The sequence below is a fragment of the Microbulbifer regidiadema (SeqCode) genome, from assembly GCF_052467605.1.
In genome coordinates this window covers 1,092,592-1,150,262 of record NZ_CP174316.1, presented here as the reverse complement: position 1 = coordinate 1,150,262, position 57,671 = coordinate 1,092,592, and the positions used below count along the sequence as shown (strand labels likewise).

Annotated in this window: 41 protein-coding genes and 1 pseudogene (2 of these 42 only partly in view); 24 read left to right on the top strand and 18 right to left on the bottom strand. The window is 49.9% G+C overall.

Translation table 11 applies throughout. The features are described from left to right. A protein-coding gene (locus tag ACJJIF_RS05620; protein WP_444931262.1) for a sterol desaturase family protein crosses the window boundary here: on the bottom strand, positions 1 to 1,066 show its 5' portion. Its footprint begins 104 nt before the window's first position; the window shows 1,066 of its 1,170 coding nt (coding positions 1-1,066); it begins with the start codon at positions 1,064 to 1,066; its stop codon lies beyond the left edge, outside the window. Positions 1,067 to 1,204: 138 nt separating this feature from the next. Then, positions 1,205 to 1,501, bottom strand: coding sequence for a hypothetical protein (locus ACJJIF_RS05615; RefSeq protein WP_444931261.1), 297 nt, complete (start codon positions 1,499 to 1,501; stop codon positions 1,205 to 1,207). 469 nt (positions 1,502 to 1,970) lie between these two features. Here ACJJIF_RS05615 and ACJJIF_RS05610 point away from each other — a divergent pair, with 469 nt between their 5' ends. The 3 genes from ACJJIF_RS05610 to ACJJIF_RS05600 all read left to right on the top strand — a co-directional run bounded on the left by ACJJIF_RS05610 (position 1,971) and on the right by ACJJIF_RS05600 (position 5,289). Next, the gene (locus ACJJIF_RS05610; RefSeq protein WP_444931260.1) at positions 1,971 to 3,212 is read left to right on the top strand and encodes a lipoprotein-releasing ABC transporter permease subunit; all 1,242 of its coding nucleotides are present in this window, start codon (positions 1,971 to 1,973) and stop codon (positions 3,210 to 3,212) included. Between the two features lie 72 nt (positions 3,213 to 3,284). Continuing rightward, the gene (gene lolD, locus ACJJIF_RS05605; protein WP_444931259.1) at positions 3,285 to 4,037 is read left to right on the top strand and encodes a lipoprotein-releasing ABC transporter ATP-binding protein LolD; all 753 of its coding nucleotides are present in this window, start codon (positions 3,285 to 3,287) and stop codon (positions 4,035 to 4,037) included. After that, entirely contained in the window at positions 4,030 to 5,289 is a 1,260-nt protein-coding gene (locus ACJJIF_RS05600; RefSeq protein WP_444931258.1) for a lipoprotein-releasing ABC transporter permease subunit, read from the top strand. Before lolD ends, ACJJIF_RS05600 begins: the two co-directional genes overlap by 8 nt. Positions 5,290 to 5,491: 202 nt before the next feature. Here ACJJIF_RS05600 and ACJJIF_RS05595 read toward each other — a convergent pair whose 3' ends face one another. Then, positions 5,492 to 6,016: a DUF2062 domain-containing protein gene (locus ACJJIF_RS05595; protein WP_444931257.1), complete on the bottom strand. Its 525-nt coding sequence runs from the start codon at positions 6,014 to 6,016 to the stop codon at positions 5,492 to 5,494. Positions 6,017 to 6,332: 316 nt separating this feature from the next. Between ACJJIF_RS05595 and ACJJIF_RS05590 the strand changes: the two genes are divergently transcribed. From ACJJIF_RS05590 to ACJJIF_RS05565, 6 genes are all read left to right on the top strand, one after another. Next, the gene (locus tag ACJJIF_RS05590) at positions 6,333 to 7,013 is read left to right on the top strand and encodes a GntR family transcriptional regulator (protein ID WP_444931256.1); all 681 of its coding nucleotides are present in this window, start codon (positions 6,333 to 6,335) and stop codon (positions 7,011 to 7,013) included. A gap of 3 nt (positions 7,014 to 7,016) precedes the next feature. Next, a complete protein-coding gene (gene prpB, locus ACJJIF_RS05585) occupies positions 7,017 to 7,895 on the top strand; it encodes a methylisocitrate lyase (RefSeq protein WP_444931255.1) in 879 nt (292 codons plus the stop codon). Positions 7,896 to 7,982: 87 nt separating this feature from the next. Continuing rightward, positions 7,983 to 9,110: a bifunctional 2-methylcitrate synthase/citrate synthase gene (gene prpC / locus ACJJIF_RS05580; RefSeq protein ID WP_444931254.1), complete on the top strand. Its 1,128-nt coding sequence runs from the start codon at positions 7,983 to 7,985 to the stop codon at positions 9,108 to 9,110. Between the two features lie 126 nt (positions 9,111 to 9,236). Continuing rightward, positions 9,237 to 11,834, top strand: coding sequence for a Fe/S-dependent 2-methylisocitrate dehydratase AcnD (acnD, locus tag ACJJIF_RS05575; RefSeq protein WP_444931253.1), 2,598 nt, complete (start codon positions 9,237 to 9,239; stop codon positions 11,832 to 11,834). Between the two features lie 3 nt (positions 11,835 to 11,837). After that, entirely contained in the window at positions 11,838 to 13,016 is a 1,179-nt protein-coding gene (prpF, locus tag ACJJIF_RS05570; protein WP_444931252.1) for a 2-methylaconitate cis-trans isomerase PrpF, read from the top strand. 826 nt (positions 13,017 to 13,842) lie between these two features. Next, a complete protein-coding gene (locus ACJJIF_RS05565) occupies positions 13,843 to 16,482 on the top strand; it encodes a TonB-dependent receptor (protein WP_444931251.1) in 2,640 nt (879 codons plus the stop codon). A 95-nt stretch (positions 16,483 to 16,577) separates the two neighbouring features. On the opposite strand, the gene ACJJIF_RS05560 is transcribed toward ACJJIF_RS05565, so the two are convergent. Further along, the gene (locus ACJJIF_RS05560; protein ID WP_444931250.1) at positions 16,578 to 17,393 is read right to left on the bottom strand and encodes a DUF4349 domain-containing protein; all 816 of its coding nucleotides are present in this window, start codon (positions 17,391 to 17,393) and stop codon (positions 16,578 to 16,580) included. A gap of 195 nt (positions 17,394 to 17,588) precedes the next feature. Here ACJJIF_RS05560 and ACJJIF_RS05555 point away from each other — a divergent pair, with 195 nt between their 5' ends. Further along, complete coding sequence (locus ACJJIF_RS05555; protein WP_444931249.1) at positions 17,589 to 17,834, top strand: DUF2164 domain-containing protein; 246 nt, start codon at positions 17,589 to 17,591, stop codon at positions 17,832 to 17,834. A 55-nt stretch (positions 17,835 to 17,889) separates the two neighbouring features. On the opposite strand, the gene ACJJIF_RS05550 is transcribed toward ACJJIF_RS05555, so the two are convergent. The 7 genes from ACJJIF_RS05550 to ACJJIF_RS05520 all read right to left on the bottom strand — a co-directional run bounded on the left by ACJJIF_RS05550 (position 17,890) and on the right by ACJJIF_RS05520 (position 33,147). Beyond that, the gene (locus ACJJIF_RS05550; RefSeq protein ID WP_444931248.1) at positions 17,890 to 18,837 is read right to left on the bottom strand and encodes a DMT family transporter; all 948 of its coding nucleotides are present in this window, start codon (positions 18,835 to 18,837) and stop codon (positions 17,890 to 17,892) included. Positions 18,838 to 19,156: 319 nt separating this feature from the next. Then, the gene (pbpC, locus tag ACJJIF_RS05545) at positions 19,157 to 21,523 is read right to left on the bottom strand and encodes a penicillin-binding protein 1C (protein ID WP_444931247.1); all 2,367 of its coding nucleotides are present in this window, start codon (positions 21,521 to 21,523) and stop codon (positions 19,157 to 19,159) included. Further along, positions 21,520 to 26,655: an alpha-2-macroglobulin family protein gene (locus ACJJIF_RS05540; RefSeq protein ID WP_444931246.1), complete on the bottom strand. Its 5,136-nt coding sequence runs from the start codon at positions 26,653 to 26,655 to the stop codon at positions 21,520 to 21,522. The genes pbpC and ACJJIF_RS05540 overlap by 4 nt, the downstream gene beginning before the upstream one ends. A gap of 348 nt (positions 26,656 to 27,003) precedes the next feature. Next, a complete protein-coding gene (locus tag ACJJIF_RS05535) occupies positions 27,004 to 27,471 on the bottom strand; it encodes a PaaI family thioesterase (protein ID WP_444931245.1) in 468 nt (155 codons plus the stop codon). A 391-nt stretch (positions 27,472 to 27,862) separates the two neighbouring features. Then, positions 27,863 to 29,965: a 3-hydroxyacyl-CoA dehydrogenase NAD-binding domain-containing protein gene (locus ACJJIF_RS05530; protein ID WP_444931244.1), complete on the bottom strand. Its 2,103-nt coding sequence runs from the start codon at positions 29,963 to 29,965 to the stop codon at positions 27,863 to 27,865. 43 nt (positions 29,966 to 30,008) lie between these two features. After that, on the bottom strand, positions 30,009 to 31,211 hold the full coding sequence (locus ACJJIF_RS05525; protein ID WP_444931243.1) for a 3-oxoadipyl-CoA thiolase: 1,203 nt from the start codon (positions 31,209 to 31,211) through the stop codon (positions 30,009 to 30,011). A gap of 58 nt (positions 31,212 to 31,269) precedes the next feature. Continuing rightward, positions 31,270 to 33,147 (bottom strand): acyl-CoA synthetase, encoded by a 1,878-nt coding sequence (locus ACJJIF_RS05520; protein WP_444931242.1) that lies wholly within the window; start codon positions 33,145 to 33,147, stop codon positions 31,270 to 31,272. A 470-nt stretch (positions 33,148 to 33,617) separates the two neighbouring features. Between ACJJIF_RS05520 and ACJJIF_RS05515 the strand changes: the two genes are divergently transcribed. The 3 genes from ACJJIF_RS05515 (at position 33,618) to ACJJIF_RS05505 (ending at position 37,467) form a co-directional block, all read left to right on the top strand. Beyond that, positions 33,618 to 34,817 (top strand): acyl-CoA dehydrogenase family protein, encoded by a 1,200-nt coding sequence (locus ACJJIF_RS05515; RefSeq protein ID WP_444931241.1) that lies wholly within the window; start codon positions 33,618 to 33,620, stop codon positions 34,815 to 34,817. A 27-nt stretch (positions 34,818 to 34,844) separates the two neighbouring features. After that, positions 34,845 to 35,972 (top strand): acyl-CoA dehydrogenase family protein, encoded by a 1,128-nt coding sequence (locus ACJJIF_RS05510; protein ID WP_444931240.1) that lies wholly within the window; start codon positions 34,845 to 34,847, stop codon positions 35,970 to 35,972. Between the two features lie 64 nt (positions 35,973 to 36,036). Then, on the top strand, positions 36,037 to 37,467 hold the full coding sequence (locus tag ACJJIF_RS05505; protein ID WP_444931239.1) for a coniferyl aldehyde dehydrogenase: 1,431 nt from the start codon (positions 36,037 to 36,039) through the stop codon (positions 37,465 to 37,467). Between the two features lie 49 nt (positions 37,468 to 37,516). Here the strand turns inward: ACJJIF_RS05505 and ACJJIF_RS05500 are convergent, their stop codons facing one another. Together ACJJIF_RS05500 and ACJJIF_RS05495 are read right to left on the bottom strand one after the other, a co-directional pair. Then, positions 37,517 to 38,317 (bottom strand): IclR family transcriptional regulator, encoded by an 801-nt coding sequence (locus ACJJIF_RS05500; protein WP_444931238.1) that lies wholly within the window; start codon positions 38,315 to 38,317, stop codon positions 37,517 to 37,519. A 771-nt stretch (positions 38,318 to 39,088) separates the two neighbouring features. Then, positions 39,089 to 40,453: an IS4 family transposase gene (locus ACJJIF_RS05495; protein ID WP_507021839.1), complete on the bottom strand. Its 1,365-nt coding sequence runs from the start codon at positions 40,451 to 40,453 to the stop codon at positions 39,089 to 39,091. A gap of 1,254 nt (positions 40,454 to 41,707) precedes the next feature. On the opposite strand from ACJJIF_RS05495, the gene ACJJIF_RS05490 reads away from it, so the two are divergent. The 4 genes and pseudogenes from ACJJIF_RS05490 (at position 41,708) to ACJJIF_RS05475 (ending at position 44,196) form a co-directional block, all read left to right on the top strand. Next, positions 41,708 to 42,025, top strand: coding sequence for a hypothetical protein (locus ACJJIF_RS05490; RefSeq protein ID WP_444931237.1), 318 nt, complete (start codon positions 41,708 to 41,710; stop codon positions 42,023 to 42,025). Positions 42,026 to 42,445: 420 nt separating this feature from the next. Further along, positions 42,446 to 43,584 (top strand): annotated as a pseudogene (locus tag ACJJIF_RS05485) (IS3 family transposase). Positions 43,585 to 43,645: 61 nt separating this feature from the next. Next, positions 43,646 to 43,876 (top strand): hypothetical protein, encoded by a 231-nt coding sequence (locus ACJJIF_RS05480; RefSeq protein WP_444931236.1) that lies wholly within the window; start codon positions 43,646 to 43,648, stop codon positions 43,874 to 43,876. Between the two features lie 95 nt (positions 43,877 to 43,971). Further along, positions 43,972 to 44,196, top strand: coding sequence for an amidohydrolase family protein (locus ACJJIF_RS05475; RefSeq protein ID WP_444931235.1), 225 nt, complete (start codon positions 43,972 to 43,974; stop codon positions 44,194 to 44,196). Positions 44,197 to 44,404: 208 nt separating this feature from the next. Here ACJJIF_RS05475 and ACJJIF_RS05470 read toward each other — a convergent pair whose 3' ends face one another. The 3 genes from ACJJIF_RS05470 to phhA form a co-directional block, all read right to left on the bottom strand. Then, positions 44,405 to 45,574: a cation:proton antiporter domain-containing protein gene (locus ACJJIF_RS05470; RefSeq protein WP_444931234.1), complete on the bottom strand. Its 1,170-nt coding sequence runs from the start codon at positions 45,572 to 45,574 to the stop codon at positions 44,405 to 44,407. Between the two features lie 202 nt (positions 45,575 to 45,776). After that, positions 45,777 to 46,247 carry an Lrp/AsnC family transcriptional regulator gene (locus tag ACJJIF_RS05465; RefSeq protein WP_444931233.1) on the bottom strand — a complete coding sequence of 157 codons (471 nt, stop codon included), beginning with the start codon at positions 46,245 to 46,247 and terminating at the stop codon, positions 45,777 to 45,779. Between the two features lie 279 nt (positions 46,248 to 46,526). Then, complete coding sequence (gene phhA / locus ACJJIF_RS05460) at positions 46,527 to 47,381, bottom strand: phenylalanine 4-monooxygenase (protein ID WP_444932317.1); 855 nt, start codon at positions 47,379 to 47,381, stop codon at positions 46,527 to 46,529. 144 nt (positions 47,382 to 47,525) lie between these two features. Here phhA and ACJJIF_RS05455 point away from each other — a divergent pair, with 144 nt between their 5' ends. After that, on the top strand, positions 47,526 to 48,953 hold the full coding sequence (locus ACJJIF_RS05455; RefSeq protein WP_444931232.1) for a TyrR/PhhR family helix-turn-helix DNA-binding protein: 1,428 nt from the start codon (positions 47,526 to 47,528) through the stop codon (positions 48,951 to 48,953). Between the two features lie 6 nt (positions 48,954 to 48,959). Here ACJJIF_RS05455 and ACJJIF_RS05450 read toward each other — a convergent pair whose 3' ends face one another. After that, positions 48,960 to 49,337 carry an Mpo1-like protein gene (locus ACJJIF_RS05450; protein WP_444931231.1) on the bottom strand — a complete coding sequence of 126 codons (378 nt, stop codon included), beginning with the start codon at positions 49,335 to 49,337 and terminating at the stop codon, positions 48,960 to 48,962. Between the two features lie 80 nt (positions 49,338 to 49,417). On the opposite strand from ACJJIF_RS05450, the gene ACJJIF_RS05445 reads away from it, so the two are divergent. After that, positions 49,418 to 50,641 (top strand): CaiB/BaiF CoA transferase family protein, encoded by a 1,224-nt coding sequence (locus ACJJIF_RS05445; RefSeq protein ID WP_444931230.1) that lies wholly within the window; start codon positions 49,418 to 49,420, stop codon positions 50,639 to 50,641. A gap of 57 nt (positions 50,642 to 50,698) precedes the next feature. Then, positions 50,699 to 51,067: a VOC family protein gene (locus ACJJIF_RS05440; protein ID WP_444931229.1), complete on the top strand. Its 369-nt coding sequence runs from the start codon at positions 50,699 to 50,701 to the stop codon at positions 51,065 to 51,067. Between the two features lie 109 nt (positions 51,068 to 51,176). Here the strand turns inward: ACJJIF_RS05440 and ACJJIF_RS05435 are convergent, their stop codons facing one another. Further along, on the bottom strand, positions 51,177 to 52,010 hold the full coding sequence (locus ACJJIF_RS05435) for an alpha/beta hydrolase (RefSeq protein ID WP_444931228.1): 834 nt from the start codon (positions 52,008 to 52,010) through the stop codon (positions 51,177 to 51,179). Between the two features lie 593 nt (positions 52,011 to 52,603). Between ACJJIF_RS05435 and ACJJIF_RS05430 the strand changes: the two genes are divergently transcribed. From ACJJIF_RS05430 to ACJJIF_RS05415, 4 genes are all read left to right on the top strand, one after another. Further along, on the top strand, positions 52,604 to 55,651 hold the full coding sequence (locus tag ACJJIF_RS05430) for a LodA/GoxA family CTQ-dependent oxidase (RefSeq protein WP_444931227.1): 3,048 nt from the start codon (positions 52,604 to 52,606) through the stop codon (positions 55,649 to 55,651). A 6-nt stretch (positions 55,652 to 55,657) separates the two neighbouring features. Continuing rightward, positions 55,658 to 56,737 (top strand): NAD(P)/FAD-dependent oxidoreductase, encoded by a 1,080-nt coding sequence (locus tag ACJJIF_RS05425; protein ID WP_444931226.1) that lies wholly within the window; start codon positions 55,658 to 55,660, stop codon positions 56,735 to 56,737. A 130-nt stretch (positions 56,738 to 56,867) separates the two neighbouring features. Then, positions 56,868 to 57,560, top strand: a complete 693-nt coding sequence (locus ACJJIF_RS05420; protein WP_444931225.1) for a TetR/AcrR family transcriptional regulator — start codon at positions 56,868 to 56,870, stop codon at positions 57,558 to 57,560. Beyond that, a protein-coding gene (locus ACJJIF_RS05415) for an efflux RND transporter periplasmic adaptor subunit (protein ID WP_444931224.1) crosses the window boundary here: on the top strand, positions 57,550 to 57,671 show its beginning. Its footprint extends 1,240 nt past the window's final position; the window shows 122 of its 1,362 coding nt (coding positions 1-122); the start codon lies at positions 57,550 to 57,552; its stop codon lies beyond the right edge, outside the window. The genes ACJJIF_RS05420 and ACJJIF_RS05415 overlap by 11 nt, the downstream gene beginning before the upstream one ends.

The window sequence follows — 57,671 nt, the reverse complement described above, 5'->3', positions numbered from 1 at the left end:
TTCCGTAGGCCGCAGGCCAGTGTCCTTTGGGAAAATGTAGGGTCCTAAACAGCCAGTCGAACAGTAAAGTGTGTGCTGAATAATTGGTGTCAATAGCGGGCTTTTCTGAGCTGTGATGCCAGTGGTGAAACTGGGGGGTGACAAAGATATATTTCAGGGGGCCAAACGGCAGTTTGGTATTGCAGTGAACTAATACTGCCTGCAATGCGGCAAAGGCAACATAGAGATTCAGGGCTGATTCTTCCACTCCAAGTAGGTACAGGGGCACCATTACCATGGCGCGCTCGGAAAAAACCTGGAGGAAATGGCCCCGTGATCCCGCCAGCCAGTCCATAGTCTCAACGGAATGGTGAACCGCATGAATCGGCCACAGGAATTGCACCTCGTGGTAGAGGCGGTGCTCCCAGTAAAGAACAAAATCTGCACAGACAATTATCAGGGCAAATTGTATGAAAATTGGGATATTGCTTATGGAGTCCTGGACTCGCTCGCTGATCGCCCAGTCAAAGTGGCTGATATGATAATTGGCGAAGATCAAAATGGCTGAGATGGCCAAATGATTGAAGCAGAAATAGAAGAGGTCCAGGCCCCACTCTTTACGCAGGATAACTTGGTTCTTGTATTTGGGGATTAGCTTTTCCAGGGTGACAAATAGGGCAACTGAACCCAGGAAGGCCAGGATCATCCAGTCAACCCCTAAAGATAAGCGTTTCGCCTCAACCGGTCCGACAGGGATGGTGTAGCCCCCCAAGAGAAAGGCAGTACCGGTGAGGGCCATGCCCGAAAAGCCCATCATACGGAATTTCTTCAAGTAAAAAGTGACCGCACCAAAAAACAGGGCGAAGTACATCCCGTATTTGAGAATATTCTGTAGGTATTCCGCATCGTAGAGTTGCCGTAACTCTGTGGTGGTCAGATAGGAGGGGTATAAATAGGCAAGAACGGCCAGAAGGCTCATGCCCCCCAGAAATACAGAGGCGTAGCCACTGATTTTTCCTTCCCCTAAGCGGAACTCGCTGTGCCGGTCACGGGGGACCTGTCGTTCTTGATACTGATACTCTGACATGGAATCTATTTACCCCGGCTGTAGTATTGGGGTTGCGAGTTTTACCGAAGGTAGGGAAAAAATCGAGAGGTTGTAACAGAGTGTGTTATTCAGTGGGGAGGGGGAGCTCTGCTGAGCCCCTGCCCGAAAAACGATAAGTCAGCCGCTGGGCTTTTTCACGGTGTGCAGGACGGTGTCCAGCTCAAAGAAGACGTAAAAGTCGTTGTATTCCCAGCGGGTGATGGCGGGTTCGCCAATCGGCCCCTGGATACTGAGAGGTTCTCCCAGGCGCGAGGTGACGTCGTGTTTTTTGAGCCCACGGACTTCTTCAATGGCGAGCTCCCCCCCCTGGGTGCCTACCGGTACTTCTATTGTTGTCGCCTGGGCGCCCAAGGTGAGAAGTAGTACCATTGAACCAGCGAGATAGTGCAATCCGCTGCGGAGTCTGCTGAACATTTTTTGTCCCCCGAATTAGTGTTCCATTAGCCGTCCCATTAAAACAGAATTTCAGTCAAAGCTCCTGTTGTTCTTCACGTTTTTACGTCATAAGTAGAGTAAATGGTGCCTATTTAGGCTGTTTAGTGCCACTTTTTAGCATTTGGGTTTTTAGAGTTCTTGTGCCTGGTTGGTATTGGCGAAAGGTAGGGGGATTGGGGTGACGACCTGGGAACCCGTGTCGGGCTGGGGAGGCGGATTGAGACTTTTTCAGCCTTCGACTTACGAGCGCCTCTGTATGAGTTACTGACCGGTTTCCATCCGGGGTTGTCCTAATCACTGACTGGCCCCGCAGGGGAGCGCCCCGACAGGCCTGGCGTTTGGCGGGGGAGGCTCTAGAGTTCCCGGGGCGACACCCAAGACCTGCAACATTTGGTAATCTTGCCTAAATCTTTGGATTTCCTGGCATTTTTCCGTTTAAATCGACCCTATGTTAAAACCTGTTCCCCTTTATATTGGCTTGCGCTATGTGGCGGCCCGCCGCAGGCAGCAATTTATTTCCTTTATCAACGGCTTCTCTCTGCTGGGGATGGCCCTTGGTGTTCTTGCTCTGATTGTTGTTACTTCTGTGATGAACGGCTTCGATCGTGAGCTTAAAACCCGAATATTGAGTGTTGTGCCTCACGGTTTTGTGGAGCGGGAGGGCGGCCTTGTGGACTGGCAGGCACCCGCACGGCAGCTGGAGGCCCAGCCCCACGTTGAGGCTACCAGTCCTTTCGTCAATGGCTACGCTCTGTTGAGCGCCCATGGCAGCAGTCACGGCGCCCAGTTCCAAGGCGTAGATCCGCAAGCGCTGCGCAAGGTGTCGACAGTTGGCGAGCATATGGTGATGGGCAGCCTGGATCTGCTGGAACCGCGCAGCTATCGGGTGGTTCTGGGGCGAATCCTTGCCCATCAGCTCAATGTGATTCCCGGGGACTCGGTGATCCTGACCCTGCCAGAAGTCAGTGTCACCCCGGCAGGAATTTTCCCGCGCACCAAGCGCTTTACCGTGGCCGGTGTCTTCTCGGTAGGCGCGCAGGTGGATCAGAATGTGGCGCTGATTAACATTGAAGATGCCGCGCGGCTCACCCGGATGAGCGGTAAGGTCCAAGGGCTACAGCTGCGCTTTGACGATATGGACAATGCACTGGGGCGTGTTGCCGCCTATGCAAATGCGCTGGGGGAGGGCTTCCGGGGAGAGGACTGGGGAGACTCTCAAGGCAGCTTGTTCCAGGCGGTAAAAATGGAGAAAACCGTCGTCACACTGATGCTGATGATTATTGTGGCCGTGGCGGCCTTCAATATCGTCTCTGCGCTGGTGCTGATGGTTGCCGATAAGCGTTCCGATATTGCTGTATTGAGAACCCTGGGGCTCACGTCGCGCCAGATTATGGCGGTGTTTGTCATTCAGGGCAGTGCGATCGGTATTATCGGCGCCTTTGTTGGTGCTGTACTGGGTATTCTGATTGCGATGAATCTGACAGAAATGGTGACCTGGATTGAATCGGCGGTAGGGGCCCAACTTTTTGACCCTAGGGTTTTCTTTGTGAGCTACCTGCCTTCTGAGTTTCGTGTTGGCGATGCCGCAGTGGTGGTGTCAGCGGCAATAGGCATGAGTTTATTGGCAACCATATTCCCCGCCTGGCGGGCGGCGCAGATCGAGCCTGCGGAAGCTTTGCGTTACGAATAATTTTGTATAAATCCATCGCCGATCTGTTTTGTCGGTGCGATTTATAGGCGTTAAGAGACAGCGAATAGTTTGATGAACAGTCGAGTGGAAATAGATACTGAAAAAGCGCGGCCTGCACCGGCTCCCGGTGATGCCGTTTTAGTGTGTCGGCAATTGCGCAAGCATTATCGCCAGGGCGGTAGGGACCTGGAGGTGTTGAGTGGTGCCGAGCTGGAGGTTAAGCGGGGCGAGAAACTCGCCATTGTCGGGGCATCTGGTTCCGGCAAGTCGACGCTGCTCAATCTGCTCGGTGGCCTCGATACCCCCAGCTCTGGTGAGGTCTGGGTGGCGGGAAAGAATCTCGCCGACCTCAATGCCAATGAACGCGGCTGGCTGCGCAACAGTAGCCTCGGTTTTGTCTATCAGTTTCACCACTTGCTCAATGAGTTTTCCGCCCTGGAAAATGTCGCAATGCCACTGCTGATTGGCAAGCGCTCTGTAGCCGATGCCCGCAAAGAGGCGGAGGAGATGCTCAGAGCGGTAGGGCTGGGTGAGCGCATGGGGCACAAGCCATCACAGTTGTCTGGAGGGGAGCGGCAGCGTGTGGCTATTGCCCGGTCGCTGGTGACAAGGCCCGCCTGTGTGTTGATGGATGAGCCCACCGGTAACCTGGATCGGGCCACGGCTGCGGAGATCCACAAGTTGATGGATCGATTGAACCGGGAGATGGGCATCAGTTTTGTGATTGTTACTCACGACCCGGATCTCGCTGCGGCCTTGGATCGCTGCCTGCATTTGATCGATGGGCAGCTGACCGCCGATTGGCACCAGGGTGATCATGTTTAAGCCACTTCCCGCCTTTATTGGATTGCGTTACGCCGGAGCCCAGCGTCGAAGCGATGACTCGGCCGCTCTAGTCTCGTTTATTTCTGGTTTATCGATGATTGGCCTGATTCTCGGTGTCGCCCTGATGATTGTGGTGATGTCGGTGATGAATGGTTTTGATCGGGAGCTGCGCGAGCGAATTTTGGGGATTATGCCTCATGCCACTATTTACAACAGCAGTCCGGATGTGGATTGGCCCCAGTTGCGCCAGCAGTTGGTTTCCGACCCTGCGGTTCTCTCTGCGGCGGAGGTGTGGCAGGTCAACGCGTTGGCCAGGCGCGGGGCTGAGGTGACGCCACTGCTGGTGCAGGGAGTCAATCCCGAGACCATTAGCGCAGTCTCCAATATTGGGGACTTCGTTAAACCCGCATCCTTCGATGCCCTAATGAACCCCTCTGAACCGGGTGTGGTTCTGGGTAAAGGTCTTGCGAAAAAGCTCGGGGTTGAGGCTGGCGATTACCTCTCTCTGATTGTGCCCAATAACGACAGTGCCACCGGTGTACGCAGGGCTGCCCGGGTTGCCGGATTTAAAGTAGCGCAGGTTTTCCACTCCGGTACAGTGCTGGATCAATCCCTTGCCCTGGTATCCTGGCAGCAGGCTAAGGCATTGGCTGGAGGCAGCGGCGGGGCGGGGATTCAGCTGCGGGTCAATGAGATGCTTGAGGCCAACTGGATTATGCGGCGCCTCTTGCAAGATCTGCCTCGGGGAAATTTCTACGGCACTGACTGGAGTCGCACTCACGGAAATCTCTACCAGGCTATCCAGATGTCCCGCAATCTGGTGGGGCTGCTGGTATTCCTGATTATTGCAATTGCCGCTTTTAATGTGGTTTCCACTCTGGTGATGGTGGTTATCGATAAACACAGCGATATCGCCATTCTTCGCACTTTGGGGGCCAGCACCCGGCAGATCTTACTGACCTTTGTGAGTCAGGGGGCCCTGGTGGGATTGGTCGGCGCCCTAATTGGCGGTGTTTTGGGGGTGTTGGGCTCTCTAACAGTGACTAAATTGGTCGCTGGGCTGGAGACCTTGTTGGGGGTTCAATTTTTGAAATCCGATGTCTACCCGGTGGATTATTTGCCGTCTCAGCTGATGTGGCAGGACGTAGTCCTGGTGGTATCTGTAGGGTTTGCACTCAGCCTCCTGGCAACCCTCTATCCCGCCTTGAAAGCCAGCCGGGTGCAGCCGGCCGCTGCTTTGCGCAATGAATAGTCGGTAGGGCGGGATTTGCTCCAGGCACCAGTTTTAGACAATGCCGACCGGTGCCTGCGGATTTTCTGTGTGTTGAGGCGGCTCCGGAGCTTTGCCTGGGGTTGTTTCTCCCGGGGCAATATCGAGAGTTATGCGTCAGCACACTGAAGCAATCTGGGGGGTTAGCCCTGTGAAGCGCGTATCGAATATGCGGCAGGGGGAGTTAACCGGCCGCTGAGCGCTTTTGGATGCGCATTTTCCATTTCTTCACCACATGCCAGCGCCAAAGGGCGCGCATAGTGAAGTAGGCAGCTGCTGCAAAGAATACCCCGGCGAGTAGTGAGCCGGTAAATAGCGGCAACCAGATTTTCCCGACCTCAGTCGTCAGCCACTCCCACGACAGCTCTATACTGAAGTCTACCGGTGGCGCTCCGAGGACCCAGGCACCGAGTTTGTAGGTGCTAAAGAAAATGGCGGGCATGGTGATCGGATTGCTAATCCATACCAGAATAATGGATAGGGGGAGATTGCAGCGTAGCCAAAGGGCCAGTAACGCGGCAATAATCATCTGGCCTGGCAGGGGTAGGAAGCTGGTAAATACACCTGCTGCAAATGCGACCGAGACCGAATGCCGGTTCAAATGGAAAAGGTTGGGGTCGTGGAGAAGAGTCCCCAGAAATTTGAGGCCATTGTTGGCTCTAACTTCTTCGGGGCTTGGCAGCCATCGCCTGATAATACTCTTCGGCATAACTCTGTCTGTAACCTGGGTGGTGGCAGCCTAAAACAAGCGCTGTTCCGAGGCCTGGATATTCTTTCTGCGGGATTTCCCCTAAGCCCCAAACAAGCATAGAGTGCTCACATTCGTCAGTCGAACACGTCTCATTTGGCGCGGGCGCTATTATGCCCACTTAAGCATGGCAAGACTACCGCTCTGTTTAAAGTCACCTATTTTGCCTTATTGTCAACAATCTTTAATATTTGTCTCTCTATACCCGCAGTTGACGAGAAACTGTCGCTGATTTAATGTTTTATCCCTTAAAGATTGTCGACAATCCAGGGTTTGCATGACTGTAGGTGGTACTCGCGATTCAGTTTCGGAAGAGCGCCAGAGCCTGGCCGAACGCTTATTCCTAACTTTGCGCGCGGAAATTGTGGAGGGGCAAATTGCCTCCGGTAGCAAAATTAGTGAGCCGGAACTGGCGCGTCGTTTTAATGCCAGTCGCGGCAGCCTGCGCGAAGCTGTGATGCGCTTGGAGTCTCTGGGCCTACTGGAGCGCAGAGTGAATGTTGGCGCCCGGGTTGTAGAGTTGACTGAGCGCGGTTTGCTGGAACTCTATGAAGTTCGCGAAGCTCTGGAGGGGATGGCCTGTCGCCTGGCCGCAGAGCAGCGCAGCGAAGAGGACTTAATTGAGCTGCGTCAAATGCTCTATCACCATGAGCAGCAGGAAGAGTTGCAGGCCGGTAAAGCGTACTTCCAGCCGGAGGGGGATTTCGACTTTCATTTCCGTATCGTGCAGGCATCAAAAAATGATCTTTTGATCGATACCCTGTGCAACCGACTTTATTACCGTGTTCGTATGTACCGCTACCAGCTGGGCATGGCCAGTCCCAGGGCCCAGCGGGCACTCCGCGAGCACAACCATATCATTGAGGCCATTGAGGCCGGGGATGGTGAGCTGGCGGAGCTGTTGATGCGCCGGCATATCCGCGCCTCGAGAATAAACATTGAAAAGAAACTGAGGTAGAGCATGAGCCAAAAGCCTTCCGCTGGCGCGCGTTTCCGCGCGGCACTCACCGAGAATCAACCGCTGCAAGTGGTTGGTACCATCAACGCCTACTCCGCCATTATGGCCGAGCGTATTGGTCACAAGGCGATTTACTTGTCCGGTGCCGGTGTTGCCAACGCCTCCTACGGCCTGCCAGATTTGGGAATGACCAGTCTCGACAATGTGCTGGAGGATGTGCGTCGTATAACCGCAGCCAGTGAGCTGCCGCTATTGGTGGATATCGACACGGGTTGGGGCGGTGCTTTCAATATCTCCCGCACCATTAAGGAGATGATCCGCGCTGGTGCTGCTGCGGTGCATATCGAAGATCAGGTTGCACAGAAGCGTTGCGGCCATCGCCCAAATAAAGAAATTGTTTCCAAGCAGGAGATGGTCGACCGCATCAAAGCAGCTGTAGATGCTCGTACCGATGACGATTTCTTTGTAATGGCTCGTACCGATGCTTTTGCGCAGGAAGGGCTCGATGCGGCTATTGAACGCGCCCAGGCCTGTATCGAGGCTGGCGCCGACGGTATTTTCGCGGAAGCGGTTACTGAACTGGAGCACTATCGTGCATTTAAAGACGCGTTAAATGTGCCGATTTTGGCGAATATCACCGAGTTTGGTAAAACTAAACTGTATAACGTTAAAGAACTGGGTGAAGCGGGTGCAGATATCGTACTGTATCCACTGTCGGCGTTTCGTGCGATGAACCGTGCTGCGGAAAATGTTTATACCAGCATCCTGCAAAATGGCGATCAACAAGCGGTTGTCAATACCATGCAGACCCGTGAGGAGCTGTACGATTACCTGAATTATCACGAGTTTGAGCAGAAGCTGGACGAACTTTTCAATAAGTAGGGATAATCCGCCCGGCGGCAAGGCTGGGCGCTGCGCTTTCAATTGGATGAACACACTAGGTGTGTATAAAACAGGGGAGATAAGAAGATGGTAGATAAAGCATTGGGTGGTGCTGGTCTGCGCGGCCAGGTAGCGGGTAAAACTGCACTTTCCACCGTGGGTAAATCCGGTTCCGGCCTTACCTATCGCGGTTACGATATTAAAGATCTGGCCCAACACTGTGAGTTTGAAGAAGTTGCCTACCTAATTTTCTATGGAGAACTACCCACTGCGGAAGAGCTGACAGAGTACAAAGCGCTACTGAAAACCAAGCGCGGCCTGCCGCAGGCATTAAAAGAAGTACTTGAGCGCATCCCGGCTGATGCTCACCCGATGGACGTAATGCGCACCGGCTGCTCCATGTTGGGCAACCTGGAAGGTGAAGACTCCTTCGCCCAGCAGCTGGAAAAAGCCAACCGCCTGTTGGCCGCATTCCCCTCCATCATCTGTTATTGGTACCGTTTCACCCACGACAATGTGCGCATCGAAACTGAAACTGATGACGACAGCATCGGCGGTCACTTCCTGCATATGTTGCGCGATGAGAAGCCCAATGCGCTGCACGAGCAGGTTATGAACGTTTCCCTGATCCTGTACGCAGAGCACGAATTTAACGCATCGACTTTTAGCGCGCGTGTTTGTGCCTCCACTTTGTCCGACCTGTTCAGCTGTATCACCGGTGCCATCGGCACTCTGCGTGGTCCTCTGCATGGTGGTGCCAACGAGGCGGCAATGGAGCTGATCGAGCGTTTCTCTAATCCGGACGAAGCAGAGAAAGAACTGCTGGGTATGCTGGAGCGCAAAGAGAAGATTATGGGCTTTGGCCATGCGGTTTACCGCGAGTCCGATCCGCGCAATGAGATCATCAAAGGCTGGTCTGAAAAGTTGGCTGAGGATGTGGGTGATACCGTGCTGTACCCGGTATCCGTTCGCTGTGAAGAAGTTATGTGGCGCGAGAAAAAATTGTTCTGTAATGCAGACTTTTTCCACGCTTCCGCGTATCACTTTATGGGTATTCCGACAAAGTTATTCACCCCGATTTTTGTAATGTCCCGCGTTACCGGCTGGGCTGCACATGTATTTGAGCAGCGCGCTGACAACCGCATTATTCGCCCGAGTGCAGAGTATGTGGGTGTTGAGCCCCGTACAGTAACTCCAATCGCCGAGCGCGGTTAATTTTCATTTCACTTTTGAAATGAGGCACACCCGGTGTGCCGGCTCCAGGTCGCCTTTGGTGAGTGGCCTGGAGCCACCCTCAGAAGAGACACGATTTTAAAAAAAGATTCGACTGATTTACCTGCTATGAATACTGATTACCGCAAATCACTGCCCGGAACAGACCTCGATTATTTCGATACCCGAGCCGCTGTTGACGCGATCCAGCCCGGAGCCTATGCCAAACTGCCGTATACCTCACGTATTCTGGCGGAAAACCTGGTGCGTCGCTGCGAGCCGGCAAAACTGACCGACTCCCTGAAACAGATTATTGAGCGCAAGCGCGAGTTGGACTTCCCTTGGTTTCCAGCCCGAGTGGTGTGCCACGACATCCTCGGCCAAACCGCGCTGGTAGACCTGGCCGGTCTGCGCGATGCCATTGCCGATAAAGGCGGTGATCCCGCCAAGGTAAATCCAGTTGTTCCCACCCAGTTGATTGTGGATCACTCCCTCGCGGTAGAGCACCCCGGATTTGAGAAGGATGCTTTTGAAAAAAATCGTGCGGTAGAGGAGCGTCGTAACGAAGACCGCTTCCACTTTATCAACTGGACCAAAACCGCATTTGAAAACGTCGATGTGATTCCCCCCGGGAACGGCATCATGCACCAGATCAATCTGGAGAAGATGTCTCCGGTGGTGCAGGTGCGCGAGGGCGTGGCCTTCCCGGATACCTGTGTCGGTACCGACAGCCACACGCCGATGGTAGATGCTCTGGGTGTGATTTCTGTGGGTGTTGGCGGCCTGGAAGCTGAGAGCGTGATGCTTGGCCGCGCCTCTTATATGCGTCTGCCGCATATTGTTGGGGTGGAACTCAGCGGAAAGTTGCAGCCCGGTATAACCGGTACCGACTTGGTATTGGCCCTCACTGAATTCCTGCGCCGCGAGCGCGTGGTTGGAGCCTACCTGGAGTTTTACGGTGAAGGGGCTTCCAACCTGACCCTGGGCGATCGCGCCACTATTTCCAATATGACTCCGGAGTATGGCGCTACTGCGGCCATGTTCTCTATCGATGAGCAAACCATCGACTATCTCAAACTCACCGGCCGCGATGATGAGCAGGTAGCTTTGGTAGAGAAGTTTGCCAGGGAAACGGGCCTCTGGTCCGATACTTTGAAGGATGCCGAATACGAGCGCGTACTGAAGTTCGATCTGGATACAGTCGGCCGCAACCTTGCGGGCCCCTCCAACCCCCACGCGCTGCTGCCGGCCTCGGAACTGGCCAATCGCGGTATCGCCAAGGCCTGGGAAGAGAAAGCCGGTGAGATGCCCGATGGTGCTGTGATTATTGCCGCGATTACCAGCTGCACCAATACCAGCAACCCGCGCAATATGATTGCCGCAGGTCTGATTGCCCGCAATGCGAACAAGCTCGGCCTGACCCGCAAGCCCTGGGTCAAGTCCTCCCTGGCTCCAGGCTCCAAAACGGTAAAAATGTATCTGGAAGAGGCCGACCTGCTACCGGATCTGGAGCAGATGGGCTTCGGCGTAGTGGCTTTCGCCTGCACCACCTGTAACGGCATGAGCGGTGCCCTGGACCCGAAAATTCAGCAGGAAGTGATTGATCGCGATCTGTATGCTACTGCGGTCCTGTCCGGAAACCGCAACTTCGACGGTCGTATCCACCCCTATGCCAAGCAGGCTTTCCTGGCTTCACCGCCGCTGGTCGTTGCCTACGCTATTGCCGGCACCATCCGGTTCGATATTGAAAAGGATGCACTGGGATACGATGCCGATGGCAACCCGATTACCCTGAAAGATATCTGGCCCAGCGATGAAGAGATCGATGCGATCGTACGTCAGAGCGTGAAGCCACAGCAGTTCCGCGATGTGTATATTCCCATGTTCGAAGAGCGGGATGCCGCAGAAGAGCAGGGCCACGCACTCTACCACTGGCGCCCGATGAGCACCTATATCCGCCGCCCACCTTATTGGGAAGGTGCCCTGGCAGGCGAGCGCAGTTTGAAGGGTATGCGCCCGCTGGCGGTGCTGGGTGACAATATCACTACCGACCACTTGTCTCCGTCCAATGCCATTCTGGCCAGCAGTGCTGCCGGTGAATACCTGGCGAAAATGGGATTGCCGGAGGAGGACTTTAACTCCTACGCGACTCACCGTGGCGACCACCTCACTGCCCAGCGTGCAACTTTCGCCAATCCGAAGCTACTCAACGAAATGGTACGCGATGATAACGGCGAGATTCGCCAGGGCTCCCTGGCTCGTGTCGAGCCGGAAGGGCAGGTTACCCGTATGTGGGAAGCCATCGAGACCTATATGGATCGCAAGCAGCCGCTGATTATCATTGCAGGCGCTGATTACGGGCAGGGCTCCTCCCGTGACTGGGCTGCGAAAGGTGTGCGCCTTGCCGGTGTGGAAGCGATTGTGGCCGAAGGCTTCGAGCGAATTCATCGCACTAACCTGATCGGTATGGGTGTATTGCCGTTGGAGTTTAAGTCGGGCACTACCCGTGAAACTTTGGGTATCGACGGTACCGAAAGTTTTGACGTAATCGGTGAGCGCACTCCCCATGCCACGTTGACCCTGCTTATCCACCGCGCTAATGGTGAGACGATTGAGGCTCTGGTTACCTGCCGCCTGGATACCGCAGAAGAAGTTTCCATTTACGAGGCTGGGGGTGTTTTGCAGCGCTTTGCCAAAGACTTCCTTGAAGCAGAAGCGACGGCCTGAGTTATGAAGTTTGCTCCTCAAGTTAAAATCCCCGCGACTTATATGCGCGGGGGAACCAGCAAGGGTGTTTTCTTCCGCTTGCAAGATCTGCCCGAAGTTGCCCAGGTGCCGGGGCAGGCCCGTGACAACCTGCTGCTGCGTGTGATTGGCAGTCCAGACCCCTACGGTAAGCAAACCGATGGTATGGGTGGCGCTACTTCAAGCACTAGCAAAACGGTAATCTTGTCGCCCAGCGATAAAGCCGATCACGATGTGAACTACCTGTTTGGTCAGGTTTCCATCGATAAGCCGTTTGTTGATTGGAGTGGTAACTGCGGCAACCTCACCGCCGCCGTGGGTGCCTTTGCGATCAATAGCGGTTTTGTAGAGCCCACCAGAGTGCCGGAAAATGGCATCTGTACCGTGCGTATCTGGCAGGCCAATATTGGCAAGACCATTGTTGCCCATGTACCTATGACCAACGGTGAAGTTCAGGAAACCGGAGGCTTTGAGCTGGACGGAGTGACTTTTCCGGCGGCTGAAGTGGAAGTGGAATTTATGGACCCCGCCGATGGTGAGGGTGCCATGTTTCCTACCGGTAACCTGGTCGATGATCTGGAAGTGCCCGATGTAGGTGTGCTCAAGGCCACCATGATCAATGCTGGCATTCCGACGATTTTCGTCAATGCAGAAGCTATTGGTTATACCGGTACTGAATTGCAGGAGGCCATCAACGGTGACAGCAAGGCACTGGCGATGTTTGAGAGCATTCGCGTTCACGGTGCAGTAAAGATGGGATTGGTCTCTAGCATTGAAGAAGCTGCCAATCGCCATCACACCCCTAAGATTGCTTTTGTCGCTAAACCGCAGGATTACACTGCATCCAGTGGCAAAGCAGTGGCATCTTCCGAGGTCGATCTCCTTGTGCGGGCCTTATCTATGGGCAAGTTGCATCACGCCATGATGGGTACGGCAGCGGTAGCCATTGGCACCGCCGCAGCGATCCCTGGGACTTTGGTTAACCTTGCCGCCGGTGGGGGTGAGCGCAACTCCGTTTGTTTTGGTCACCCATCGGGCACCTTGCGTGTGGGTGCTGAAGCCAAAGAGGTCAAAGGGCAGTGGACTGCCACCAAGGCCATTATGAGCCGTAGTGCCCGAATCCTGATGGAAGGGTGGGTGCGAGTGCCGGGGGATAGCTTTTAGGGAGCCTCTGAACAGCTCTGTGATGCCTCTGGCTTACAGAGCTGTTCACAATCAAGGCGCGGCTTCGCAGGAATGTCTAGACCTTTCGAGAAGTCGTAACGCGGAGTGTGAATCGCTCTGCAAGCCCCGAAGAGCGGGCCTTGAAGGCCACAGCTGCTGCGTTGCAGCTCTTGCAAGGGACTAGGGCCTTTTGGCCCCTTTTTATTTTTCCACTCCGTTGCTTCGCTATCTTTTATATGCGCCACTGATAGATTGGTTTTGGGATAAGGGTGGAATATTTCCCATATATTTATCTCATTTTAGGAATATTGTTCTCTTTTTTTGTTTTTATAGCTAATAGATGGTGTTGGACAATGTTGGTAAATGTTTTTGCGGTTTATTTGTGAGATTTAAACAAGCCTTTTATTTAGGACTAATAGGTGTTACCTATTTTTGTTAGGTATCTGTTGTCTTAATGGTCACATTCAAATTGCTTTTAATATGGTCTTTATAGTTTAGAGGACGTATATTTAAGCTCTGCTGTTGGGAGTGTGCCGGAGATACAGGTAGAGATTTTTTAAAACAAATTCCTAATATTCATAAAAACTCAACCCATAAATTCTAAGGTTCCGATGTCCGCCTGACTTGCCAGTCGGGCATGGCAGTAATAAATAGTGAACTAGTCCTGCTTGTCCTAGTCGCGATCCGCTCTATCGTATCTGAGTTTCTTACCTCCCTTCTTTTTGAGATTTTACCCTAGCCGCCGTACTGCCGACGGCCCTATGGGATGGCCATGCATTAAAAAATAAATGTGGCTTTCCTTTTGCAGCAGATTGGAGAGACATCAATGAGAATTAGAAAACCACTTACCTTTGCAATTGCAATGGCAAATGTCGCGGTAGGGTCGGCTTGGGCTCAGGAAGATAGCCAGCAGGATGACGATTGGGCGCTGGAAGAGGTGACAGTTACCGCAACCAAGCGTGAAACCAACTTGATGGATACACCGGTAGCGATCAGTGCGTTTACGCAGGAAGAGCTGGATCGCCAGGGTATCAAAAATGTAAAAGATCTGGGCAATACTATCCCCAATGTGGATATTGGCTACGACGCCTCCCAGTCCTCCCCAGTAATTTCCATGCGCGGCGTGCGTTCTACCAACACCAGCGAACTTGGCGATCCGGCGGTCGGCTTGCACTTTGATGGTATTTACTCATCACGTCCCCAATCTGCTATGGCAATGATGTTTGACTCTGAAAGGGTTGAAGCCATGCGTGGACCTCAAGGCACTCTTTATGGCCGTAACTCTACAGTAGGCGCCATCAATGTTATCTCAAAGAGACCGGTAATCAACGAATTTGAAGGTTCCGTGGGCGTTGAATTTGGCCGCTGGAATCAGGAAATGGTAAAGGGTGTTATTAATATCCCGGTTTCTGATACCTTTGCTCTTCGCGCATCCTTTATGGATGAAACGAGAGACTCTTATCTGACTGGTTACTACGACGCTAACCAGTATGATAACCGTTATATCGACGCGGATACTCTTGGGGCTACCGCGCTTTCTGATGATGCAGCGCGCACATTTACTCAGGATGGCAACTGGTGGGCATCTGAGGATGTTTCCCTGGTAAGGGCTGATGCGGATGACTTCTACGGAAATGTTGACCAGCAAGCAGTGCGTATTGGTGCCCTGTGGGAACCAACTGAAGACATTTCCTGGTATGCCGTAGCTGAGCATTATGAGGACAAAAGTGCCGGTGGTATTAATACCATTGATTGTGATAAGGCTGATGAGCGCGATGATGGCGTAAATTGCGAAACTTATTACGGTTCCGGTGCCGATGAGTACACTGTAGCGGTTAATGTTCCTGGTGAACTTGATCTCACCATGACCTCATTCCGCTCTAATTTCCGCTGGGACTTTAGCGATAGCATGGCGTTTGTGTACAACACCGGCTATGCAGTACAGAATCGCAGTAACCTGATCGATATTGATGCGGGTCGAAATACCTGGGATATGAGCATGAGTATCACTGATGCCGAAAATATCTCATACTCCCATGAGTTACAGCTCCAATCGACCGATGATGCTCCTCTGCAATGGATTACGGGCCTATTCTATTTCCATGAATCTACGGACCTGAATGGCTACTTCCTGGCTTCGCTGGATAATGCCGTTTTCTGGCGTCAGCCAGAGAGAAGTGTTGATGCACTTGGGGCATTTGCCCAGGCAACCTATAGTCTCACCGATACTCTGCACCTGACACTGGGTGGCCGCTATACCTACGATGAGAAAAGCGATAAGGGCGGTAATAACCTAAGCTGTACTCGTGACTGGTCACAGGATACGGATGAAACGGGTGAGTATGGGTGTTTCCCCGCATACAGCCAGTCACTCTTTGGTGAGTTGTCCACTGACTACTTTGCTAATGACTCTATCTACACTATCGATACGTACAATGATATCAGTGACGATTGGGACAACGGCGATTACCGAATCGGTCTTGATTACGACCTGACTGACGATGTAATGCTCTATGCCTACGTCGCAACTGGATTTAAATCTGGTGGTTTGGGTGATGTTATTAGCCAGTTCGCACAAGACCCTGATACCGCCCAAGATATCCTTGATGAGGATGGCAATCGTATCGTAGTGGCCACTTTTGACACCAACTATGATGAAGAAAAGGTTGTTACTTGGGAATTTGGTGCTAAAGGAACTTTCCTGGATGGCCGTTTAAATCTGGCCAATACTTTCTTTTTCTCTAGGTACAAAGATATGCAGCTGGCCGCACCGGACACTGCGTATACTTACTACGTTGAAGAGCGAGACGATGAAGGTAACTTGACCGGCGAAATTACTACAGAGCCTTATGTAATTTACCTGACAAAGAATGCCGCCAGAGCGGAAATTATGGGTATGGAGTTTGAGTTCGACTGGGCTCCCTATCCGAATGGTCGAATTAGCGGTTTCGCCACTTGGATGCAGACGGAAATCACTTCTGACTTTGTGAACCGCTGGAACTTCAATAACCAGTCACTCTTTGAAATTGATGACTGGGGCGCAGCTCACGATAACAGCAACGAAGAACTCTACCGTAACCTGAAAGGTAATGAGCTGCCTGCGTCACCTGAGTTCAGCTTCACCATCAACTACGACCACACCTTTGAGTTGGCGCATGGTGGTGCAATCATTCCGTTTATCGGTATTCACTGGGAAGACGAGTCCTATCTGACCTACTGGAATGTCGATAAGCATGATTTCCCTGTAGGGGATACCTCTGCTTATGACGACAGCCGTGATTCTTTCTGGATGGTAAATGCTTCAGTGAAGTACATCAGCCCGGACGATCAGTGGAATGTTGAAGCCTATGGTAACAATTTGACTGACGAAGTTGTTCCCTACTATGCAGATGGAAGTGATGGCCTGGTGTCTGGCCCATTCTCCACTCCAATGAGCTACGGCGTACGCTTTAACTATAATTTCTAATTAGTTACTGCTTCGCTGTGACAAAAAGCCGGGCTGCGTAAAGCGGTCCGGCTTTTTTTATGCCTGAAAGAGGTGCAAGCCTTATGTGTAAATGATTATCTTCTGGTCTTATGCCAAATCATACGAATAAGATAGATTGAAAATAGGATAATAATAGACCAGGGTAAAAGGTATGCGATTGCAGTGATTGCCTCAGATAGCCCATCAGATAAATTCTCACCAAAGTGAGAAAGGGAGCTTGATATAGGGTTCCAGAAGGATACGTAGGACTTGGCATGCAGCTGGATTTGCACTAAATCCATCTGTGTGCGCTGGAATAGTTTGGCTTTTTTGCCCTGTGAATACTCAATATCAGATTGTACCGACGCTAATTTTTCAGCGATCTTTATCAAGGTGTCGATGTCATTTTCAGATTTCTGTTCGAGTTCTACCAGTCTTGACTGGTAGCGGAGTAGCATTTCAAGTCGTTTTTGATTGTCGACAATATACGTTTGCAGATCTTCAGCTTGGGTTTCTCGATGTATCACTGTGCCTTGCTTTGATGCTAGGCCAATGATTTTATCAACACCGTCAGGGTGAGTTCTAAATTGAATACTTCCGTGAGGGCTTTCATTATTTGTGAGACTGGAGTCCAGTATGGTACATCCGTTCTCTATATCTTGCTGACAAAGTGACTGGAGCTTGTGAAATACAGGCTCAACTTCTGTGGCTGGTAGCTCTGCCGTCAGGAAATGTTCATAGGCAATATACTGGCTTCTCTCATTCCCATTGGTGCTTGCTGATGAGGTATCTGCTGTTGCTTTACTGAGGTTTTGAGCGTTGGGGCTGTATACGGATACCGCGTCTCTTTCCCTCGACTCTGAACAGCCGCCTAATATAAGGATAAGAAGTAGATAGTTAAAGAGTCTCATTTAATTCCCATTTACCTTGTAAGTTATTCAAATGGGTTGGAATCTAACATTGTACAATTCTTCAATAAAGACTATTGTCGGTGTGGGTGCTTTCTCTTGAGGGTTAATGCCTAGCATCTTAAGGGTGCATAATAGGATGTTTTTTTGTGTTCCTTGGTATTTGTTTTATTCTAATTTTTTTGTTTTGGGGCAATGATGGCAGAAATAGAGCTAGAAGAAAGGCGGAAGCTGGAGCTGGTAGAGAAAGTTAGGGGGTATCTCTCTGAGGAGTTTGATCTGGAGGTTGGTAGCTTTGAAGCGGAGTTCTTTATTGATTTTCTTGCAAAGGAAATGGGGGCGGGGTTCTATAATCAAGGGCTGCATGATGCCCAGGTGGTTATATCCTCTAAAATAGAGGATATTTCTGATGCTATTTATGAAATAGAAAAGCCTGTTAACTGAAGGTGTTGCCCTTGTTGAGTCTGGTCTCAATCAAAGGGCTGCATGGATTTTTTGTTTACCGCTTGGGTAGGGGTTGTTTTTTGGGGTTTTCTGCCTGAATAATCAGCATGGCTGCAAAGACTAAAATTATTCCAGGTATAAATCGAATATTGAACTCCGCCATCCCCAGTAGCAGGGTTAATATTAATACGAATATTGGGTTTAAGAAGCTATAGGCTGCAACTTTGGTTGGTCCGATTCTTAATGTGCTGAACTGTAGTAGAAAAAAGCTGATTAAGGTAGTGAACAGGGCCAAATAGAATAGTCCACCGTAAGTTTCAGCAGGTATATGCCACCATTCTATCTGGTTCAAACTGGGGAATGCTAATAGTAGCATCCAGAGGGCAGCGAATAGAATTACCCAAAATGTCATAATCTCGGTGGGTTCCCCCGAATGAACCCTCTTGATCAGAGGGTTGTAGAGGCTCAGCGATACGGCTCCCAGGGTGAATATCCAATCTCCTTTATTTAAATCCAGTGCTATTGCGGTAGTTATATTGCCCCTGAATACAATCCAGGCGGCTCCCAGTGTGCCAAGGCTTAGGCCGATAACTTTGCGGGGGCTGCTGTGCTCACCATTAATGATCAAGGCAAAGATGGCCGTCATTGCCGGTACCGCCGTGAAAAGAGCGCCGGTATTGACTGCACTGGTGTACTTGAGGGCTTCAAACATGCACCAGAAAAAAATAACCAGGGGAATGCTGAGTAATGCATAGCCTAGTAGTTTTTTGGGGGGTGGCAGTCGGGCGCCGTGTTTTAAGAGAATGAAAGGTGCAAACAGTCCTGCTGCGATTAAAAACCGAATCATCATCATGGAGTCCGCCGGTAGTGAATCGGCGATAAGTTCGCCAACCGGAAATGAGCCGGCGACTAATAATGTACACATTAGCATCAAGCCGTGAACCCACCAGAGCGAAGAGTTGGCACTTGCAGTTGGGTTTATTTCCTTGGTCAGTTCACTCATGCCTATTTCCTCTATCAGCGAGAGGTAAGTGTAAGTCGTTTCTGCTAGGCTGATAATTCATCATTATAACTATTTACTGTTGCGAAAAGGGAAATAGCAGCTTATGGAGACTATTGCAGCTATCCCAATATTTGTAGCGGTATTTACAAACGATTTAAGTCACTGGCAATTACCGCGTTAACAATCGTGAGGCACTTATGCTGGCTACCTAGGGGGAAGCGTAAATAGAGTGGGTAGGCGTTGTGAGTTTTACCTGCCAGGCTCCAATTTTCAGATAGTGGTTTAAAAATAGACTTCAAGAATTCTTACATCAAGATATTTAGTGAGTATCCCCCACGAAGATTTCAATCCGCTCTACATTGCCACTGGTATCGAGTACAGCAATCTGCTGTTTGCCACTTTGGGGTATCAGTACCAGGTTTTCGTTGCCAAGGGTTTCGCCTTGCGGTTCTCCATTCAGGAACCAATAGCGCTTTCCCTGGCCGCCAATAGCACTGAGATTGAGGCGAGGTAGGGGCGCCATGCTGCCGGTGGGGCGGTACTGGTTGCCATCACTGGTGCCGACAATCTTTAACGGCGTGCCGTTATTTGCCGCAGGGGCGTGACAGCCGGGGGCTGTGGGTGGGATTTGCTGACTCCGGGTTTGGTTCGCGGGTAACCAGGCCTCCAGCTCTTTGGGCCATAGGGCGAGGCTTTGTTTTACTGCACTGTGATCCATGCAGCTGGGCTTTACCCGTAGACCTTGCTGGTTGGCAAAGAAACGGAACGTTTGTGCCGCCCGCAGGGGTTCATTTTTGGGCGACAGTGTTCTAGGGGCGCGGCCTTGGATTAGCCAGGCGCTGTGCTGTTGGTGGCAGTGGCTGGTTGGTGTCAGCGCTTTTTGCCCGCCCAGGGGCCAGCAAATGATTTCCTGGGTGATCAACTCTGGTCTTTTTAGGTGCAATTTTTTATTGCCCGGTAATGCTGCGATAACCGCGCGCAGCAGCGGAGTGGCACTAATGGAACCGTAGTAACCGGGTAGGGGAGTGCCGTCCGGGCGGCCCATCCAGATACCGACAGTGTAGGCGGGAGTTACTCCAATGGCCCAGGCATCTCGATAACCGTAGCTGGTGCCTGTTTTCCAGGCGATATCCGCTTTGCTTTGTCGCACTAAATTGCGCCAGCGACGAGAGCCTTTACGGTTGGAGGCGAGCATTTCGAAGGTAATCCAAGCGGCCTCTGGAGACATCAGATATCTTTCCTGTAGCGGTTCCTCGGCTAAATAGCGAGGGGTTGCAGCTTGGCCTCCACGGGCCAGGGCGGCATAAATACCGGTCAGTTGATCCAAGCGCGCACCGACACCGCCTAGTATCATGGCCAAATTGGGCTTGCCGCCACTGGGAAGTTGCAGTGATAGGCCGGCATTTTCCAGAGTTGCTGCCAGTCGGCCGGGGCCGTAGTGTTCCAGCAGCTGTACGGCGGGAACATTGAGGGATCTCTGCAAGGCGGCGGTGGCGGTGACTGGACCGGAGAAGCCGCGATGGAAATTCTCGGGGCGGTACTCGCCATAGATGCGCGGCGTATCGCTGAGTAGAGCGGCGCTGTGGATTAAATCTTCGTCGATAGCCAGTCCGTACAAAAATGGCTTGAGTGTAGAGCCGGGTGAGCGCACGGCCCTGGCCATATCCACATAACCGTAGCGGCGAGTGTCCCCAAAATGAGAGGCGCCCACATAAGCGCGTACAGACAGGTCGGAATTCTCCAAAATTACCACAGCGGCGGACGTCTTTGCTGGGTAGTTGTCCATATGATCGCGCAGGAAATCCTCCAGTCCCCGCTGGATGTTGCCGTCGATTGTGGTGTGAATCACTTCCCGGCCGCTAATGTTGTCCACTAACCTGCGCGCCAGGTGGGGGGCGTTTTGTGGAAATTCGAGGCGCTCGGCATAGACGTTTTCCAATTGGGCGCGGTCGACATCTTCCGCGCGCCATATACCGAACGCTTGCAGTCTATCCAATACCTTGTCCCGGGCCTTCTGCGCACGTTGCGGGTGCCGATCTGGCCGCAGGCGACTCGGAGCCTGGGGGAGTACCGCTAAGAGCGCCGCTTCCGCGTGGGTGAGATCGGCGGCCGATTTTCTCAGGTAGAGGCGGCTGGCGGCCTCCACGCCTTCAATATTGCCGCCGTAGGGTGCCAGGTTTAGGTAGAGATTGAGAATTTCCTTTTTGCTGAAATGCCACTCCAGTTGTAGCGCGCGCAATATCTGCTTGGCTTTGCCGGGCAGAGTCCTGCGGTGTGGGTCCAATAATCGCGCTACCTGCATAGTGAGGGTGGAACCGCCAGAGACGATTCGCCCATTGCGCAGATATTGGGCTGAGGCCCGCAATAGGGCCAGGGGGTTGACTCCGGGGTGTCGATAAAAGTGGCGGTCTTCGTAGGTGAGCAGAGCCTCGATAAAACGTGGCGACACTTTTTCCTGGGTGACAGGGTAGCGCCAGACCCCGCGACTATCGGCAAAAAAGCGCAGCGGTTTGCCGTGGCGATCGGCAACGACCCGGGCAAAATCCTGCGCTTGCGGCAGTGGTGGAGGGAAGACTGAATCCAGCAACAGCAGTATGCAGGCGAGGGCGGCCGGCATAAGCAGCAGCGCGCGAACTTTGCGGCTGCTGCTTTGCCAGACTTTTAAGACAGTGGCTAACAGCTTCACTGTTTACCGATTACCTGCATTTGCGTCATAGGGTTTTTACCGATGGCGAAGCGCTCTGGCTTATACATATCCTCTGCATAGGGTGGGGGCACCTGATAGGTGCCGGGGGTTACCGCGCGGACAATATAGAAGAGATTAGTGGTCTTCCATCTAGGCTGGTCCAGTGCTGCCACAAAGCGGTCATCGCGGTATTCTGTGTGCTGGATATGATCCTGCTCATCCTGCCACTGGGCGATACTTTTGTTATCGAACTTGAGATCATCCACTTTGACACTGTCAGCCAGATTTTGATTTTCCAGTTCGAAACCCGCCGGTAATAAATCGACAACAAGTAGATCGGGCAGGCGCTGGTCTGTATCAATTCGTAGGCGAGTCAGGTAAAGCTCGCCCTCGCGAACCTGGCTGGGGGTGACCTTAGTGCCGTCGAGGTTGTGATAGCTGCGCCAGATTTTGATTCCTTTATCCATTGCCACTTTAGGGGGCTGTTTGCTGTAGCCATTGATGCTAATCGCGGCATAGAGTTTTTCTGTCTGCGCGGTTATCTCAAGTGCATCGGCTGCTTCGCGCCCTCGGAATAAGGCGCTGTGTGGGGTGTCGCTATCGAGCTCGCGTAAGTCATTGATACTGGCCAGGGTTGCGGACCAACGTTCACTATTATTGAGCTGCAATTGTGCCCCGGCCATAAATACACTGTTGCGCTCTTGAGTGCTTAGGTACTTGCGATTGCGGAGAATATCAGCCAATTCAAACAGTAAAGCCTCAGCCTCGGCTTTACCCAGGTTGTGCTCTAATAAAAGGGCAATCATCAGTGCGGTATCGCGCAGTTCTGAGCCGTAGTCGCCATAGTAGCCGTGACGGTTGCGTTTAATTTTAAGAGCCTTTTGCACGGCTTCCTGGGCCAGACTGGCATCACCCATAGTGTGCAGGGCAATGGCCATATGCAGATTGGGTAGAGGAGAATTGCTGAGGCCTACGCCGCTTTCATAGAGGCTGCGCAGTTGGCCCAGAGACACTTTTTGTACCCGGGAAAGCACATAGGCAGCATAGGCCCGCGCGGCATAGGCATAGAAGTCGGGGTTATTGCTATAGCGCTGCTGATAAAAAGTGCCGTGTTCACGAGTGTAGTCTTGCAGGCGCTTGAGAGTCGACTCCAGGCGAGTATCGTCAAATACGATCCCCTGATCCCTTGCCCGTAGCAATAGATCAGCGGCATAGGCCGTGAGCCATTGGTTTTCTGGAGATTCGGAACTCCAAAGGCCAAAACTGCCGTTTCTTTTTTGCATGCTGAAAATGCGCTCAATACCCGCATCAATGCGTTTGGCGCGCACACTTTCCTCTAGGGACTCAATCCCTAATTGGTGTTGCCGCTGTGGCGTTGCCATAATCAGCGGATAAACGCGGCTAGAGGTTTGTTCCAGGCATCCGTATGGGTATTGCAGCAGGTTGGACAGATGCTCCTGCAATTGGAGCTGTGGGCGGCTATCCAGAGATACCAGGGTTTGTATGGTTGCCGGCATTAGGGTGTCGAGCAGATTTCTGTCGGCACCAAACTTCTCACCCTGAGCCAGCAGTCGGCGCTGGTTGTGGGTGGTGGCAGGCCAGGCGGGGCGGACGCCAAGGTGCCACTGTTGTTCGATGGCGACATCATTTCCGTCTTTATCAACGGCGCCATGTACGACCAGTTGGAACTCCGCGTCTCCGCTAGCCCCTTTGGCGCTGATTGGGAAGCGCAAAGTTTTGCGCTCACCATCAGCCAATTCCAGTAGTCGTTCACCCATTGCTAGATTTACAGCGCCCACGGCTTGCATCTTCACTGTAAGCTGCTGGGGGCGGCCGCTCAAATTATTGAGGTCCAGCGCCAGGGTACTGCTATCGCGGGGAGCCATAAAGCGAGGTAGCGCAGCCTGGGTGACAATCGGTGAGGCGATCGTCATTTCTGTGTCGGTACTGCCGAAGCGGTCTTTGCTGAAAGATACCGCCATTAGACGCAGGCGGCCATTGAATTCAGGTAGCTGTAGTGCGACCTGTGCCTGCCCCTGCGCATCGAATTCAACTGCTCCAGAGAATAAAGATACGATTTGTATGTCAGAATTGGGCTCGCTGCCCCCTCGGGTCAGTTCCTCCGCATCGCCGCCAAAACGCTGTTCCACCAGTTTGCCGCTGTTGGACTCAATAATGCGGTGATAAATATCCCTTACATCCACACCATAGCGGCGCTGGCCGAAAAAGGCTTCAAACGGGTCTGGAGTTTCGAAGCGGGTGATATTGAGTACACCGACATCGACAGCAGCTAGAGTGGCCCAGGCCTTGCTGCCATTTTGCTTTATAGTCTCTGCATCGGCAGTAATAGTAACTTCCACTTCTGTGCCGGGTAGGGCGGTTGCGGGTGCTTCAAGTGAAAGGGCGAGGCGGCGGGGCTCGCGATCCAATGGTAGGTGGGTGAGGCCAAAGGCGCGATTGGGCGCGATACGTTCACTCTTATCAGTGGGGCGCAGTGCAGTGACAGAAATATAGGTATCGTGGTGATCCCACTCGGGGGAGATTGGAATATCGACTGTGGTGCCTGACTTCTGTACGGATATGCGCTTGGACCACAGCAATTGATCGCTTTCCACTAAAACCAGCGCCTCCCCATCGGCGGGCGCTACTATGGTGAGCTGCGCCAGATCGCCGGCTGAATACTCGGGTTTATCTAGTGACAAAGCCACAGTATCCGGGCGCGCTGCCTGACCTTTGGTGACCTGATCTTTACGCCACCAGTAATACCAGTCGCGGCCGGCATGAAAGCGCAGACTGCTGGTTGCCCCGGTATTAACATCGGTGACTTCCAGTCGGTAGTGGCCATATTCAACCGGCACAATCAGCTTTAGAGGTTGCCCCTCGGTGAACTGCAACTGGCGATTGAAGGTTTCAAATTCTGCGCTGTTGTATTCGTAATGCCAACCCTCGTGTGTGGAGTACTCCCAAAAATATTGACGATCTTCGGAGATAAGTACTGCTGTGAGATTTCGCCCGCTAACGGGATTACCCTGTGCATCGGCAACAACAATATCGAATTCTGGCCTGCTGTTAGCAGAGGGGTTTTCCTCGCCAAAATTAGGGCGAATGCCGACTACTGGATGCTTGGGCCACACTAGCACTGGGTGTTGTCGGGTCACCGGTCGGCCGCCGGACTCGAACAGACTGGAAACCAAGTTGACCTTTAGAGGGTTTTTTACCCGCTTCCAGCGGGAGTTTAGGGGTAGGCTGCCCAACCCTTCACTGTCGAGCTCGATAGTTGGAGCGTAGAACTGTCGGGTGGGCAATGATTCATTGATGTCTCCAAAAAGGAAGCCCTTCCACTGGGGGAAGGGTTCTCGGTAGTGGCTAACCTGTACCAGGGTTTCCAGGCGGTTCTCTGCCGCTGGTGCGCCATACAGATAGCTTCCTTCTATTTTGAGCTTGAAAGCTTCACCATGTCCCTGGACTAAACTGCGCTCTTCACCATTCTGTAGAACCAGCTTCATACGTTCCGGTAAGAATTCTTCTACCTTAAATGGGTAGTTCACCTTGTGCCCATCGGCTAACTCAACTTCTAGACGCCAGTCACCGGTAGGGGCACTTTGGGGTAGAGGAATCAGCTTTTCGTAATACCCCGGCGCGCTGGCATGCCAGGTAAATGTGCGTGCGCTGGTATTGTCAGGTTTTATCAGTGCTGCCTTGATCGGTAGGTCTTTGATATAGCGCCCGTCATAATTTCGCAGCAGACCGCTGACCTGTATTGATTCGGTGGGGCGATACAGGTCTCGCGGGCCATACATAAAGAACTCTATCGGCCGTGAAGGGCGTTGGCCCAACTGAAAATCCGATAGATCTAGTGCGGGCTCACGCAGGTCGAGCATGGAGAAATGACCGCTATCCAGGTCTCGTGCGACAAAAAAGCGTTGTGCATGTTCTTGCTCTTGTGTCAGGGCAAAACGAACATGTCCATCTTTGTTCGTGGTGTGCTGCTGGATCTGCTCTCCTTTGTGGTTAAGCAGTTCAATATCGACACCCTCTAGGGCCTCGCCTTCGTCCAGAGATGAAACATAGAGGTCCACACTATCTGGATAATAGCGTGCATGTAAGCCTAGATTGGAGATAGAGAAGTGAGTGATGTCGTACAGGTCTGTGTCATAGTTGCCCGCTGGGAACATCACTGCGACATAGATACCCGGTTGCTGCAGAGGGTCTATATGCCCAATAGAGAGATCAAAGTCCCGCTGAACATATTTTTCCTCGGTTAGATCGAATTGAGCCGTATAGACAAATTCGGTGAGTTTGTTGAGCGCCTTTAACTGGTAGTAATACTTTAGTGACTGATTTCTGGTCAACTCAAGGAAGTCGGAGTAGTGCTCTGGATTCACCCTGTGAAACTCAATTCGTACTGCTTCAACACTGACGGCAGTAATAGGTAAACCCGGGGTCACGGTTGCCGGGAAAATACTTCCATTGCTGGAAAAACTGATACTGGGCTCTATCCGGCGGGTGCGAATGGTATGCTGTTGCTTTTTCTGTAGCGCCAGGCCACGTTCACTGGCTAAGCCGGGGAGCAACTCGAGTTTATAGCGAGTATTCGGCTCCGTGTGGGGAAAGTAGAGGATTTTTTGGTTATCAGATAATACCCAGCCACCATCAACAGCCTTACCGTCGCTGCGAGATAAATGCAGATAGGAACCAAAATGGATATTACTTTGTAGTGGCTCAGAAAAGATCACGGCTATAGCGCGTGCGTCTTTATAGGTCCTTTCTCCAACATGTGACACCTTAAGGCTCTTATCGACCGTTTTCACCGTTTCAGCTTTGTCGATGTCATTGGGTAGAGGGGGCTGAGTAGAGGTGCTCGCGGACTGAGTGTTAGGCGTGTTCGCTTCAGCGGTTCCTGTGTCTCCAGCAGCCCACTTAGCCCTTGCCTTAGGCGTGAGGACCAATGGCGGTGTTTCAACTGCTTGCTTGTGATCACCACTTTTATGAGGCTCTGTTGCTGGCGCCTCACTGGTGTCGCGCACTGAGTCTCGAGTATCCGGCTTTCCCGATGGCTCTTGCGTGCACGCTACAGCAAAGAGGCAGAGAAAAATGACCGTAATCCAGCGCGGTAAGCGGTGTGGAGACATAGGTATTTCCTTATTGGTCGTTTGAAGCGGCGGACAATTTAATAGGTCTTTAAAATTGTCTCAAGCTTTAATATTTCCCGGCGTACATTTTCGGGGAGTATTAATTGAATTTCCTGAAGGAAAAAGTCTTGCTGGTTCGTTCGTGCTAGAAATGGGGGTGGCTAGATTTGTTGAGCCTCGATACATTGATCAGTAAAAATTTATCTTAGGAGTCTCTGAATAATTTCGCGATACCTCTAATCTTCATAAGGGTGCATGTCTGGGCACGATCCCGCTTTAGAGTGGTCGTAACGATAAATGCTTGCCAGCCTGCGAATATACAGGTATCAGCCTTTTTCTAGGGCGTGGTTAAGGCTCAAACTCTATCTCTTTTGCGATTTCAGTAGGGCTTTCTTCAATGGCCTCGCCCTGTAAAGTTTCACTGCCGCTACGGTAGCGCATTGTCATCTGGCCCGTTGCAACTAGGGTCCCCAGACTGTCATACACCTCTGTATGCGAATAAAATATTTTCCGTCCAGTACTTGTTAGTTGACCTATTGCGGTGAGCTGGTTGGTTTTTGCTTGGCCGGTGAAATTTGCATTTAAGGATAGGGTGAGGGACCTGCGCTGGCGGTGAGGGTGGGGGCAGTAGAGGCCAGAGTAGGAGCCGGCGATATCGATTAAACTTGTAATAAAACCCCCGTGGGGTACACCGTGAGTGTTTAGGTGTTCCGCTTGTACGGTAACGCTGATGACAACGCGGCCTTCTTGCCAGTCATTTATCTTTACACCCAGGTGGTCATTAAAAGGGGGTTGTTTTTTATACTGCCAATTCATCTGATTTTACCATAAAAATATAGTGAGCCGGCACAGTCGGCTCACTGAGAGGATTGATATATTGCGAGTCACCCTGGGGAAATAGCAATCAGTATTTCTATCCGTGCAGTGGCGCCGGCTAAATTCTGCCAAATAAACAAATATAACAGACAAATAAAAGCTACCTCCTAAGTAACTGCTGGAAGCGCCGTGCTCAATTTGGTATAACGGCGTGCTTTAATGTACTGCCAGTAATTGGTATCTCGGGACAGACCGCAGATAAATAAAATAAATACATAGCAAAAGAGTAGAAGGTGGGGCTGCTGGGTATAAAGCAAAATAGGTATTCCGGTTTCAGGTGCAGAGGTTGGGGCTCCGGCTGGTCCGACTGAGCCCCCTATGATTTGTAAGCTTAACTCTGGCTCTCAGCCCACTGCGCAAATGTTTTGTCCTCTTGCGCGAGTTCGATGAGTAACGGGGCTGGCGCCCAATAAATATCGCCGTGCTGCTCGCGGAATCTACAAATTATTTCGTAGACTTTTTTTAACCCGATACTATCGGCATAGTGCATGGGGCCACCGCGATGAGGGGGAAAGCCGTAGCCATAAACGTATACAACGTCTATATCGCTGGGGCGTTGGGCTATGCCATCTTCTAGGATTTTGGCCCCTTCATTAATCAGGGCGCAAGTGAGGCGATTGAGGATTTCCTCATCGGAGATTTTCCGCCGTTTAACCCCCTGGATTTTAGCTTGGGCTTCGATAACTTTCTGTACTGCTGGATCGCTGTGGCGAGCGCGGGTTTCGGGATCATAGCGATAGTAGCCGGCTCCACTTTTCTGTCCCAGTCGCCCCATTCCTACTAAGGCATCGGCAATACAGTAGGTTTTGGGATCTCCCCGATCGGATTCGCACAGGTTCTGACGCGCCTTGTAGCCGATATCCAGGCCGGCTAGATCTCCAACGGCCATAGGGCCCATAGCCATCCCCCAGGATTGCATCACAGTATCAATTTGCTCTGGAGTCGCACCCTCTATCAAACAGAGCTGTGATTCCCGGCCGTAGGGCCGCAACATACGGTTGCCAATAAAGCCGTAGCAGTTTCCAGCTAATACTGGCACTTTCTTGATCGTTTTGGCGAGCTGCATGGCGGTAGCGATAACATCATCAGCACTTTGGGAGCCACGAACTACTTCGAGTAGTTTCATAACGTTGGCAGGGCTGAAAAAATGCATTCCTATAACATCTTCTGGCCTATTGGTTGCCGCTGCAATTTGATCAATATCCTGATAGGAAGTGTTAGTTGCGAGGATGGTGCCGGGCTTGCAAGAGTGGTCCAGTTTGGTAAAGATTTCCTGTTTAAGCGCTATATTTTCAAATACCGCCTCGATTACCAAATCTACGTCAGCCAAGTCTGAGTAGTCAATTGTGCCGGATATCAGCGAGAGGCAATGTGCTTTTTGCTCCTCAGTGAGTTTCCCTTTCTGCATACTGATCGTGTAATTCTTGTCGATCACTGCTAGCCCACGTTGTATCGCAGTTTGATCAATTTCTACCAGCTTAACTGGAATGCCGGCATTGGCGAAGTTCATGGCGATGCCGCCACCCATAGTGCCGCTACCGATAATGCCGATACTTCTGATTTCACGGATCGTTATATCTTTAGGTAGTCCCTTAACTTTATTTGCGCTGCGCTCGGCAAAAAACAGATGCCTGAGAGCGGCTGATTGGCTGGAAAGCAGGCACTCGACAAATAAATCGAGTTCTTTCGCGAGCCCTTTATCAAAAGGTTGTTGAACGGCAGCTTCTATGCAGGTGACGATATGTTGCGGTGCAAGCTGGCCACGAGATTTTTTTTCCAGGCCTTTGCGGAAGTCAGCGAACAAGCCATCAGGGATATTGGCGGCATCTATTTCCATGTCTCTGATTCGGCGTAAGGGGGCTTTGTTATCGATCAGCTCACGGGTAAAAGCGAGTGCTCCCGCCAATAAATCATCATCAATAATCCGATCTATCAGTTGCATACTTGCGGCTTTTTCAGCCGATATTGGATTACCCTTGGTGATAAACTCTAGTGCAGCAGCAACGCCAGCTAGACGTGGAACGCGCTGGGTGCCGCCGGCCCCCGGCAGTAGTCCTAATTTGACTTCTGGCAGGCCAACTTTGGCAGAGGCTGCGGCGCAGCGATAATGGCAGGCTAGGGCGATTTCGAATCCACCACCGAGTGCAGTGCCGTGAATGGCGGCAATCACTGGTTTACAGGAACTCTCTATTTCTGTAATCACTTCAGATAGTGCGGGTGCCTGTGGTGGCTTGCCGAACTCTGTAATGTCTGCACCGGCGATAAACGTTCGGCCTTCACACAGTAATATCAGCGTTTTGGATGCATCTTCTTGCGCGCTCTTAATGGCTCCCCAGATACCTTCACGCAAACTGTGTGAAAGGGCATTGACAGGAGGATTATTCAATTTAATGACACCGATATCGCCAATAAGCTCATAACTTACACTAGACATTGCTATCTCCAGATCTTAAGTGATAACTGCTTGGTTCTAAGGTTTATACCCGCTCGATAATGACTGCGATTCCCTGGCCAATCCCGATGCACATGGTGGCCAGTGCGTAGCGGCCGCCGGTACGTTCAAGTTGATGCAATGCGGTGAGTAGAATACGGGCGCCGCTGGCGCCCAGCGGGTGGCCAATAGCAATAGCGCCACCATTGGGATTTACTCGTGGGTCCTGGTAGTCGATTTCGAGCATTTTCAGGCAGCCCATAGCCTGCACAGCAAAAGCCTCGTTGAACTCCATTACATCCATATCTGCAAGCCTTAAACCCGCTCGGGCCAGGGCTTTGCGGGTCGCCGGAACTGGCCCCAAGCCCATTATTCGTGGCTCTATACCTGCAATGGCGCTAGTGAGAATGCGCGCCCTGGGCTTGAGATCTGCTGCTTGGCCAGCTTCGGCACTGCCAATAATTAGCGCTGCTGCGCCATCATTGATACCGGAGGCATTGCCAGCAGTAACCACGCCACCTTCAAAGAGCGCAGGCAGGGTTTGAAGGCGCTCCAAGGTCGCATTGGGACGGGGGTGTTCGTCGGAGTCGATCAGCCGTGCAGGTTGTTTGCGACCTTGGGGTACTTCGATAGGAATAATTTCGTCGACAAAGAAACCATCCGTTCGTGCCGATTCATATTTAACTTGCGATGCCAGTGCAAATATATCGCACTCTTCTCGAAGGATATTCAGCTCTGATGCAATGTTGTCTGCGGTTTGTGGCATGGTATGGCTGCCATACTTGGCAACAATATTGGGATTGGTAAAGCGGGGGCCAAGGGTTGTATCTACCAACTCCTGAGTGCGATCAAATGCGCTATTTGCCTTGGAGAGAACCAGGGGGGCGCGGCTCATCGACTCGACGCCCCCTGCAATAAATAAGTCTCCTTCAGAGGTGCGAATACAGCGGGAAGCATCCGCTATAGCGGATAAGCCGGAGCCACATAGACGATTTACTGTTATGCCACCAGTGGATACCGGCAAACCGGCAAGCAGGCCAGAAAATCGGGCAACGTTGCGGCTGTCCTCCCCCGCCTGGTTAGTATTGCCTGCGATAACATCCTCAAAATGTTGAATGTTAAACGGATTGCGTTCAATCAGAGCTCTAATAACGTAGGCGAGCAAGTTGTCGGGCCTGATACTGGAAAGGTTGCCCCCGTGGCGGCCAAAAACACTGCGGCCGCCATCATAAATATAGGTGTGTGGCATAATGAAATTTCCAATGATGAATTTTTATTTGTAGTGAGTCATACGGTAATCTGTTCTGTTATTCAAATTCCAGTGTCACTGGTAAGTTTTCTAAAGCCTCCTCTACAGCGGCTTTACTAGCGGATTGTTCAAGTTGTACTTTTGCCACTTGGCCAAGGGAACCATCGAAATGAGCAGAAAAGTTAGCCGCGATACGCTTTGCCTTTAATGCCTGGCCTACGGCATATTCAGTAGCGCGATTGCGCAGGGCGGGTTTAAATACTTTGGCTACTGCGGTTAACGGAATCTCATTAATAATTTCCACACGTTTGGGGATGGCGGCACGTTCAGAAATTTTGCTGCGGCAATAGTCAATAAGCTGTTCTTCTGTCGGCGGATTGTTGGATGGATACAAAGTAACGTAAGCCACCGGAACTTCTCCAGCGTAGGCATCGGGTTGCCCCACCGCAACGGCCATAGCAACGGCAGGGTGGCGGCATAATGGTTCTTCTATGAGAGCGGGGTCAATGTTGTGGCCGCCCCGAATAATGAGATCTTTAGCCCGCCCGGTTAAGAATAGATTGCCATCTCCATCGAGGTACCCCATATCGCCGGTGTTAAACCAAGTGTTGTCGATCCAGGCTTTGCTATTGTCCTCTTCTGAGAGATAGCCAGAAAATATATGTGGCCCCCGTGCGAGGACAATGCCTATTTCGCCAGTTTTGCAGCTTCTTATCAGTCGAGTGCCGTCTACTTCGGCAATTTTCATTTCCATATAAGGTAGCCGTCGGCCGACACTACCCTCAGGTGCTTGCATATCGTTGGGAGGGCGAGCTAAAAGAGAACTGGACTCTGTCATGCCATAGCCGTTACTGACAAGGACATTAAATTTTTCCTCGAAAGCATTTTTTAGCCCTGTCGGTAGTGGGGAGGCGCCACAGCCGATATCAGTCAGGCAGCTGATATCATTATCACCCACAGGAATTTGTAGCAGTATCCCGAGAATGGTGGGCACAGCGGCAAAGCCCTGCGCCTTAAAGCGAGCAACATGGTGCCACCAGTTGGGCAGGACATTGGGGGAGCGAAACCCGGAGGGAGTCATAATAACAATGGTGCGCCCGGCCAGCAGGGTACCAATGCCGGCAACGACCGTGCCGAAGATGTGAAACAGCGGAAGTCCGCTCAGAGTAGTGAAGCGTCCCTTACTCGATGTTACATCCGTATTCAATTGGGCGACGAAAGCGATATTGCTGTGAGTTAAACGAGCAATCTTCGGCCGTCCAGTAGTGCCTCCAGTATGAAAATAACTAGCTGCATCATCCCCTTGTATATGACGTCCGCTCTTGAGGTAATCATACGGCTGCTGGGATATGGCTGAAATAAAATTGTCCACATGAATGCCGGCGGGGATGGGTAACTTATTAATTGGCTTTTTACTGATTAGTAGTAGAGCCTTTAAAGTGGGAACCTGATTAATAACCCGGGTTACCTTTTTCCATATTTCTTCACTGAGATCTTGAGCAAGGGTGACCAGAACCTTGGCCTTGGTGGCATTCATTATTTCGATAATATGCTGGGGCTCCAATAGCGGATTGATGGGGCTGGCAATACCTGCGGCCTGTCCTCCCCAGAGTGCGAAATGGGTTTCGGGCAAGTTAGGTAGTAATAAAGTAACTGTCTCGGTTGGCCCAATACCGAGAGAGTGGAAAAGGTTGGCCGTCTGATGGACTCGCTGTGACAGCTCAGAAAAGCTTACTTTTAGCGTCTCTTCATTGGGTGCAGCTGTCGGCAGGAACTCAATAGCTGGATCATGTTGGTAGAGGCGCGCAGCTTGGCGAATTAAATCAAAAGTGTTTTCCCAAGGGTATCGTTGTGAAAGAGGGACTTTTTCGTAGGCCTGAATTTCGGCGAGTGACTGTAGTATTAGATTGGAGGATGGCGTAGATGTGATCGACATGGGGGTTCTCTCACTTTAGTTATTATGACGATGACCATAACAAAAATGAACACGGCATTCCACTCTGCGGAATAAGGTGTTAATGTTTTGTGTATTGACAGGCGTTTAATGTATTTTTTAGCAGAAAATGACGCGATAAACCTTAAAGAAATAAAAAGTACGCCATTTTTCTTGGAGCCTGATTTTTAAGTTTGCTGAGCTGTTGCCTTTCGTGCCTGTTGGGTGTGAGTGGGTGTTGCTGGTGTTAGGATTTTTGATGGCTAATAAAAGGTTTTGTGTGCCATCAGTGATGAGTGTTTAGCGCTAGTTGCGAGAATTGTTTGATGGGGTTGCTTGGTGGGGTTGGTAAGTATTGCTCCGGCAGATGCTGGGGCTCGCAATAATTTGTATATCTGTGTTGCGTAAAATGGTGATAGGGGTCGTTTATAACAGTTGCTGTTCAATGCGCCGATTAATAAAGGAGCAGGCGAATGAATATAGATTTTTCTCCCGAAGAGTTAGTCTTTCAGCAGGGGGTTCAACGGTTTCTCCAAGAGAAGCTACCTGAAGATATAAGAGAGAAAACCTTGAAGGAAATCCCTCTGGATAAGGAGGATTTTATTCGCTGGCAAAAGATACTTTATGAGCAGGGCTGGGCCGCTACGAATTGGCCGGTTGAATACGGTGGTACTGGATGGTCTCCCACGCAGAAGCATATTTGGGCCAATGAATGTGCCAGCTTCGGCGCACCGGAGGTGATTCCATTTGGCTTGAAAATGGTCGCGCCAGTGATCTTCACCTATGGCAGTGAAGAGCAAAAGCAGCGATTTCTCCCAGATATTTTGGCAAGCAATGTTTGGTGGTGTCAGGGATATTCGGAACCCAATGCCGGCTCAGATTTGGCCTCCTTAAAAACTACAGCTGTTCGCGATGGTGATGAATACATCGTCAATGGCACTAAGACCTGGAATACTCTGGGACACTTTGCGGATTGGATCTTCTGCCTGGTCCGTACGGGAGGACCGCAAGTTAAGAATCAGGCTGCTATCAGTTTCCTGTTAATTGATATGAAGCACCCAGGTATTACCGTATCGCCAATTATGACTTTAGGTGGGCACCATGAAGTCAATGAAGTTCACTTCGATAACGTGAGGGTGCCTGTAGAAAATCGTATTGGTGAGGAGGGGCAGGGCTGGACCTACGCCAAGGTTTTGTTAACCCATGAGCGCACAGGCATTGCACGAGTGGCCAAATCTAAAAAACGCCTACAGATTTTAAGCGATTTGGCTAAAGAAACTCGCGATGGAGAAAGTAGCCTGCTTGAGAATCCGGCTTTTGCGCAAAAGCTGGCCGAGGTTGAAATTGATCTTTTGGCTCTAGAATTTACTGAGTTGCGCGCCCTTGCAGCGGTGAGTACAGGCGGTGCACCAGGCGCCGAATCTTCTATTTTGAAAATTAAAGGAACCGAAATCGCTCAACTTATCGATGAGCTATATATGGAAACAGCGGGCTACTATGGGATGCCATTTGTCAGAGAGCAATTTCTGAGCGGATTTGATGGTGAGTGGGTGGGGCCGGGTGTTATAGCCAGTAGCGTGCCTCGCTATCTAAACAACCGTAAATCCTCGATTTATGGTGGAAGTAATGAAATTCAGAAGAATATTATCAGTAAGTGGGTACTTGGCTTGTAAGTGCAGCACCTAAAGAGGACTTGAGCAATGGATTTCTCCTATAGTGAAGAGCAGCGGATGCTGCAAAGCAGTGTTAGCAAGTTTATCCAACAGGATTATAATTTTGACCGCCGCTGTAAAATAATAAGCAGTGATACAGGCTTCAGTAAGGAAAATTGGAAGCTATTTGCCGAGCTCGGCTGGCTAATGGTGCCATTTGGTAAAGACGATGGAGGTTTGGGTGGTTCTGCCGTCGACCTAATGGTGGTGATGGAAGAGTTTGGTCGCGGTTTAGTAGTCGAACCCTTTTTGGCCAGTGCAGTCCTAAGTGGCGGCCTAATAGCAGATAGTGCTAGTGAAGTACAGAAGCGCGAACTCTTGGGAATGTTAATGGATGGGCAGCTACAATTGGCATTCGCATTTACTGAACCACATAGCCGTTATAACCTTTCTGATATCGCTATGACCGCAGTACGGGATGAAGACAGTTATGTTCTGAATGGCCATAAAGCGGTTGTCCTAAATGGTGAAGCAGCGGATAAGTTATTGATCGCTGTACGTACCAGTGGGGATCAGCGAGATCATGAGGGAATCACCTTATTACTTGTCGATCCCAATACGGAAGGGCTTCAGCGGCATGGCTATACTACTGTGGACGCGCATCGGGCTGCCGAAATCAAGTTTAATAACGTAAAAGTGCCTATAGCCAACCGGATTGGCGTGGAGGGAGCAGCTTTCCCCATTATTGAAAAAGCTATTGATAGGGCTACATTGGCGCTATGTGCTGAAGCTGTTGGAGCTATGGAAAGGATCTATAAGAAGACGGTTGAATACACTAAAACACGGGAGCAGTTTGGCACTCCTATTGGAAAGTTCCAGGTATTACAGCACCGAATGGTGGATATGTTTACAGAGTACGAGCAGGCGCACTCAATTCTGTTAATGGCGGCACTGCACCTCGATATTAATAACGGAGTTGCGCCCAAGGCAGTATCCGCTGCAAAAAGCCGTATCGGCAAGGCTGCAAGGTTTATTGGTCAGGAAGCGATACAGCTGCATGGTGGTATCGGGGTAACTGAGGAATTAGATGTAAGCCATTTCTTTAAGCGCCTGACGACAATACAGTATTTGTTTGGTAGCACCGATTACCACACGTTACGATTTTCTAAATCCTGAATTTTAGAAATATTAAGTATAAGGAAGGCTCACTCTCTACTTTTCATTTTTCGAGGGTATATATATGGAAAAGGTTGTTGAACACATTAAACCTGTAAGCGTAGGTAAAGTAGAGAGTGTCTTCAAACTTCAAAAAGAGGCATTCCACAACAATCCCTATCCGGATCTTCGGCAGCGTTTAGAGAGTCTGCACAAGCTGGAGCAGTTGATTTTAGAAAATCAAGAATCAATTGCGCAGGCCATTAGTGAGGACTTTGGTAACCGCGCCATCCAGGAAACCAAGATAGCAGAGATTTATGGCTGCATTGAGGAAATCCGGCATGCCTGCAAGCGTTTAAAAGGATGGATGAAACCCCAAAAACGCCATATATCCCTACTGCTTAGAGGGGCAAAGAATCGTGTGCTGCCCCAACCGAAAGGGGTGATCGCTATTATTGTCCCGTGGAACTACCCGTTGCTTCTCTCCGTTGGCCCCTTGGTTAGTGCGCTATCTGCGGGTAATCGCTGTATGATTAAAATGGCAGCTAGTTCGCGGTCACTAAGTACGCTGCTGCATTACTTATTTAGACAATATTTTCCAGAGGATTTAGTCTCTATTCTACCGGAAGTGACTGCTGTGGAGTTTACAGCGCAGCCATATGATCACCTGCTATTTACTGGGTCGAGTAGAGTTGGGCAAGTAGTGATGCGCAGAGCTGCGGATCACCTAACTCCTGTGACTCTAGAGTTGGGTGGAAAATCACCAGTTATAGTGTGTGAAGATTTTGATATCAATATCGCTGCAAAACGCATTTTAAGCTCAAAGTTTTTCAATGCAGGGCAAACTTGTGTGGCTCCAGATTATTTGTTGATTCCGGAGGATAGGCTGGTTAGTTTTTGGGAGTCGGCTAAGAGATTGGTATCTAAATGGTATCCGTCTTTACATTCCAAAGATTATACATCGATAATTAATGAGGAGGCGTTTAACCGCTTAGAGGCATACTTGCAAGATGCTCGAGAAAAGGGCGCTAAAGTTCAGCCGCTGTTAGAGGTTAAAAATAACAGGAGATTGCAAAAAATAGTCCCGACTCTAGTATTTAACCCAACGGAGGATATGAATCTTCTACGAGAGGAAATATTTGGTCCTATTCTGCCTGTTCTCACATATAAGAAGTTATCTGATGCGATGGGGTATATCAATCATAGAGATAGGCCTCTTGCGTTATATATTTTTAGTAATAGCGAGGATCTTCAGGATAATATTGTCAAAAATACAATGTCTGGAGGAGTTTGCATCAACGACTGTGCAATGCACGTGTCGCAAGCAGATTTACCTTTTGGTGGCATTGGTGCGAGTGGTATGGGTCAGTATCATGCCTATGAGGGGTTTTTGGAGTTTTCAAAATTACGGCCAATCTTTAAACAGGCCAAGAAGTCGGCCGCAGGGGCGTTACAGCCACCATATGGGCAGAGATTTGATAAAATCTTTAGATTTTTATTGCGTTTTAAGCTGTGATTCTACCGGGCTAAGTGGGAGAAGGAGGGGGGAGTATAAAAAGGCCCGGCTAATAGCGAATTAACATAGCTTCAATATTTCTGACTAAGTTTTTCAGTAGGGGGGCTACCTCATTCTCTAAAAAATCTGGGTTGAGTCGATAGGCAGGTCCGCCAGCGTTAAAGGTATAAATGTGTCCCTGGCTTAAAGATAGGGGCACAGCGATACCATTGACATCGCGGTTCCAATCACCAAAGGAGCAGCAGAAGCCACGCTGTTGGTAGCTGGTGACAGCTTCTTCAATACCGGCTCTGGTCGCTGGCCATTGATTGCCGGTTTTTTTCTCTAGGTAGCCATAAAAATATTCCCGTTCTTCCTGGGGGAGTGCTGCTAAAAAGGCGCGCCCTGAACCACTGGAGGCTATGGAAACTCGATTGCCAATTTCATGGCGAAAAGTGGTGACATTTGCTGGAGCGCAAAACTCAACAAAGATCATATCGAGCCGGTCACGATCAGAAAGCCCGACAGCCGTGCCGGTAGAGTTGGCCAGGTCCTGCATCAATGGTTTGGCTACCTGCCTGACCGTGAGATTGGAAACGAAAGCATAGCCGAGAGCTAGGACGCCGCTCCCTAACTGATACTTTTCCATTCGTTCTGAATAGGTTAAATAGCCTAATTGGGTTAGAGTGTAGGTTAATCTGGAAACGCTGGAGCGTGGGAGTCCGGTACGTTGGGCGATCTCTAAGTTACCCAGAAAGCCGTCACCAGGTTGAAAAGCCCGAAGCACATCCAGTCCACGGGCTAAGGCCTCAATGAATTTTCGGTCTGGTTCGGCATCTTTCTTTCTGGGGCGGTCACTTAGTGAAACCATAGAATCAAGCTCTCCTTGCTTATTGATAAGTATACAGTTTTTACTCTTTGATCTGAAGGGGAGTATACGAATTTATGAAGGGGGTGATACAAAGCACTGGAACTATCAATAAAATGGAGGATGGTTTATGGGGTTAGAATGGGGGTAGCTGCTAAGATATGTATAGATAATTTAGTAATTTCTGTACTCTTATAAGTGCCATGGGGTAGTTCAGGGATTTATCCGATATAGGCCGTAGCTAAGTGAGATTGTTGCCGTTAATTTTAAAGTGGCTAATTATTTTACGCCTGAGGGATAATTTTATATGAAATTATATTTTTCCGCTAAATCTCGCTATTGTGTTCAATTTGAATCGGGCACCTCCTTAAGCGTGCTTCTCCAATTTGATAAGGGGTAAATCTCTCTGGATTGTATTTGTTCTGCGTGAGTTTCGGTAAACAATATGAGCTTCCGGATTGGTCGTACACCCCCTCCCTTGCTGTATAGGGTTCTTCTATTAACCGCTCTCGTTTCAGGCTAATAAAAATCTTCTTCCGATGCGTTGCTTAAATAATTTATCTTGTGGCTCATTGGGTGCGCCATTTATGCTGCCTTAATAGCGCTTGGCAGGAGGGGGGAGGCATGCTGGCCGCCTCAATCAGGGAGCTACATAAGATCTTTTGGAGGGGGGATGAAAGTGATAGTCATTACTAATACGAAGCTTACAAAAATTGTATCCATTTGATGAATTAGGTGTCAGCTCTGTAAAGCCCAGGCTGTGTTTTATACACATTATTTAAGTCCATTTAGAGCTTCTGCTGCCTCAATATAATGAAGTAGCTTGGTGTATCCCTGCCAAACGGTTTTCACCCCTGGCTCACCATCCCCTTTACGCCCCAAAAAACCTCCTAAACCTGCCAGCATGCGGGTTATATCCCTCATGCTTGGGGGTTCATTTGGTGGAGTAGTTTTATCTCGCATCATCCATATCATACGCCATTCTTTTTCAGAGTAGGCACTCGTACACGGTGCTTCAGGAAGTCTTCGTGCTCGTGTAGTTATCGAATGTAGTCGCCATCCAATAATCATATAGATCGCAATGCAGTTCAGCATTCGCTGCTCTGTTCTAAAACGATTACTTTCTATCTGACATCCACCTTTTAACACTCGAAAATAGGTTTCAATTTCCCACCGGCTTCGATACCACTCAATGATAACCCTCGCCTGCTTAAAGTCTTCAACTGAAAGATCCGTCAACAGCATCCACTCAATCCCTTTCTCACCCTCTGGTGGGGTTAATTCTTTAGCCAGTACAGCATAGAGAGAAAGTGGTCTTTTAGATTTTCCTTTTCCTAGTAATCGTATTTCAGTAGTGGATACGCTAACTTTGGCTTTTCTTCCAGGTTCTCCATTCCGCTTGGGAATATCTACCGTGTATTGACCAATAGATTTCTGCTCATTCATATGATCCCAAAGCAAAACCGTTTCTTCTCCATCGATCTCTAAAGTGCGATTGGCCTTAGCTCGAACGATATAGCTCGCCCGCCTCTGTTCGCTTTGATCTTCAGCCAGTTGAAACCACTCATGAATATCACCCTCTCTATCAGCAATACTCACAATTGTGCTTTCAGGACAGCGCTCCTGTATCTGACAAGCAGATTCGTAATGGTCTAGCCAGCGTCGACTCTCCTTATCCTTTATCGACTTGGTATAGCGGGAATTGGCGCTTGACTCCTTATCTCTCTGCCACATACTGCCCTCAACGACACCCAAGTTAACTCTTGATGGCGTTATAGCGATGGAGGTGTGCAACAGTTGCTGATTGGTCTCTTTCCGCCTAAGTGTTCCCATCTCTTTACTTTCTAAGTCAGTGGCAAAATTTAGAAAGGTGGTATCTTGAGGGATAAGAACAACGGGCTGCGCCTTGATTCTCTCAAGAGTTGCTGATTTATGGCCGCTCATAATAGAGTCAAAGTTGACTTTATCATTTTCGATAAAACGATAAGCCGCAAACGTTTCTGCCCAAGTTTTGTTTGCACAGGGAATGCTACTCTTTGGATCTGAACTTAAACTACTAAGAATATTGGACAAGCGCTTATTCAAGCGTGTATCACCCATAACCTGATTTTTTACTTCGTCCATGACCCAGTCCTGCATAATAATCCAATCAAATCAAATCTGTAATTCTTACCAGGACAAACTGTAACTTATTGATTTACATAATAAAACTGGAAAAACTTGTGTATAAAACTTAGAGCCCAGGTGTGTGTAATATTAGTAGCTTAAGCTTGATTTGTGGGATTTGATGAGAAATTCTTACCCAGAAGCCCCTCTGTGGCAGGCAGTTTCTGCCTGCCATCAGTGTAAGTCATTTTTTACTCTTTACATCAAATCTAGTTTTTACATTTGACCTTACCCTGCTCTCTTTCTGCCCCCCCCCCTCATTTCTTTACTGGCGCGGTAGGCTGTTTGTAGTGGTTTCTACAGACTCTGCGAGCTTAGAGGTTGTAGGGGCTTGAATATCGTGATTCCCGGTTTGAAATACTGGAGTGTCCCTTTTTTGTCATGCTTCACCTTGCTCGGTAGTTTTGCCCTCTAAATAAAGTGTTTAGAGGTGTTAGATCACTACGGGGCGCTTTGTTAGCCTTTTGGGCTTCTTTTATTTTATAGTATTAAGATGCTGATTTTTGTTTCCTGTATTCCTCTCTGGCTGTCGTTCTCTGCTGGTTATGGGTGGTCTTTACTGGTTTGGCACTTTTTTCACCTGTTTAGTACAGGATCTGTTGTTGCATCAATATTCTAGTCGGTGTCAATAGAGATTGTGGCTTGCCCTGTGTGCAGGGAAACGTTTCAATATTTTGAAGTATTTATATATTCCCATGAGGTCACGTCTCGACTTTTGGCTTTGTTTTCGTATGGCTTATCTATATTGCACACTCAAACGAGTAGTATTTGAAAAGGGGTGCTGCTTTATTGTGAATTATAAATCTGCTGGCTTATATGTGAGGTGCTTTGAGTGCAGTTATGGTGCACTTTTTGAGGCTCCAATAAGGTTAGTCGAGTTAATTTCGATAGCGAGTTTCCTTGAAATGGTTTTTGATGTTGTGCTTGCTTGTAATGGGTTGTAAGTAATTTTATTTTTTGGTTGAAATAAATTTTGGATTTTATTTCAACGGCCTTATAGGAAAAATATGTTATTTTTTCTATGCTTTTACTGGGTGGTGATCAGTCAGAGATGGTCGCTAAAGGTCAGGTAGGCAGTTTTGTGTGTGCAAGCTATAACTAAGCTTGGTGGGCTTGTTCACCATAAGGTGTAGGTAGTCTATGTAGAGCTCTTTATGTTCGAACGTCTCAGCTATCCCCTGTTGGCAACTTTAGGTTTAATCATTTCTATTAAAAAGGGAAAAAAGTATGAAAGGTATAATTAAATTATTGATACTGCCGCTGGCATTTGGATCACAGGCAGTATTTGCGATGTGCACACAGCATGCCAATCTTCTTACTGGATGGGTAGGGCTTGATAGCCCTAATAAGACCGTTTATGCAGATGTCACCTCTCTCTCAAATGAATGCTCTTGCGATCATGCAAGATTCACTGAGTCGAACACAGATGCGAATATGGCGCTAACAGTTCTTCTTGCAGCTAAAGCATCTGGCAAAGGGGTTAGAATCGACTTTATAGATGCAGAAAATTGTAGTTCTGCATATAGGGTTTATCTAGAGGAGTGATATATTAATCCGGCAGATAGATGGTCTCTCTAGGTTTTATGTTTAAGTGAGTGGTGTTTGAGGTAAGATACCCCGCTGTAAAAGGAGCTGTAAGTCTGCCGGGTTAATGATTGTACATAAGGGGATAAGTAGGTTTGTGGCGCTATAAAAACTTCATACATGGAAGGGTTACGTTTTGATGGGGGGTAAGATTTTATGCGTTTTTATCTCCGCTTTAGTTTCTCTGGGGCTGTATTTCGGACTCTAAGCATGCCGTTTCTAAGTCAGTAGGTTCTCTTTTGGTTAGAAAATCCACCTGATGGCCGGTGTGTGCGCTGAGTATTTTTTCTTGAGCTTTGGGCTACTTCGTGTCTAGGGTGTAGTGGTCTAATACTTCCGGACACTTCGCTAAGATGGTAAAACTACCAAGTGAGGTGACGTATGACAACAAAAGGTACACGCCGGCAATTCAAGCCAGAGTTCAAGAAAGACGCTGTAGCTCTTGTCTCTGAACAAGGCTATTCGATTTCTAAGGTCGCAGAGGCTGTAGGAACCACTGCTAATAACTTGCGACGCTGGGTAAAGGAGCTGAAGCAGGAAGAGAGCGGAGTAAGATTGGATGCAGGCGAGCGCGCTGAATTGGATCGGTTGTGACGTGAAAACAAGCGCTTGCGGATGGAGAAGGAAATCCTAAAAAAGGCCAGCGCCTTCTTTACGAAAGAAATGAAGTAAAGTACAGCTTCATCAAAGAGCAGAAAAGTAGCTTTCCAGTTAGGATGCTTTGCCGAGTAATGCAGGTAAAAAAGAGCAGCTATTACGATTGGTGCCATCGCAGTGATAGCTCAATAGATAGCCAAACATGGCAACTCTGCCATCGCTTGAAAGCCTTATTTGCAGAATCTCGGCAGAGCTTGGGAAGCCGCCGACTAATGAAGCTATTACGCAGAGAAGGCTTTAAAATTGGGCGCTATCGAGTCCGAAAGCTAATGAAAAAGATAGGTTTGGCAGTAAAACGCAAGAAGCGTTTTACGTTGACGACAGATAGCAAACACCAACTGCCCATTGCAGAGAACCTTCTGAATAGGGATTTTTCGCCGAGTGCTAAAAATCAAGTTTGGGCTACGGATATTACATACATCTGGACGTTACAGGGATGGTTGTACTTGGCGGTAGTGATTGATCTCTATTCACGCCGGATAGTTGGTTGGCACCTAGATCGCCAGATGGAAACAGCTTTGGCGAGTCGTGCGCTGATGATGGCCGTCAATTTACGCACACCACCGCAAGGCCTTCTACACCACTCTGATCGAGGCAGTCAGTATGCCAGCCATACCTATCAGGCGTTGCTGAAGGAGCATGGAATGGTATGTTCAATGAGCTGTAAAGGAAATTGCTGGGACAATGCACCAACAGAACGGTTTTTTAGCAGCCTGAAGCGAGAATAGCTAACGGGAAATCTCTATGAAACAAGGGTGGATGCGATAGCAGATGTGAGAGCCTATATTGCTTATTACAACTCACGCAGAATACACACAACATTGGGGGATGTAACCCCTATCGAATTTGAGAAATGTGCTTAAAGAGGTGTCCGGTTGGACTTGACCACACCAATTGTCTGTGGATTGCTTTGCCGGGCCTGTAATGACGGCTGATATAGTAAATGTTAGAGTCAGGTCGGCGGTCACATATATAAAGCTAGAAGGGTGTAACAAATATAGTAAAATATATTTTAACACAGAATATGAAAAAGCTATGTATACAACTGCTCTCACTGCTGCTACATCAGGTAAGCCAGTAACAGTTGAATTTGAAGAGTCAGACGGTTGTGATTCAAAGGAATCTGAATTAATTTTTTTGGATATTGCATACTAAAGCCTAAAAAATGTAATGGTGAGGGGCTGCGGGAAGGGGCAGCTTGTTTTGAATCTAAGCTGCCTCAGTGAAACCCTTTTGATGTACCCGTTTATTTGCAGGCAGGTCTAAAGGGTCCCTTGCGTAGCTCTGAGTCGGGGCGACCAGCTCATATTGAGGGAGTTGCACTTGATTCCCCAGATTTGAAAATCGTTTTCGGTCATATTGGTTATCCCTGGCACAATGAAATGATTGCCTTTGCCACAAAATTCCCCAATATTTATATCGCCCCTCCGCATACAAACCTAAGCACCATCCTCAGGAGTTGGTTTCATTTATAAAAGCTCACAGTAAGAATAAAGTAATATTTGGAGCAAGTTATCCTATGCTCGCGCCGGAAGTGTGTCTGAGGGATGTGCGCTTACTTAGCCTGAGTCCTGAATAAGGAAGCATCCGCCCTATTCTTATTCAAAAATGTAAAAAAGTTTTTAAATTGTAGCTGATGTTAAGGGTTGAATACTCTCTAAGTGTTAATCTTTGTTAAGGTCTTTAATCCCTGCGCAGTTCATCCTTAATCGCAATGGGATTGGGGAAGTTCATCACCACAATGTAAGATGAGACTAGGAATGTCAGGATAGCCGTTGCCTGGATTAGATGTGAAGCGGCGCTGCCAATTAAGTTTTGTGAGTAAGCGAGTAGGGCGATTAGTAGAGAGAACTCACTAATTTGCCCAAGCCGGAAGCCGATGTCCCAGGACAGCACTTTGTGTTCGCTTCGATTTCCCAATAAGTAGTGAAATACAGCGGGTTTTATGATCAATACTGCCGCTGCAGTTACCAGTGCGGGGAGGAAGATCTCTGGCACCATTGATAGCTTGAATTGAGCCCCGAGGCTGAAGAAAAACAGGATAAGGAAAAAGTCTCGCAGAGGTTTAAGGCTTAAAGCGATGTATTGTGAGATTCTACTGGCGGCTAAGGTAATACCTCCGATAAATGCACCAATTTCCCTGGAGAGGCCGACGATTTCGGCCAGTTCCGCCATTCCCATACACCAGCCTAATGCCATTAGGAATACGTATTCATGGAAGCGATCAAACCGGGAAAATATAGGTAGCAAAATATATTTAACGATTAGCCAGGCAAATAGAATTAGTAGCGGCAGTGAGCCAAAAGAGAGAGCCAGCTGCCAAATTTGTGTATCCCCTGTGTTATCACTAAGTAGTACCATCAGGCAGACGATGGCTACAAAATCCTGGAAGAGCAGCAGTCCCACCATTAATTCGCCCAGGTGTTTATGGTGAAGGACTGTTGTGGGGAGTAGCTTGATGCCAATAATAGTACTGGAGAACATCAGGGACATCCCAATAACCCAGGACTCGATCGTAGTAAAAGCAAAAAGTTTACCAAGCCCAAAACCCAGACCGAGAAAAATTGTACAGCTCACGAGCCCCACAAATGTCGCCTTGCGCAATACGGCCACCAGTGCCTGTGGTTGCATATCCAGTCCGAGTAGGAACAAGAGAAAGATGATCCCTACGCTAGACATATCGGAGAGCAGGCGCAGATTATCGATAACTGCAAATCCCGAAGGGCCGAGCAGTACGCCGAGAGCGATATAGGCGACGAGTAGGGGCTGTCGGCCAAAAAGGGCGAGGGTGGCGAAAATTGCTGCGCCACTGAAGATTAGAAAAAACGACTGGAAAAGAGAGCTGTCCGCCACAGGCTATCCTTGTTGTGAGCGAGATTCTAACAGCCCCCTAATTAATACCGAGATGTCTGTCGCAGAGAATAGGGCCTAAAATTTACAGCTCTCAAGGCCCGCAAAGGTATTACGGAATTGATTGGAGGCTCCTTAGCTATTATCCATAGATGTGCGAGCAGCTGAAAGTGTTACTTGTCTAATGGGCTTGTAAGCACAAGCGCTACTCCCCCGGCGGTATGGGGAGTTCGGTAGTACTTTTGATCTGCTCCAGGGCGAAGTTAGATACAATGTCACTGATACCAACATGCCGGATAAGCTCTTTGTAGAAGCGATCATAAGCGGTGATATCGCTAACCACGACTCGTAGTAGGTAATCGTATTCGCCGGCCATACGGTAGCAGGCGACTACCTCTGGCAACTGTGCCATGTGTTCGGCGAAATTGTCGGCCCACTCCGGTGTGTGCTGGTCAGTTTTCACCTGGGCAAAAACCGAGACCGGTAATCCCAGGATTTCAGCATTGAGCAGCGCAACTTTACGCCGAATGATCCCGCTTTTTTCCAGCTTTTGTACTCTGCGCCAGCAGGGGGTCTTTGTCAGGCCCACACGCTCCGCCAGCTCCTCAATTGAAAGGCTGACGTCGGATTGCAGAATCGCGAGAAGTTTTCTATCAATCGCGTCAAGTGAGGACATAGTGCTACGCACTCCCTATAAGTCGGGGGGGCTGTGTCCTTGTATAAATGGGTTTGCCACCCTGGCATACTGCCCCTTGTAACGTATTTTGACGGGGGAGGTGCTAGGGGTTCCGGGTTAAGTCTTCGGTTTCCCATTGCACCCATTGCAGATACGATAGGCTCATAGCAAGGGTGTTGGTAGTGGAATTTTCCCTAATGTGCAAATCTTCTGGGGGAGCTTTTTATTTTTACTGCGGGGACTTGGGTGGAAATTGACCGCCCAAGTCCCTGGAGGATATCAGGCTGCATCTTTAGGTGGGAAGCGCGGCTCAAACAGCCCCATATCAATAGCCTCTTGAACTTTAGCCATTAGGTCAATTTCAGTCAGTTCCTGTAATTGCTGCAAGCTGTTCAGTACATAGTAGATGGGCTGCACAATATCAATGCGATAGGGGGTGCGCAGGGCGGTAACTGGGTCAAAGTCAAAGCGCTCTGGCTGATTGCTGAGTGCGTAGAGGGTTTCCTTCGGGGAGGAGAGAATACCACCACCGTAGATACGCAAACCGTCGGCAGTATTCAGCAGGCCAAACTCGACGGTAAACCAGTATAAGCGGGCTAAGTAGGCCCGCTCTTTGGGGGAGGCTTTGAGGCCGAGCTGCCCGTATTTGTGCGTAAAGTTGGCAAATGCCGGGTTGGTAAGCATGGCGCAGTGGCCAAAAATCTCGTGGAAAATATCAGGTTCTTGCAGGTAATCAAATTCTTCAGGAGTGCGGATAAAAGTTGCAACGGGGAATTTGCGGTCTGCGAGAAGACCAAAAAAGGTCTCGAAGCCGATCAGTGCAGGAACGCGGGCAACTTCCCAGCCAGTTTCCCTGCGCAGCACGCTGGAGACCTCCTCCAGTTGCGGAATGCGATCGGTAGGTAGATCCAGCAGCTCAAGGCCGTGCATATATTCGTCGCAGGCGCGCCCAGGTAAGACATCCAGTTGGCGCTCAATTAGGCGCTGCCAGGTTTGGTGTTCAATATCGGAATACTCGATAAAGCCCTCTTCATTGGGCTCGCGGGCAACGTATTTACTCGCCTTCTTTGCTTCTTTTTTCATGAGTGTCTCTCCGGTAGCTCGCTGATCTAAGCTATTTCCCTCTGCTGAGATCAGGCTGCTGAACCTGTTGTTGTTATCTTCGACCTCTATTTTTAGCCAGGGGTGCCCGGGGAGGGGAGGGCTTGGAGTGGGCTATTGCGTCTTCTGGGGAGTTCAAATTACACTTTCTGTAAACATTTCTTTACAGGTGGGGCTGTGAGGGTCGAAATAACCTGCGCTAATCGTGTCGGTATATTGCATGAAATCATGCAAATTTTTGGTGAATATCGGATAAATGTAACCTCTGGTGAGCTCGGGGGAGACAGTGGTGATAAGGTCTACCTCTCTGCCCCGGGAATGCTTGCTACCCAATACCAGACAATCGAGAAGTCCCTGCACCGGGTTCCCGGCGTCCAGCGAGTGCGGCGTATATCCCTTCTGCCCCTGGAGCGGCGGCACTTCGAGCTGGACACCCTGCTGAGGCATGTGACAGACCCTGTGCTCAGTGTGGATAGGGGCGGGAGAGTTGTTGCCGCGAATTTGGCAGCTGCCAGAACCTTCGGCGTGAGCCTGGATAAGGTGCCAGGATTGCAGTTGCAGCGCTTCCTACCTTTGATGCAAGTCGCTGAATTGCTGCGGGATTTCGCCGTGCCCCGCTATGGCCTGCCGCTGGTGGTTCGCGGGCAGAGTTTTCGGGTGGACTGGTCTCCGATAACTCTGGAGGGGAGTCCCGGAGCGGTGGATTCGCTTGCCGGTGCAGTTTTGCGCCTACAGCCCTGGGATAGTAGTGAACTCGTTACTGAGTTGCCCAGACCAATGGTGCTGTGGGATTTCGACTTGCGCCGCCAAAGCTGCCTACAGTTGCAAGACTTATCTGAACTCAGTGCACCTATGTTGATACTGGGTGAGCGCGGCAGTGGAAAAACGACCTTTGCTTGTGCGGTGCACTATCTTTCACCATCCGCTTCAAAAGCCGATTGTTATCGGCTAACCCCGCGCTGTGGAGCGCTACAGCTGCCGGCTCACCTACGCCAAACGGGCACGTTAATACTTGAGGATCTGCATACGCTGACGGCGGAGGCTCAAATAGAGTTGCTCAGGGAGATCCGCAACCTGCCGACATCGCTGCGCCTAGTGGCGACATCGAGTGATAGAGGGGCTATTGCAGCGCCGCTGGCACAGCTCTTTTCTTCTTTGGCCATATCCTTGCCGCCGCTGCGAAATATGCGCCCGGCACTACCGCGTTTTGCTCGGGCTTTAATGCGACAGGAATCTTCCGAGGCAAGTGAACTCGACTTTGATAATCAGGTGATGGAGCTGATAAAGCTGCACGACTGGCCGGATAATTTTAATGGACTGAGTGATTACTTGAAGGTCGCATCGAGTCAATGTTTGATCAGAGAAGGGGGCTCGATCGCTTGTACAGATGTACCGGATTTAATGGTTAAGTCTGAGCTGCCCTGGCGAGATTGGGCGCGCGGGCTCTCTTATAAAGAAATGATGGAGCAGCTGGAGAGGGCCCTGCTGGCCGATATGATTGAAGGCCGCTCCTCAACCAGGGAGCTGGCCAAGGAGCTGGGGGTTTCCCATACGGCAGTTGCTAACAAGCTGCGTAAATATGGCCTCTCGATGAATAAAAAATAGCCGTGGTTACCGCTCAATCCGCCCGAGCAATATATCTTTGAACATAACAAAGTCTCCGATAAAGCTGTAGACGGGGTATTTAAAAGTGGCTGGGCGATTGTTTTCAAAGAAGAAGTGCCCGATCCATGCCAGGCCATAACCTGCAACGGGTGTAACTGCCAGCCACAGTATATTGGAAGTCACCAGAGCCGCTAATATTGTCGCAAATACCAGACTGGTTCCCAAAAAATGCAGACGGCGGCAGATGAGATTGCTGTGTTCCTGTAAATAGAATGGATAAAATTCGCGAAAAGATTCAAATTTTTGCGCTTCTATAGCGGCCATGCTGTGCCTCCTTATTTTTATTGCACAATCAAGTGTAAGACGAATATCTAAACCCGCCAATCAGGGCGCCGGCGTAAATTATCTGTTAGGCTGCCGCAAAAATATGCGGTTATCCCGCAAGTAAGCGACATGAGGAAGTTATGGCAGGTCCACTCGCACACTTAAAGGTACTCGATTTAAGTCGTATTCTTGCCGGTCCCTGGGCTGGGCAGGTATTTGCTGATTTTGGTGCAGAAGTTATCAAGGTAGAGCGGCCGGAACGAGGGGATGACACCCGCCACTGGGGGCCTCCCTACCTAAAAGATGAGCAGGGGAGCGATACTGCTGATGCTGCGTACTACCTCAGTGCTAATCGCGGAAAAAAATCAGTGACGGTCGATATCACTACAGCAGAGGGTCAGGCCTTGATCAAGGAGCTGGCGACGCGCTGCGATATTCTTCTGGAGAATTACAAAGTAGATGGATTGAAAAAATACGGCCTGGATTATGAGTCTATCAAGGCGATCAACCCCGGTGTCATCTATTGCTCAATCACAGGGTTTGGACAAACCGGGCCGTACAAAAATCGTGCGGGCTACGACGCCATGATCCAGGGAATGGGGGGGCTGATGAGTATTACCGGTGTGCCGGAAGGGCAGCCGGGTGCGGGTCCGCAAAAGGTGGGGGTGGCCGTTGCCGACCTAATGACCGGAATGTATGCGGTTTCCTCTGTTCTGGCCGCTGTGGCCCACCGGCAGCATACGGGGGTCGGCCAGCATATCGACCTTGCGTTGTTGGATACTCAGGTGTCATGGCTCGCCAATCAGGCGCAGAACTACCTTACTTCCGGCAATAGCCCGGAGCGACAGGGGACTGGCCACCCCAATATTGTGCCCTATCAAGCAGTTCCATCAAAAGATGGCTACTTTATGTTGGCAGTGGGGAATGATGATCAGTTCAAGCGCTTCTGTGTGATTGCAGGTGTTGAGCAATTGGCGGAAAACCCCGCCTATGGGACCAACTCCGCGCGGGTTATGGCGCGTGAAGAGCTGGTGCCACAGATTGAAGCGGCAACACGTCGGCAAGACTCCGCTTGGTGGCTCCACCACCTCAGCGAAGCACACGTTCCCTGTGGACCGATCAACACGCTGGAAGAGGTCTTTGCCGATCCCCAGGTGCAGGCGCGGGGCATGGTGGTAGAGCAGGAGCATCCGGAGGCTGGAAAAGTGAAGACTGTACGTAATCCGGTAATTTTTTCTGAATCGGCTCTCGACTACACCCAAGCTCCACCAGTGCTGGGGGAGCACACTTGTGCAGTGTTGCGTGAGTTACTCGGCAAAAGTGATGAACAAATAGAGCAGTTACGGAAAAATAAGATTGTGTAAGTTGTAGCTCACAATTAACCCGGCACAAGGATGTGCTGTGCAATTTAGGGAAAAGTGATGGAACTTGATCACGTCAATATTACCGCCCCTATGGAAACCCTCAAACGGGTGCGGGACTTCTATACACAGGTACTCGGCCTGACTGAAGGCGAGAGACCCAACTTCAAACGCGATGGTTTTTGGCTCTATGGCAATGGCAGGGCCGTTTTACATTTGATTGATGGTGAGGTGAGTGGCGAGCAGGTGGAGAAACCCTACCTGGATCATATTGCCTTTCGTACAGATGCTCTTGAGCCGATTAAGCAGAGATTGGACGCTCTTGGTATTGCCAGCCGGCAAATGGATGTACCCGGTCGCAATCTGCGGCAATTGGTATTTTTTGATCCTGTGGGGGTTAAGGTGGAGGTTAATGCACAGGTTGATTAGCCTCCACTTAATAAAAATCGATTTTACTTGCTCATCAAGAGCTAATGTGCCCTCTAAATTATAAGTGCTTCCTATTAAAGCCCCCGGCTTTGCCGGGGGATATTTACTGTTATTGAGAGGCTTTATTGGCAAAAAGCTTCTCAAATGCATCGTAAACTGCAAGGTGTAGAGTGTCGCCATGATCTAACTGCTCAAAGTAACCAAAGTGTACCTTCGCTTTGCTCTTCTCATTATTTAGTTTATTGAAAAGTGCTCTGGCCAGGCGCTCCATGGTTTTTCCTTCTTTTCCTACACCGATATAAATCAGCTTGTTATCACAGCAGTTTTTCGGAATATCAGTCAAAAGAGATTCTCCGCTCCACCATAGGCTCGGGCTGATAATAATATAGTTGTCGAAAAGGTTTGGGCGCTTCCATAGGATCTCTGTGGCTACAAGTCCACCCAATGACTGACCGATCAAAGTGGTACTGTCTTCTGTGCGATAGTTTTTTTTGATTAAAGGTTGGGCTTCCCTGTCAAGGAATTCAATAAACTTTTTCGACCCGCCTGACGATGGAAACTCCTGTTGATCCAAAGTTTGGGTTGAGGGAAATGTAAAGTCCCGCTTTCTGTCAACATTTGCCACGCCAACCAGAATGGATTCAGGAATCATGTTGATCCAGGAAAACGCCCCGAATTGTAGTATGCCTGCGATATGGATGAAATCTTCGGATAAAGAGCCATCTAAAAGATAGATTACGGGATAGCTTTTACCGGTTTCGCGATGATAGCTGTCGGGTAGGTAAATATTTAAGGTACGCTGCTCATCCAGGATTTTGGATGCAAAACTAATGGAATCTCCAACTATCAAGGGGGACTTCTCAATATCTATCGCGTAGACAAAAGTTGACATAAGGAGTGCAGCAAAGAAAGAGAAATACCGGGCCATAGCTTTTGTATCCATTAAAGGGTGTATTCTGTTGAATCGGGCAGGCTTGTTTTGTCTGGTTTGTTGAGATTCTGAACAAGTAATCAAGCTAATATTAACACCTTGTAATATAGCTTTTATAGAAGTTTTCGTTGATTTGTTGTTCGGAAGTGCTCGCATCAAAACATCTAGTCTAAATAGGAGGGCTGTTCAGAATTTTTTATCAGTTGGGTAGTTTTGTAAACTTTCTGGGGGGGTAATAGGTGTACGAATACTCCATTAGTTGCTGTCCATAGAGTTAATACGTTTATCTGAGTTTGTCGTTATAAATGGAGCGGGTGCCTGCCCGTATTCCTGTTATAGCCTTTAGCAGCGATGAGCTTCTATTGTCTATAGCGATCTTCTATTTTTCAGGGAAATACCTGTTAGTTACGATGGAGATTGCCGGTTAAGACTAAAGCTGACAAAGAATTGCAAGTCAGTTTTTTCTTTCATGTGTCTCGATATGATTTCTAGTATCTGCTGCACTTTTTCGGGTGGAAAGACTTAATCAGTTGCTACTTATTCTAAAAGAAAATATCAAGGCTTTAGTCAGTTGCCTACTTTGAAACCTAACAGAGGGAACTGTTGTGGTTACACACTTAGATAAAAATAATATTGCTGCGACTTATAGTGAAAATTGTTCGATCAACCCTACCGAGTCGCTGGTTGAGATGTTTGTTGATATTGTTCAAAAAGGTCGCATTTCCAAAGGCCAGTGCCCGGCCTTACGCCCGGTATTCCTCAAGCCGCACGGCGTGGCGAAAGGCACTTTTCGGGTTCGCAGGGATATTCCTGAAAACTTCCAAATCGGATTGTTTGCCGGCGATGAATATGAGCTCTGGGCACGATTTTCATCAGATACACTGCCGACTGTTAGCGATTTTAAAACGACTTGTGGTATCGGCCTCAAGCTGTTTGATACCCCAACGCCGAAAATATTTGGCCTGCCGGATGAAACAACCTTTGACTTTATTATGCAGAATTACCCGGTATTTTTTGTCGATACGGCAAAAGATATGTGCGAATTCACCAAGGCGGGGGTTATTGATGGGGATTACGATCCGTACCTTAAGGAGCACCCCAAAACGGCAAGGATTCTTAACGATATGGCTCAGCCGGTGGGGTCGGTTTTGTCTATCCCCTACTGGGGTATCCTGCCCTTTGCACTCGGTGACAAGCAGTACGTTAAATACATGCTGAAGCCGACAACCCAAGATCAACCGCCGCATACTGCACCCGCCAATCCCACTTATCTTGCGCAAGAAATGGCAGCTCGCCTAGCCAATGAGGCGATGACTTTTGAGTTTTGTATCCAGCTGCGTACCAATCCTGAGACTATGCCGCTGGATGAAGCCACGGTTGAGTGGCCGGTGAGTGAAAGCCCATTTGTACCCGTCGCCGATATTGTATTTCCCAAACAGGATATCAATAGGCGCGGGCAGGCAGCTTATGGTGAAAACCTGAGTATGAATATCTGGCGGGTTACCAAAGAGCACAAGCCACAGGGCTCAATCGCAGATGTGCGTAAAGTGGTCTATGCGGCATCGGCTGATACGAGACGCAACGCCAATGGAGTGCCTGATGGCGAGCCGATCACCGCTAAGCCCGATGATTTAAAGGCCCCATGCAAGGATGAGGTTATCGTTCGAGCGGCGATTCACCCTGGTATCGGGGTTGCACGGGTTGGCAATGCGGAAACTGACTTTTTCATTGGCCCTGAAGTCACCGACCCGCCGGCGCAGCCCAATGGTTTCTATCGCACGCCGGAAAGCACCCTGAAACGCCAGGCTGCAAGGTTCCGTCTATATGGTTACAACGCTGCCGGCGAGGTGGTACGGGAGCTGACCAGTAGCAATGCCGATATTGAATGGAAGGTCCATATCGCCAACCGCAAAGCCAACTGGTTTCACTTTATTACCGCGATGGATATTCCTGAAACCAAGGATCTTGTTGTCGATCGCCGCAATAAAGATGTGACGGGCAATAAACGCAGCAGCCTAATTATTGACCCGGGCGAACGTAAAATTACAGGAACTTCACAATCGGGCACAGCCTACCGCTTTGCATCCGGCAAGTTTAAGGAGCAGTTCGTATATCTGGGGGAGTTGCAAACAGATGATCAAGGGCGTTTGCTCTTCTTGGGCGGACACGGTGTTTCGGCGTCACCTTCCGGCGCGCCGCCGTATATTCCAGCGGAGCCGGACTCCTTTAATAATGCGGCAGACTGGTACGACGATATGTCTGATGGCCCAGTGAATGCCAGTGTAGCGATTAACGGTCAAGATATCCCGGTAGAGGGTGCCTGGGTTATCACCGCGCCACCTAACTACGCCCCAGAAATAATCGGCTGGCGCACCATGTATGATCTACAGGTGGATATCTACACCCAAGCCGGTTGGCTACCGGTCCCTGATAAAACCCGCTTTACCCAGGATGTATTGCCGCAGCTTCAGCGGCTTTCCAATTTGCAGTGGGTAAACAAAGGCTATGCGTCAATGTTCGGTAAAGGCCGGCCAATGGACTTTAATGATCCGGACTTTGTTGCCCAACTGGCACAAACACCAACGATCATACCTGATCCCGTAACAGGCGGAATGATTACCGTTGATCCCTATGGTCAGTTGCGCAACCAAATGCTGAACTCCTTCCGGCCGTATCAGCCACGGGTAAATGATCCGCGTATTTGGCCGTGGTTATACGGGGATACTTTTGATGGTGTGGTATTTGCTGAATCGCCGAATACGATGCTGGCCTTGCCCTCTCTTCAGCAGTTGCATTTGCAGCGCTGGGCCGCCGGTAATTTTGTGAATGACTGGCACCCAGATTACCAAGCGCCGTCATCGCTTGATCAAGTACCGCTGGCAGAACAGCCCGCCATGCTGGATAAGGCAGCGATGCATTTTTGTCTGGCAGATGCCTTCCACCCCGGCTGTGAAATGACGTGGCCAATGCGTCATACCAGCCTGTACCGAGCCCCCTTTAGAATCCGCGAGAGTACAGTACCGGAGAGCCCGGATCAGTGGGGGCCCAAACTGAATCAGCAGCAGGCTCTCGCCCCCAATGGCCCCCTATTTGCACAGGTGCCGGGCGCCATTACACGGTGGATGGGGCTTCCCTGGCAAGGTGATACCGCCTACTGTCGCTCCGGTTACAACCCGGAATTCGATTTGTTCTTGCCGACCTTTTGGCCTGCTCGAGTGCCGAATACCATCATCACGGAGGATGCCTATAAGATAGTCATTGATGAATCGCAACCCCGGGAGATTCGTATCGCGGCTTACTCCCACCGAGCCAGCTGGTATCGATTTATTGACCATAAAAATAGCGATGGCTCAAACCCGCAAGTAGCGGAAGTCATGAAGCGCATGGTCGCAGACTTTGGCCTGCAAGGGATTGTCGAGGCAAGACCCGGTGTTAGAAATGACCCCGATTTCCCTGAAGTGATCTACGTTGAAAATAGTGCCTATGCGGATACTCTGAAAAAGTTGAGGGATGTATTCCTGCTGAGAGGTGCCGCTATAGCGGAGGAAGGGCTGTCAGACTTTGATGCCAAGCTCAAAGAGGCCGGCTGGGAAGACGAAGAGCAGTGGCAGAATGCACTGCGCTTACGCCAGCGCAAGCCAACATCTGATTAACATCGAATGCAGCTCGATATAGCCATTATCGGTGGCGGGCCAGCTGGATGGACATGCGCCTTGCAGCTGGCACGCACAGGTTTACATATTGGGGTGATCGATAGCCTGGATTGGCACCGCCATAAAGTTGGGGAATCGGTTCCTTCTGCGCTACAGCGCTTGCTGTGCAATATCTCTATCCCCTTGCTGGAAAGCCCTGCACATATGCCGATATTGGGTACGGAATCCTATTGGGCCGGAGAGCATTTGATCGAAGATTGCATGGTGCAAGCCGGTGGTGCCGGCTGGCGGCTTGACCGCGTGGTGTTTGAAAAGATGTTGATGGCACAGGCGCTTGAAGCTGGCGCTATTCATTTTGATGCACTGCTTCACCGGGCACATAGAGGCAGCGATATATGGCAGTTATCGCTGGATAATGGTGAACAAGTCTTTGCCGACTTTGCCATTGATTGCAGTGGCCGGACTAATATATTGGCCCGCAGGGTAGGGGCAAAGCGGGTGAAAGCACCGCCACTGGTCGCTATTTGGTCGCTGCTGCCTGGAGAGCCTCAAGCACAGCGAGCGAGTTCAAGTCATACCTATATTGAATCTCAAGATAGTGGCTGGTGGTATGCAGCCAAGCTGCCGGATGGCCGCTGGCTTGCAATCTTCCATACCTCGGCTGTGCGGGTGCGAGATTTTCGTATGGCTCCAGAATTGTGGCAGCGGCAATTGGCGAGTACCCAGCTAATATCGCAGCACCTGCCCGAGAAAGCGCCTCAATGCGCTGAGTTGTCGGTAAGCGACGCGCGAACCAGTTATTTGGAGGTGCCCTCAGGTGAGAGTTGGGCTGCTTGTGGTGATGCGGCTATAAGTTTTGACCCTATATCCTCTCAAGGTATTTACAACGCTGTGGCCACAGCCAATATGCTGAGCAAAGTGTTGTGTGAAGGCAGCAGGGGAGAGGCCTTTGAGCGATATCAGCACAACCTCGCGGAAATTCGAAGGGTCTATATCGGCAGGCGCCAGGCATTTTACCTGAGTGCTTTCAGAGTGCATCGCAGCCAATTCTGGCTGACGCAGAATTTTGATCCCACCACCTATTGAATAGCATTTATCCCATTTTTATCAAAACCCTCTCGCTCTCTAATTTCGACTATTCAGTCGATGTTTTTTCTTGTGATCCGGGTGTGCTTTCTATTTAATTAATCGAGTGATTAATTAAAAGGTGAAACCTGTGACTGATAGGCCATCTGCCCGTGGGCGCGGGCGCCCAAAAGACCCTGAGCGTGAATCACAGGTACGTGAGGCGCTGATGCAGTCAGCCTACGCACTGCTTCGTGGTAAGGCTTTCCGCGATATCTCTATCCGTGAGATCGCCCAGGGAGCCGGAGTGAATTCTGCGATGATCAGCTATCACTTCGGCGGTAAGGAAGGACTGATTATCGAGGTAATTCGGCACCAGTTTATGCAATACGGCCCCGCTTTTATCAGTGTCGGGCTGGAGGAGCAGGAGCCCTCTATCGAGTTACTCAAAGAAGCGATGAGTAGATTAATACGCCTCTACATGCGAGAGCCCTGGATTCCACGTTTGATCGTTGGTGAAGTGGCCTCTAAACCCGGTCGAATGCGCGAACTCTTTGCCGATAGGCTGGCCTCGCAACTGGGCCCCAAGCTCCGCGAGTTGCTGAGCGCTCTCCAGTCTGCGGGGCAGTTGCGAGAAGACCTGGATATCGACCTGATGCCAGTCTCATTTATCAGTTTGATCGCCTTCCCCTTTATTGCGGGAGATCCTTTGAAAGAGGGATTTGGCTTTGTCTTGGGGGAGGAAAACGGCGATAGATGGGTCAACCATACCGTTCAGCTCTTACTCAGCGGCGTTGCCAATATATCTGCGACTAAAGGCGGGGAGGTGAGCCGTGGTGATTAAGCCCCATATAAAGACACTGATGAGTCGCCGGCTGGCACTACCGCTACTGATCGCGGTGGGGATTGTTGTGTCCACGGTGTTGGTCGTCACTAAGCGCGCGCCAAAACACGA

Bases quoted from the DNA above. Each gene is read 5' to 3' on its own strand.
- acnD (WP_444931253.1), top strand. From the start codon at position 9,237: ATGAATACTGATTACCGCAAATCACTGCCCGGAACAGACCTCGATTAT.
- ACJJIF_RS05555 (WP_444931249.1), top strand. From the start codon at position 17,589: ATGGCAGAAATAGAGCTAGAAGAAAGGCGGAAGCTGGAGCTGGTAGAG.
- ACJJIF_RS05595 (WP_444931257.1), bottom strand. From the start codon at position 6,016: ATGCCGAAGAGTATTATCAGGCGATGGCTGCCAAGCCCCGAAGAAGTT.
- ACJJIF_RS05525 (WP_444931243.1), bottom strand. From the start codon at position 31,211: ATGCCACACACCTATATTTATGATGGCGGCCGCAGTGTTTTTGGCCGC.
- ACJJIF_RS05425 (WP_444931226.1), top strand. From the start codon at position 55,658: ATGCAGCTCGATATAGCCATTATCGGTGGCGGGCCAGCTGGATGGACA.
- ACJJIF_RS05590 (WP_444931256.1), top strand. From the start codon at position 6,333: ATGACTGTAGGTGGTACTCGCGATTCAGTTTCGGAAGAGCGCCAGAGC.
- ACJJIF_RS05490 (WP_444931237.1), top strand. From the start codon at position 41,708: ATGAAAGGTATAATTAAATTATTGATACTGCCGCTGGCATTTGGATCA.
- ACJJIF_RS05535 (WP_444931245.1), bottom strand. From the start codon at position 27,471: ATGAATTGGCAGTATAAAAAACAACCCCCTTTTAATGACCACCTGGGT.
- ACJJIF_RS05530 (WP_444931244.1), bottom strand. From the start codon at position 29,965: ATGTCTAGTGTAAGTTATGAGCTTATTGGCGATATCGGTGTCATTAAA.
- ACJJIF_RS05550 (WP_444931248.1), bottom strand. From the start codon at position 18,837: ATGAGTGAACTGACCAAGGAAATAAACCCAACTGCAAGTGCCAACTCT.
- ACJJIF_RS05495 (WP_507021839.1), bottom strand. From the start codon at position 40,453: ATGCAGGACTGGGTCATGGACGAAGTAAAAAATCAGGTTATGGGTGAT.
- ACJJIF_RS05480 (WP_444931236.1), top strand. From the start codon at position 43,646: ATGACGGCTGATATAGTAAATGTTAGAGTCAGGTCGGCGGTCACATAT.
- ACJJIF_RS05520 (WP_444931242.1), bottom strand. From the start codon at position 33,147: ATGTCGATCACATCTACGCCATCCTCCAATCTAATACTACAGTCACTC.
- ACJJIF_RS05515 (WP_444931241.1), top strand. From the start codon at position 33,618: ATGAATATAGATTTTTCTCCCGAAGAGTTAGTCTTTCAGCAGGGGGTT.
- ACJJIF_RS05500 (WP_444931238.1), bottom strand. From the start codon at position 38,317: ATGGTTTCACTAAGTGACCGCCCCAGAAAGAAAGATGCCGAACCAGAC.
- ACJJIF_RS05440 (WP_444931229.1), top strand. From the start codon at position 50,699: ATGGAACTTGATCACGTCAATATTACCGCCCCTATGGAAACCCTCAAA.
- ACJJIF_RS05435 (WP_444931228.1), bottom strand. From the start codon at position 52,010: ATGGATACAAAAGCTATGGCCCGGTATTTCTCTTTCTTTGCTGCACTC.
- ACJJIF_RS05610 (WP_444931260.1), top strand. From the start codon at position 1,971: ATGTTAAAACCTGTTCCCCTTTATATTGGCTTGCGCTATGTGGCGGCC.
- ACJJIF_RS05565 (WP_444931251.1), top strand. From the start codon at position 13,843: ATGAGAATTAGAAAACCACTTACCTTTGCAATTGCAATGGCAAATGTC.
- ACJJIF_RS05465 (WP_444931233.1), bottom strand. From the start codon at position 46,247: ATGTCCTCACTTGACGCGATTGATAGAAAACTTCTCGCGATTCTGCAA.
- prpB (WP_444931255.1), top strand. From the start codon at position 7,017: ATGAGCCAAAAGCCTTCCGCTGGCGCGCGTTTCCGCGCGGCACTCACC.
- prpC (WP_444931254.1), top strand. From the start codon at position 7,983: ATGGTAGATAAAGCATTGGGTGGTGCTGGTCTGCGCGGCCAGGTAGCG.
- ACJJIF_RS05600 (WP_444931258.1), top strand. From the start codon at position 4,030: ATGTTTAAGCCACTTCCCGCCTTTATTGGATTGCGTTACGCCGGAGCC.
- ACJJIF_RS05615 (WP_444931261.1), bottom strand. From the start codon at position 1,501: ATGTTCAGCAGACTCCGCAGCGGATTGCACTATCTCGCTGGTTCAATG.
- prpF (WP_444931252.1), top strand. From the start codon at position 11,838: ATGAAGTTTGCTCCTCAAGTTAAAATCCCCGCGACTTATATGCGCGGG.
- ACJJIF_RS05445 (WP_444931230.1), top strand. From the start codon at position 49,418: ATGGCAGGTCCACTCGCACACTTAAAGGTACTCGATTTAAGTCGTATT.
- ACJJIF_RS05560 (WP_444931250.1), bottom strand. From the start codon at position 17,393: ATGAGACTCTTTAACTATCTACTTCTTATCCTTATATTAGGCGGCTGT.
- ACJJIF_RS05540 (WP_444931246.1), bottom strand. From the start codon at position 26,655: ATGTCTCCACACCGCTTACCGCGCTGGATTACGGTCATTTTTCTCTGC.
- ACJJIF_RS05505 (WP_444931239.1), top strand. From the start codon at position 36,037: ATGGAAAAGGTTGTTGAACACATTAAACCTGTAAGCGTAGGTAAAGTA.
- ACJJIF_RS05510 (WP_444931240.1), top strand. From the start codon at position 34,845: ATGGATTTCTCCTATAGTGAAGAGCAGCGGATGCTGCAAAGCAGTGTT.
- lolD (WP_444931259.1), top strand. From the start codon at position 3,285: ATGAACAGTCGAGTGGAAATAGATACTGAAAAAGCGCGGCCTGCACCG.